The 55,059-nt window shown below is 69.3% G+C and carries 55 protein-coding genes (1 of these 55 only partly in view); 30 read left to right on the forward strand and 25 right to left on the reverse strand.

Features of this window, described 5'->3' with window-relative positions; translation table 11 throughout:
• Positions 1-104 precede the first annotated feature (104 nt).
• The gene (locus FHG71_RS09405) at positions 105-1,142 is read right to left on the reverse strand and encodes an ATP-binding protein (RefSeq protein WP_139081378.1); all 1,038 of its coding nucleotides are present in this window, start codon (positions 1,140-1,142) and stop codon (positions 105-107) included.
• Between the two features lie 152 nt (positions 1,143-1,294).
• On the opposite strand from FHG71_RS09405, the gene FHG71_RS09410 reads away from it, so the two are divergent.
• Entirely contained in the window at positions 1,295-1,639 is a 345-nt protein-coding gene (locus tag FHG71_RS09410; RefSeq protein ID WP_139081379.1) for a hypothetical protein, read from the forward strand.
• Here FHG71_RS09410 and FHG71_RS09415 read toward each other — a convergent pair.
• Genes FHG71_RS09415 through FHG71_RS09425 form a run of 3 tightly spaced genes read right to left on the reverse strand, consistent with a single transcriptional unit; the run spans position 1,623 to position 3,676 of the window.
• Entirely contained in the window at positions 1,623-2,144 is a 522-nt protein-coding gene (locus FHG71_RS09415; RefSeq protein WP_139081380.1) for a gamma carbonic anhydrase family protein, read from the reverse strand. The two genes, FHG71_RS09410 and FHG71_RS09415, sit on opposite strands and share 17 nt — an antisense overlap.
• Complete coding sequence (gmk, locus tag FHG71_RS09420) at positions 2,141-2,797, reverse strand: guanylate kinase (protein WP_139081381.1); 657 nt, start codon at positions 2,795-2,797, stop codon at positions 2,141-2,143. Before gmk ends, FHG71_RS09415 begins: the two co-directional genes overlap by 4 nt.
• Before the next feature lie 3 nt (positions 2,798-2,800).
• A complete protein-coding gene (locus FHG71_RS09425) occupies positions 2,801-3,676 on the reverse strand; it encodes a YicC/YloC family endoribonuclease (RefSeq protein ID WP_246045401.1) in 876 nt (291 codons plus the stop codon).
• Positions 3,677-3,810: 134 nt separating this feature from the next.
• Here FHG71_RS09425 and FHG71_RS09430 point away from each other — a divergent pair, with 134 nt between their 5' ends.
• Positions 3,811-4,494 (forward strand): PAS domain-containing protein, encoded by a 684-nt coding sequence (locus FHG71_RS09430; protein ID WP_139081383.1) that lies wholly within the window; start codon positions 3,811-3,813, stop codon positions 4,492-4,494.
• A gap of 44 nt (positions 4,495-4,538) precedes the next feature.
• Here the strand turns inward: FHG71_RS09430 and FHG71_RS09435 are convergent, their stop codons facing one another.
• Positions 4,539-5,909: a class II 3-deoxy-7-phosphoheptulonate synthase gene (locus FHG71_RS09435; RefSeq protein ID WP_139081384.1), complete on the reverse strand. Its 1,371-nt coding sequence runs from the start codon at positions 5,907-5,909 to the stop codon at positions 4,539-4,541.
• A gap of 223 nt (positions 5,910-6,132) precedes the next feature.
• On the opposite strand from FHG71_RS09435, the gene FHG71_RS09440 reads away from it, so the two are divergent.
• The 7 genes from FHG71_RS09440 to FHG71_RS09470 all read left to right on the forward strand — a co-directional run bounded on the left by FHG71_RS09440 (position 6,133) and on the right by FHG71_RS09470 (position 13,920).
• Entirely contained in the window at positions 6,133-7,140 is a 1,008-nt protein-coding gene (locus FHG71_RS09440; RefSeq protein ID WP_139081385.1) for a GlxA family transcriptional regulator, read from the forward strand.
• An 87-nt stretch (positions 7,141-7,227) separates the two neighbouring features.
• Positions 7,228-8,427 (forward strand): ABC transporter substrate-binding protein, encoded by a 1,200-nt coding sequence (locus FHG71_RS09445; RefSeq protein WP_139081386.1) that lies wholly within the window; start codon positions 7,228-7,230, stop codon positions 8,425-8,427.
• A gap of 122 nt (positions 8,428-8,549) precedes the next feature.
• Positions 8,550-9,737 (forward strand): ABC transporter substrate-binding protein, encoded by a 1,188-nt coding sequence (locus tag FHG71_RS09450; RefSeq protein WP_139081387.1) that lies wholly within the window; start codon positions 8,550-8,552, stop codon positions 9,735-9,737.
• A 107-nt stretch (positions 9,738-9,844) separates the two neighbouring features.
• A complete protein-coding gene (locus tag FHG71_RS09455; RefSeq protein WP_139081388.1) occupies positions 9,845-10,621 on the forward strand; it encodes an ABC transporter ATP-binding protein in 777 nt (258 codons plus the stop codon).
• Positions 10,618-11,451, forward strand: a complete 834-nt coding sequence (locus FHG71_RS09460; RefSeq protein ID WP_139081389.1) for an ABC transporter ATP-binding protein — start codon at positions 10,618-10,620, stop codon at positions 11,449-11,451. The genes FHG71_RS09455 and FHG71_RS09460 overlap by 4 nt, the downstream gene beginning before the upstream one ends.
• A gap of 115 nt (positions 11,452-11,566) precedes the next feature.
• Entirely contained in the window at positions 11,567-12,577 is a 1,011-nt protein-coding gene (locus FHG71_RS09465; RefSeq protein ID WP_139081390.1) for a branched-chain amino acid ABC transporter permease, read from the forward strand.
• Between the two features lie 77 nt (positions 12,578-12,654).
• Positions 12,655-13,920 carry a branched-chain amino acid ABC transporter permease gene (locus tag FHG71_RS09470; protein ID WP_425467343.1) on the forward strand — a complete coding sequence of 422 codons (1,266 nt, stop codon included), beginning with the start codon at positions 12,655-12,657 and terminating at the stop codon, positions 13,918-13,920.
• A 59-nt stretch (positions 13,921-13,979) separates the two neighbouring features.
• Here the strand turns inward: FHG71_RS09470 and FHG71_RS09475 are convergent, their stop codons facing one another.
• Positions 13,980-14,846 carry an NAD(P)-dependent oxidoreductase gene (locus tag FHG71_RS09475; protein ID WP_139081473.1) on the reverse strand — a complete coding sequence of 289 codons (867 nt, stop codon included), beginning with the start codon at positions 14,844-14,846 and terminating at the stop codon, positions 13,980-13,982.
• 101 nt (positions 14,847-14,947) lie between these two features.
• Here FHG71_RS09475 and FHG71_RS09480 point away from each other — a divergent pair, with 101 nt between their 5' ends.
• Complete coding sequence (locus FHG71_RS09480) at positions 14,948-17,416, forward strand: penicillin acylase family protein (protein ID WP_139081392.1); 2,469 nt, start codon at positions 14,948-14,950, stop codon at positions 17,414-17,416.
• 38 nt (positions 17,417-17,454) lie between these two features.
• On the opposite strand, the gene hflX is transcribed toward FHG71_RS09480, so the two are convergent.
• The 7 genes from hflX to dusB all read right to left on the reverse strand — a co-directional run bounded on the left by hflX (position 17,455) and on the right by dusB (position 26,464).
• The gene (gene hflX, locus FHG71_RS09485) at positions 17,455-18,729 is read right to left on the reverse strand and encodes a GTPase HflX (RefSeq protein ID WP_139081393.1); all 1,275 of its coding nucleotides are present in this window, start codon (positions 18,727-18,729) and stop codon (positions 17,455-17,457) included.
• 96 nt (positions 18,730-18,825) lie between these two features.
• Positions 18,826-19,059 carry an RNA chaperone Hfq gene (gene hfq, locus FHG71_RS09490; RefSeq protein WP_139081474.1) on the reverse strand — a complete coding sequence of 78 codons (234 nt, stop codon included), beginning with the start codon at positions 19,057-19,059 and terminating at the stop codon, positions 18,826-18,828.
• Positions 19,060-19,259: 200 nt separating this feature from the next.
• Positions 19,260-20,657, reverse strand: coding sequence for a nitrogen assimilation response regulator NtrX (ntrX, locus tag FHG71_RS09495; RefSeq protein ID WP_139081394.1), 1,398 nt, complete (start codon positions 20,655-20,657; stop codon positions 19,260-19,262).
• A gap of 31 nt (positions 20,658-20,688) precedes the next feature.
• On the reverse strand, positions 20,689-22,926 hold the full coding sequence (locus FHG71_RS09500; RefSeq protein WP_139081395.1) for a sensor histidine kinase NtrY-like: 2,238 nt from the start codon (positions 22,924-22,926) through the stop codon (positions 20,689-20,691).
• Positions 22,927-23,003: 77 nt separating this feature from the next.
• Positions 23,004-24,380 (reverse strand): response regulator, encoded by a 1,377-nt coding sequence (locus FHG71_RS09505; protein WP_139081396.1) that lies wholly within the window; start codon positions 24,378-24,380, stop codon positions 23,004-23,006.
• Positions 24,381-25,466 (reverse strand): two-component system sensor histidine kinase NtrB, encoded by a 1,086-nt coding sequence (locus FHG71_RS09510; protein WP_139081397.1) that lies wholly within the window; start codon positions 25,464-25,466, stop codon positions 24,381-24,383.
• Positions 25,463-26,464: a tRNA dihydrouridine synthase DusB gene (dusB, locus tag FHG71_RS09515; RefSeq protein WP_139081475.1), complete on the reverse strand. Its 1,002-nt coding sequence runs from the start codon at positions 26,462-26,464 to the stop codon at positions 25,463-25,465. Before dusB ends, FHG71_RS09510 begins: the two co-directional genes overlap by 4 nt.
• Positions 26,465-26,669: 205 nt before the next feature.
• Between dusB and FHG71_RS09520 the strand changes: the two genes are divergently transcribed.
• The 3 genes from FHG71_RS09520 to FHG71_RS09530 are packed head-to-tail and all read left to right on the forward strand — an operon-like array spanning position 26,670 to position 28,764.
• Positions 26,670-27,794 (forward strand): bifunctional 2-C-methyl-D-erythritol 4-phosphate cytidylyltransferase/2-C-methyl-D-erythritol 2,4-cyclodiphosphate synthase, encoded by a 1,125-nt coding sequence (locus FHG71_RS09520; protein WP_139081476.1) that lies wholly within the window; start codon positions 26,670-26,672, stop codon positions 27,792-27,794.
• Positions 27,791-28,294 (forward strand): phosphatidylglycerophosphatase A family protein, encoded by a 504-nt coding sequence (locus FHG71_RS09525; protein WP_139081398.1) that lies wholly within the window; start codon positions 27,791-27,793, stop codon positions 28,292-28,294. Before FHG71_RS09520 ends, FHG71_RS09525 begins: the two co-directional genes overlap by 4 nt.
• On the forward strand, positions 28,291-28,764 hold the full coding sequence (locus FHG71_RS09530) for a CinA family protein (RefSeq protein WP_139081399.1): 474 nt from the start codon (positions 28,291-28,293) through the stop codon (positions 28,762-28,764). The genes FHG71_RS09525 and FHG71_RS09530 overlap by 4 nt, the downstream gene beginning before the upstream one ends.
• Here the strand turns inward: FHG71_RS09530 and FHG71_RS09535 are convergent.
• Positions 28,740-29,198 carry a type II toxin-antitoxin system RatA family toxin gene (locus FHG71_RS09535; RefSeq protein ID WP_139081400.1) on the reverse strand — a complete coding sequence of 153 codons (459 nt, stop codon included), beginning with the start codon at positions 29,196-29,198 and terminating at the stop codon, positions 28,740-28,742. The genes FHG71_RS09530 and FHG71_RS09535 overlap by 25 nt on opposite strands.
• Before the next feature lie 133 nt (positions 29,199-29,331).
• Between FHG71_RS09535 and hpt the strand changes: the two genes are divergently transcribed.
• From hpt to FHG71_RS09560, 5 genes are all read left to right on the forward strand, one after another.
• Positions 29,332-29,877, forward strand: coding sequence for a hypoxanthine phosphoribosyltransferase (gene hpt, locus FHG71_RS09540; RefSeq protein WP_139081401.1), 546 nt, complete (start codon positions 29,332-29,334; stop codon positions 29,875-29,877).
• Between the two features lie 99 nt (positions 29,878-29,976).
• On the forward strand, positions 29,977-30,231 hold the full coding sequence (locus FHG71_RS09545) for a GlsB/YeaQ/YmgE family stress response membrane protein (RefSeq protein ID WP_139081402.1): 255 nt from the start codon (positions 29,977-29,979) through the stop codon (positions 30,229-30,231).
• 170 nt (positions 30,232-30,401) lie between these two features.
• The gene (locus FHG71_RS09550; protein WP_139081403.1) at positions 30,402-30,872 is read left to right on the forward strand and encodes a c-type cytochrome; all 471 of its coding nucleotides are present in this window, start codon (positions 30,402-30,404) and stop codon (positions 30,870-30,872) included.
• Between the two features lie 2 nt (positions 30,873-30,874).
• Positions 30,875-31,807: a cytochrome c gene (locus FHG71_RS09555; RefSeq protein ID WP_139081404.1), complete on the forward strand. Its 933-nt coding sequence runs from the start codon at positions 30,875-30,877 to the stop codon at positions 31,805-31,807.
• 9 nt (positions 31,808-31,816) lie between these two features.
• Positions 31,817-32,842, forward strand: a complete 1,026-nt coding sequence (locus FHG71_RS09560) for a nucleoside hydrolase (RefSeq protein WP_139081405.1) — start codon at positions 31,817-31,819, stop codon at positions 32,840-32,842.
• Between the two features lie 40 nt (positions 32,843-32,882).
• Here the strand turns inward: FHG71_RS09560 and lipA are convergent, their stop codons facing one another.
• Positions 32,883-33,827 carry a lipoyl synthase gene (lipA, locus tag FHG71_RS09565; RefSeq protein WP_139081406.1) on the reverse strand — a complete coding sequence of 315 codons (945 nt, stop codon included), beginning with the start codon at positions 33,825-33,827 and terminating at the stop codon, positions 32,883-32,885.
• 111 nt (positions 33,828-33,938) lie between these two features.
• On the opposite strand from lipA, the gene FHG71_RS09570 reads away from it, so the two are divergent.
• Positions 33,939-34,664 (forward strand): aquaporin, encoded by a 726-nt coding sequence (locus FHG71_RS09570; RefSeq protein WP_139081477.1) that lies wholly within the window; start codon positions 33,939-33,941, stop codon positions 34,662-34,664.
• Between the two features lie 110 nt (positions 34,665-34,774).
• Positions 34,775-35,356 (forward strand): LysE family translocator, encoded by a 582-nt coding sequence (locus tag FHG71_RS09575; RefSeq protein WP_139081407.1) that lies wholly within the window; start codon positions 34,775-34,777, stop codon positions 35,354-35,356.
• A gap of 4 nt (positions 35,357-35,360) precedes the next feature.
• Here FHG71_RS09575 and FHG71_RS09580 read toward each other — a convergent pair whose 3' ends face one another.
• Complete coding sequence (locus FHG71_RS09580) at positions 35,361-36,398, reverse strand: DUF6456 domain-containing protein (RefSeq protein ID WP_246045402.1); 1,038 nt, start codon at positions 36,396-36,398, stop codon at positions 35,361-35,363.
• A gap of 500 nt (positions 36,399-36,898) precedes the next feature.
• Complete coding sequence (locus FHG71_RS09585; protein WP_139081408.1) at positions 36,899-38,452, reverse strand: trimethylamine methyltransferase family protein; 1,554 nt, start codon at positions 38,450-38,452, stop codon at positions 36,899-36,901.
• Positions 38,453-38,587: 135 nt separating this feature from the next.
• On the opposite strand from FHG71_RS09585, the gene guaA reads away from it, so the two are divergent.
• From guaA to FHG71_RS09635, 10 genes are all read left to right on the forward strand, one after another.
• On the forward strand, positions 38,588-40,171 hold the full coding sequence (gene guaA / locus FHG71_RS09590; protein ID WP_139081409.1) for a glutamine-hydrolyzing GMP synthase: 1,584 nt from the start codon (positions 38,588-38,590) through the stop codon (positions 40,169-40,171).
• 61 nt (positions 40,172-40,232) lie between these two features.
• Entirely contained in the window at positions 40,233-41,225 is a 993-nt protein-coding gene (locus FHG71_RS09595; protein WP_139081410.1) for a zinc-dependent alcohol dehydrogenase family protein, read from the forward strand.
• A complete protein-coding gene (locus FHG71_RS09600) occupies positions 41,222-42,112 on the forward strand; it encodes a DMT family transporter (RefSeq protein WP_342777510.1) in 891 nt (296 codons plus the stop codon). The genes FHG71_RS09595 and FHG71_RS09600 overlap by 4 nt, the downstream gene beginning before the upstream one ends.
• Positions 42,113-42,188: 76 nt before the next feature.
• Positions 42,189-43,397 (forward strand): outer membrane protein transport protein, encoded by a 1,209-nt coding sequence (locus tag FHG71_RS09605; RefSeq protein WP_139081411.1) that lies wholly within the window; start codon positions 42,189-42,191, stop codon positions 43,395-43,397.
• Positions 43,398-43,481: 84 nt separating this feature from the next.
• A complete protein-coding gene (locus FHG71_RS09610) occupies positions 43,482-44,387 on the forward strand; it encodes a DMT family transporter (RefSeq protein ID WP_246045403.1) in 906 nt (301 codons plus the stop codon).
• Positions 44,384-45,259 carry an ATP-binding protein gene (locus tag FHG71_RS09615; RefSeq protein ID WP_139081413.1) on the forward strand — a complete coding sequence of 292 codons (876 nt, stop codon included), beginning with the start codon at positions 44,384-44,386 and terminating at the stop codon, positions 45,257-45,259. The genes FHG71_RS09610 and FHG71_RS09615 overlap by 4 nt, the downstream gene beginning before the upstream one ends.
• Before the next feature lie 74 nt (positions 45,260-45,333).
• Positions 45,334-46,263 carry a homoserine O-succinyltransferase gene (locus FHG71_RS09620; RefSeq protein WP_139081414.1) on the forward strand — a complete coding sequence of 310 codons (930 nt, stop codon included), beginning with the start codon at positions 45,334-45,336 and terminating at the stop codon, positions 46,261-46,263.
• Positions 46,260-47,231 carry an alpha/beta fold hydrolase gene (locus FHG71_RS09625; protein ID WP_139081415.1) on the forward strand — a complete coding sequence of 324 codons (972 nt, stop codon included), beginning with the start codon at positions 46,260-46,262 and terminating at the stop codon, positions 47,229-47,231. Before FHG71_RS09620 ends, FHG71_RS09625 begins: the two co-directional genes overlap by 4 nt.
• A gap of 46 nt (positions 47,232-47,277) precedes the next feature.
• Entirely contained in the window at positions 47,278-48,159 is an 882-nt protein-coding gene (ppk2, locus tag FHG71_RS09630) for a polyphosphate kinase 2 (protein ID WP_139081416.1), read from the forward strand.
• A gap of 1 nt (position 48,160) precedes the next feature.
• The gene (locus FHG71_RS09635; protein WP_139081417.1) at positions 48,161-48,778 is read left to right on the forward strand and encodes a TetR/AcrR family transcriptional regulator; all 618 of its coding nucleotides are present in this window, start codon (positions 48,161-48,163) and stop codon (positions 48,776-48,778) included.
• Between the two features lie 40 nt (positions 48,779-48,818).
• Here FHG71_RS09635 and FHG71_RS09640 read toward each other — a convergent pair whose 3' ends face one another.
• From FHG71_RS09640 to FHG71_RS09675, 8 genes are all read right to left on the reverse strand, one after another.
• Complete coding sequence (locus FHG71_RS09640) at positions 48,819-49,568, reverse strand: hypothetical protein (protein WP_139081418.1); 750 nt, start codon at positions 49,566-49,568, stop codon at positions 48,819-48,821.
• A 216-nt stretch (positions 49,569-49,784) separates the two neighbouring features.
• Positions 49,785-50,888, reverse strand: coding sequence for an ABC transporter ATP-binding protein (locus FHG71_RS09645; RefSeq protein ID WP_246045404.1), 1,104 nt, complete (start codon positions 50,886-50,888; stop codon positions 49,785-49,787).
• On the reverse strand, positions 50,885-51,697 hold the full coding sequence (locus FHG71_RS09650) for an ABC transporter permease (protein ID WP_139081419.1): 813 nt from the start codon (positions 51,695-51,697) through the stop codon (positions 50,885-50,887). The genes FHG71_RS09645 and FHG71_RS09650 overlap by 4 nt, the downstream gene beginning before the upstream one ends.
• Entirely contained in the window at positions 51,694-52,584 is an 891-nt protein-coding gene (locus FHG71_RS09655) for an ABC transporter permease (protein ID WP_139081420.1), read from the reverse strand. Before FHG71_RS09655 ends, FHG71_RS09650 begins: the two co-directional genes overlap by 4 nt.
• Positions 52,585-52,806: 222 nt before the next feature.
• Complete coding sequence (gene rpsI / locus FHG71_RS09660; RefSeq protein WP_139081421.1) at positions 52,807-53,301, reverse strand: 30S ribosomal protein S9; 495 nt, start codon at positions 53,299-53,301, stop codon at positions 52,807-52,809.
• Between the two features lie 2 nt (positions 53,302-53,303).
• Positions 53,304-53,765, reverse strand: a complete 462-nt coding sequence (gene rplM / locus FHG71_RS09665) for a 50S ribosomal protein L13 (protein WP_139081422.1) — start codon at positions 53,763-53,765, stop codon at positions 53,304-53,306.
• 133 nt (positions 53,766-53,898) lie between these two features.
• A complete protein-coding gene (locus FHG71_RS09670; protein ID WP_342777511.1) occupies positions 53,899-54,324 on the reverse strand; it encodes a PaaI family thioesterase in 426 nt (141 codons plus the stop codon).
• 9 nt (positions 54,325-54,333) lie between these two features.
• Positions 54,334-55,059: the end of a carboxypeptidase M32 gene (locus FHG71_RS09675; RefSeq protein WP_139081424.1), read on the reverse strand. It continues 744 nt past the right edge of the window; the window shows 726 of its 1,470 coding nt (coding positions 745-1,470); the start codon falls outside the window, past its right edge — the gene reads right to left on this strand; its stop codon occupies positions 54,334-54,336.

A 55,059-nucleotide genomic window follows, 5' to 3' on the forward strand; every position in this document is an offset into this window, starting at 1 on the left:
CCGCTCCGGCCAGGCGCAGCGCGACAGTTCTACTTTGCACGGCCGGCGACGTTTTAACTTGGTGACAACATTGGATCCGACCTGGCGAGGCCTGCGCCCCGCCATCAGTCGGCCGGCAGGATGACTGAGAACGTGCTGCCTCTGCCGATTTCACTCTCGATGCGAAGCCGCCCGCGATGGCGGCTCACGATGTGCTTGACGATGGCGAGCCCAAGCCCCGTGCCACCCACCTCGCGCGAGCGATGCGTGTCAACGCGGTAGAAGCGTTCCGTGAGCCGCGGGATATGGTGCGCGGCGATCCCCGGCCCGCGGTCGGTCACGGAGAGCCGGACGCCCTGACGCCGCAGGCCCGGCTGCTCGGCGGGCCCCGTCAGCGCGACTTCCACGGGGCCGCTGCGGCCGCCGTACTTGATCGCGTTCTCCACCAGGTTCGTCAGGACCTGCCGGAGCTGCCCCGAGTCGCCAAGGATCGTCGGCGCCTGGTCCGGCAGGTTGAGCCGGATCTCGGCGCCGGACTGCGCGGCCACGGGCTCCAGCGTCGCGGCGACCGAGGCCGCGAGGGCGCGAAGGTCCACGCGCTCGGTCGGACGGCGCCGCTCCTCGGCCTCGACGCGGCTGAGGCTCAGAAGGTCGTCCACGAGCCGGGCCATGCGCTGCGCCTCGCGCAGGATGATGCCCAAGAAGCGCTCGCGCGCCGCGGCGTCGTCCCGCGCGGGCCCGCGCAACGTTTCCACGAAGCCCAGGAGCGCGGTCAGAGGTGAGCGCAGCTCGTGGCTGACGTTGGCCACGAAGTCCCGCCGGATCGTGCCCGCCTCCTCCACGGCCGTCACATCCTCGAAGGTGACGATGACGCGCCGGCCCGTGGCCAAGGCGACGTCGCGGGCGCTGACGCGCCAGGTCGTGTCGCGGCTGCCATCCGTGCCGAGGTAGCGCCCCTCGCGCGGGTGGCCGTCGCGCAGCGTGGCCTCCACCACGTCGAGCGTCGCGGGCTGGCGCAGCACGGTGATGTAGTGCCGCCCTGTCCCGTCATGGCCGAACAGCGACGCCGCCGCGGGATTGGCGGCCTCGATGCGCTCGGAGGCGTCGATCAGGACGGCGGGGATCGGCAGGGCTTTGACGAGAGCGAGGATGTCCGGGGTCATGGTGTGACCCGATTAGGACGATTCACGCGCCAGTGGAACAGCCAGGCCTTGTGCTGTTGTGAGGCGGCGAACGATCCCGTAGTCACGCGTTCGTGTGGGGCCGGGCGACCTTCGGGGCCCGCGATGGCGCGAGGGGCAACGGCGAGGCCAGTATGACAGGTGCCCCGGCGGAGATGATCCTCGTGATCGGCAACCTCGACGCGTGGGAGCGGCACGGCCGCCGCGCGCCCGATCTCGACGGCTTCCGCTTTGCCCGCTTCGACGAGATCGACGCCGGGCTCCTGGCGGAGGTCGCGCCCGGCATGGTGCTGTCCTGGCTGGTGGACGACGGGCACGACGCGGTGGATATCGCGCGTCGGCTGGCCGAACTGGGCTTCGCGGGGCGATACCGGGCGCTCGCGCCCGACCTGCCGAACGTGGCGGCCATCGTCGAGGAGGTGCGCGAGGTCGCGCCCGACCTCGATTTCGACCTCTTCCGGGTCAGTCCAGGGATCTGAGGCCACGGGCGAAGCGCTCGGCATTGGCGGCGTAGGACCGGGCCGACTGGCGCAGCCGCTCCACCGCATCGTCGTCGAGGGGACGGATCGCCTTGGCGGGGCTCCCGACGATCAGGGTCCGGGGCCCGAAGCTCTTGCCTTCGGTCACCAGCGCCCCCGCCCCCACGAGGCTGTCCCGCGCCACCACCGCGCCGTTCAGCACCGTCGCGCCCATGCCGATCAGGCAATTGTCCTCGACGGTGCAGCCATGGACGATGGCCTTGTGCCCGATCGTGCAGCCCGCGCCGATTCGCAGCGGAAAGCCCCAGTCGCTGTGCAGCGCCGAAAGGTCCTGCACGTTGGTGTCCTCGCCGATCTCCATCCATTCGTTGTCGCCGCGCAGGACCGCCCCCCACCAGACCGAGGCACCCGCCCCGATCCGAACGCGCCCGATCACCTGGGCGTTCGGCGCGATCCAAGCGGTGGGATGGATCTCGGGCCGCTCGCCGTCCAGCTCCCAGATCATTGCGCCGCCTCGAACTCGCGCGAGAGGCTGCGCACGAAGTCGTTGAGCCAAGGCTGCCGCTCGCGCCGAAGCCGCTCAACCTCGACGATGTGGCGCACGCGGGCCTCGGTCTCGTCCACGTCGCGGTTCACCAGCACGTAGTCGTACTCGGCCCAGTGGCTCACCTCGGCCATGCTGCGCGCCATGCGGCCCGCGATGACCTCCTCGCTGTCCTGGCCGCGCCCGCGCAGGCGCCGCTCCAGTTCCGCCATGGAAGGCGGGAGGATGAAGATCGACACCACCTCGCGCCCCAGCGCCGAGTTCCGGATCTGCTGTCCCCCCTGCCAGTCGATGTCGAACAGCGTGTCGCGTCCGTCGGCCATGGCGAGCTCGATGGGCAGCCGGGGCGAGCCGTAGAGGTTCCCGAAGACCTCCGCATGCTCCAGCAACTCCCCGCGCTCCACCATGGCCTCAAAGGCGGGGCGGGTGACGAAGTGATATTCGCGCCCGTCGACCTCGCCGGGGCGCGGGGCGCGCGTGGTGGCCGAGACGGAGAAGCGGATGGCCGGGTCGGCGGCCAGCAGGCGGCGCGCGATGGTGGTCTTTCCGGCCCCGGAGGGGGAGGACAGGATGACGAGCAGACCCCGGCGTTCGGGCGCGGAAAGGGCCGCCATGCGTTACTCCACGTTCTGGACCTGCTCGCGCATCTGGTCGATGGCCGCCTTCAGGTCAAGGCCGATGCGGGTGAGGGCCGCCGAACCGGACTTGGACAGGAGCGTGTTGGCCTCGCGGTTGAACTCCTGCAGGAGGAAGTCGAGCCGGCGGCCGGCGGGCTTGGGATCGGCGATCAGCGCGCGCCCCTGCGCGACATGGGCGCGGAGCCGGTCGAGCTCCTCGGTGACGTCCGCCTTGACCGCGATCAGGGCCAGCTCCTGCGCGAGCCGCCCCTCGTCCACATCGGGCACGCTCTCTGCGACCCGCCGCAGCGCGGCGCGCAGGGCCTCCGCCGAATCGTCCTTGCGAGCGTCAGCGAGTCGCTGGGACTCGTCCACGAGTGATTCGATGCTAGCTATCTGATTCGAAAGAAGGCCCTCCAGCGCCGCGCCCTCCCCCTCCCGCGCGGCCACGAAGTCGTCGAGGAGCCCGTCCAGATCCTGAAGCAGCGCGGCGAGCAGCCCCTCGTCCGCGCTCGCCGGGGCCGCGATGACCACCCCCTTCTGTAGCAGCACATCGGCCGCCGTGGGCTGGCCCAGCGTCACTCCCAGGGCGAAAGCCCGCTGCTGGACCTGCTCCAGCGCGTGCAGCACGCGGTCGAGTTGGGCCTCGTCGATGCCGAAACCGCCCTCGCCCGCGCTCCGCGACAGCCGCAGCGCCAGCGACACGCTCCCCCGCGCGAGCCGGGCCTGAAGCGCGGCGCGGACTCCCGCCTCGAGCCCTTCGATCCCGTCCGGAAGGCGCAGCCTCAGGTCCAGCCCCCGCCCGTTCACGCTGCGCAGGTCCCAGTCCCATTCGACATCGTCGCGCCCGCCCCTGCGGCTGGCAAATGCGGTCATGGAGCGGATCATTGTGCCTCCTGATTCATCACGGACGGAAATGGAATTAACCCGTTAACACTTTAGTAACAGACATCACCGACAAAGCGGGTAGCTTAAGACTTGCGTAACCATTTCAGCCCCGGAGCCCGGCGATGTCCTACGACGACCTTCTGGAAGACATGGAAGGGAGCCTCTGCGGGCGAACGGACGATTGCGACGACAACGTGCTGCGCACCGTGCCAGCCGGGCGCGAGGGCCTTGCCGAGCTGGAGGCCTACTGGCGCGAGATCCGGGGCGCGGCGTTCCTGCCCCGCCGCCGCGATCTCGACGCCACGCGCTTCGCAAGCGCCCTGCCCCATGCCTTCATCCTTGAGCGAGTCGCCCCCGGCATCGCCCGCGTACGCACCAGCGGGCAGATGCTCCGCGGCCATCTGGGCTTCGAGGCGCGCGGGATGCCCCTGTCGCTCCTTTTCACGCCCGAGGGACGCAACCGGCTGCGGGTCTGGCTGGACCGCTGCTTCGACGGGCCGGCGCTCGTGGACCTGCCGCTCACCGCCTGGCGCGGCGCCCTTCACCCGCCGGCGACGGGGCGGCTCCTGCTCATGCCGCTCCTCGACCACGAAGGCAAGGTCACGCGCGCCGTGGGTGGGGTGTTCCTCGACCGCGCGATGCGGATGAGCCGCGTGCGCTTCGACGTGAACGAGGCGGCGGGCGTCCGGCACGAGAAGCTGCGCCCCGCCGCCTGGCCCGTGCTGGCCGCCGCGGGCGAACCCCGGATCAGGGAACTTGCCGAGCCCCGGCGTCCCTTCCTGCGTCTGGTCGTCTCCAATCCCTGACAGGCACGGGCGGAGGCACCGGCCCCCGCCCAAGATCATGGATCTCAGACCGCCTCGGCGCGAGCCAGCGCCGTGCGGCGGGCGGACAACTCCTCCGAGACGAGGAACGCCAGTTCCAGCGCCTGGGACGCGTTGAGGCGCGGGTCGCAAGCGGTGTGGTAGCGGTCCGACAGATCCTCGTCCGTGACCGCGCGCACGCCACCCGTGCATTCGGTCACGTCCTTGCCGGTCATCTCGAAATGGACGCCGCCGGGAATCGTGCCCTCGCCGTTGTGGACGGCGAAGAACTCCCGCACCTCGCGCAGCACGGATTCGAAGGGCCGCGTCTTGTAGCCGGTCGAGGACTTGATCGTGTTCCCGTGCATCGGGTCGCAGACCCAGACGACGTTCGCGCCCTCCTCCTGCACCGCGCGCACCAGTCGCGGCAGATGCTCGCCCACGTTGCCCGCGCCAAAGCGCGAGATCAGCGTCAGCCGCCCCGGCTCGTTCCTGGGGTTGAGCTTCGACATCAGCGCCTTGAGATGCCCGGAGGTCATCGACGGCCCGCACTTGAGCCCGATCGGGTTCTGCACGCCGCGGCAGTATTCGACATGCGCCCCGTCCGGCTGCCGCGTGCGGTCGCCGATCCAGATCATGTGGCCCGAGCCCGCGAGCCACTGGCCGGTGGTCGAGTCCACGCGGGTCAGGGCCTCCTCGTATTCCAGCAGAAGCGCCTCGTGCGAGGTGAAGAACTCCACGGTTTGGAGCGTGTGCGCTGCCTCGTCGCTGATCCCGGCCGCGCGCATGAAGTCGAGCGTATCCGAGATGCGGTTGGCCATCTCGCGATACTTCTCGGCCTCGGGGCTCGCGGTGAAGCCCAGCGTCCAGGCGTGCACCTTGTGGACGTCGGCGTAGCCCCCGGTGGCGAAGGCGCGCAGCAGGTTGAGCGACGCCGCCGCCTGGAGATAGGCCTGCAGCATCCGGTCCGGATCGGGCACCCGCGCGGCTTCCGTGAAGTCGAAGCCGTTGATGATGTCGCCCTTGTAGGACGGCAGCTCCACGCCCCCGATCGTCTCCATCGCGGCCGAGCGCGGCTTGGCGAACTGGCCGGCGATGCGGCCGACCTTCACCACCGGCACCTTGGCGCCGTAGGTCAACACCATCGCCATCTGCAGCAGCACCTTGAAGGTGTCGCGGATGTTGTCGGCCGAGAACTCCGCGAAGCTTTCGGCGCAGTCCCCGCCCTGAAGCAGGAAGGCCTCGCCCTTGGACACCTTGGCCAGATGCGCCTTGAGCTTGCGCGCCTCTCCGGCGAAGACGAGCGGGGGATAGGAGGCGAGCCGCGCCTCGACGTCGCGCAGGCGGTCCTGGTCGGGATAGTCGGGCATCTGCACCCGCGGCAACTTCCGCCAGTCGGTCTTCTGCCATTCCCCCATGGTCGTTCTCCTTGGCCCGTGTCGCGGGTCGGCCCCGTTTTCGATAGGGCGCGCTTATAGCTCTCCCCCCCGTCAAGTCCAACGCAAAACGGGCCGCACGGGCGAAAGATGCGGACCGTCCGCGACACGAAATGTCGCGTCCGAGCAACCCTCTTGTCGTTTCCGGACGAACCTGAGAGAATGTCGCCGCGGGACGGCGGAGTGCCGGTCCCAGGTGGGTCCCATGAACATCCAGCCTCAGATCGTCGAGCTCGACAGCCTTCGTCCGCGCTCCCGCCGCTTCGTCTTCGTGCTTCTCGACAACTTCACGATGCTCTGCTTCGCCTGCGCGGTGGAGTCACTGCGCATCGCCAACCGCATGGCCGGGCAGACACTCTACAACTGGGTCCTGGCCGGCGAGGGCGGCGACAGCGTCACCTGCTCGAACGGGACGCGCTTCAAGCTCGACATGGACCTGGGCGAACTGGCGCGCGACGACACGATCATGGTCTGCGGCGGCATCGACGTGCAGGACGCGACGACCCGGCCCCTGCTCAACTGGCTCCGGCGCGAGGCGCGGCGCGGGATCGTCATCGGCGGGCTCTGCACGGCGGCGCACACGCTGGCCAAGGCGGGGCTCCTCGACGGCAAGAAGGCGACTATCCACTGGGAGAACCAGGACTCCTTCTTCGAGGAGTTCGAGGACGTGACGCTGACTAAGTCGGTCTTCGTCGTCGACGGAAACCGGATCACGACCGCCGGGGGCACGGCCTCGATCGACCTCATGCTCAAGCTCATCGCCGACGACCACGGCGAGGAGCTGGCCAACGCCGTCGCCGACCAGCTCATCTATTCCTCGATCCGCACCGACCAGGACACGCAGCGCCTCTCGATCCCCACCCGGATCGGCGTGCGCCACCCCAAGCTCAGCCGCGTCATCCAGATCATGGAGCAGGCCATCGAGGAGCCGATCAGCCCGGCGACGCTCGCGCGTGACGTGGGGCTGTCGACCCGGCAGCTCGAACGGCTCTTCCGCCGCTACCTCGACCGCAGCCCTAAGCGCTATTACATGGAGCTTCGTCTCCAGAAGGCGCGCAACCTGCTGATGCAGACGGACATGAGCGTCATCAACGTCGCGCTGGCCTGCGGCTTCGCCTCGCCCTCGCATTTCTCGAAATGCTACCGTGCCCATTATGGCACCACGCCCTATCGCGAACGCGGCACCCAGGGCGGCGCGCGCCTGTCGATCTGAGCGCTCCGCAGCGTCTGTCTTCCTTTGGCCGCGGGCGGTGTCTAGCCTAGCGGGCAGGATCACAAGAATCCGACAGGGAGACCACCAATGAAGAAACTGCTCCTGGCCGCTTCGGCCACGGCGCTCTGCGCTGGCGCGGCCGTCGCTCAGGATGCCCCCTCCGGGGCCGCCCCCAAGATCGGCATCGTGCTCGGCTTCACCGGGCCGCTCGAATCGATCACCCCCTTCATGGCCCAGTCCGCCGAGGTCGCCATCGCCGAGGTAAATGCCGCCGGCGGCATCGTGAACGGCCAGCAGGTCACCTCCGAGCGCGCCGACTCCACCTGCATCGACGCCGCCGCCGCGACGGCCGCGACCGAGGGGCTGGTGAACGGCGGCATCAACGCCATCATGGGCGCCGACTGCTCGGGCGTGACCAACGCCATCCTGACCAACGTCGCTGTGCCCAACGGCATCGGGATGATCTCGCCGTCGGCCACCTCGCCCGGCCTCTCGACCGCCGAGGACAGCGGCCTGTTCTTCCGCACCGCGCCGTCGGACGCCCGCCAGGGCCAGGTCATGGCCGACATCCTCAAGGACCGGGGCGTCTCCGAGGTCGCGCTGACCTACACCAACAACGACTACGGCAAGGGCCTCGCCGACAGCTTCACCCAGGCCTACACGGCCGGGGGCGGCACGATCTCCATCACCGCCGCGCACGAGGACGGCAAGGCCGACTACTCGGCCGAGGTCGCCTCCCTGGCTGCGTCGGGCTCGGACATCCTCGTGGTGGCGGGCTACACCGACCAGGGCGGCCGCGGCATCATTCGCAACGCGCTCGACACCGGCGCCTTCGAAACCTTCGTGCTGCCCGACGGCATGATCGGCCAGGAGATCGTGGACGTACTGGGCGACGGTCTGTCCTCATCCTTCGGACAGTATCCCGGCACCGACAGCCCCGGCGCGACGCGCTTCCAGGAGATCGCCACCGCCGAGGGCTTCGACGGCACCTCCGCCTTCTCGCCCGAGTCCTATGACGCCGCCGCGCTCATCATGATGGCGATGGAGGCCGCGGGCTCGACGAACTCCGCCGACTGGACCCAGAAGGTGGCGGACCTCGCCAACGCCCCCGGCGAGGAGATCCTGCCGGGCGAGCTGGCCAAGGCGCTGGAGCTGATCCGCGCCGGCACCGACATCGACTACGTGGGGGCCACGGCGGTCGAGCTGATCGGCGCAGGCGAGTCCGCCGGCAATTATCGCGAGGTCGAGTTCAAGGAAGGGGAGATCGTGACGATCCGTTTCCGCTGAAGGAACAATGGCGTCCGGTGCAAGACCGGACGCCAAGTCACTGGCCCTGACGGTTCTTCCCTTTCCCCGGGCGCGCCACTAGCCTGCCCGGCAGGTCCAAGAATCCGTCAGGGAGACCATACATGACCAAGTTGCTCCGGGCCGCCTCGGCCCTCGCGCTCCTCGCGGGCGCCGCCGCCGCGCAGGACGCGGCCGCGCCCAAGATCGGCATCATCCTGGGCTTCACCGGCCCGCTCGAATCCATCACGCCGAACATGGCCACCGGCGCCGAGATGGCGATCAACGAAGTGAACGCCGCGGGCGGCCTCCTCGGCCAGCAGGTCGGCGTCGAGCGCGCCGACTCCACCTGCATCGACGCCGCCGCCGCGACGGCCGCGGCCGAAGGCCTCGTGGCGGGCGGCGCCAACGCCATCATGGGCGCCGACTGCTCGGGCGTGACCGGCGCCGTGCTGACCAACGTCGCCGTGCCCAACGGCATCGGGATGATCTCGCCCTCGGCCACCTCGCCCGGCCTCTCGACCGCCGAAGACAACGGCCTCTTCTTCCGCACCGCGCCGTCGGACGCCCGCCAGGGCGAGATCCTAGCTCAGGTGCTGCAGGAGCGCGGCGTGACCGACGTGGCGCTGACCTACACCAACAACGACTACGGCAAGGGCCTCGCGGACGCCTTCACGACCGCCTTCACCGCGGCGGGCGGCACCGTGTCGATCACCGTGCCCCACGAGGACGGCAAGGCCGACTACTCGGCCGAGGTCGCCTCGCTCGCGGCCTCCGGCTCGGACGTGCTGCTGGTGGCGGGCTACACCGACCAGGGCGGACGCGGCATCATCCAGAACGCGCTCGACACCGGCGCGTTCGAGACCTTCGTGCTGCCCGACGGCATGATCGGCCAGGACATCGTCGACACCTTAGGCGAAGGCCTCGCGACCTCCTTCGGCACCATGCCGGGCACCGACAGCCCCGGCGCGGCCGCCTTCCAGGAGATCGCCTCGGCCCAGAGCCTCGACGGGACCTCGGTCTACGCCGGCGAGTCCTACGACGCGGCCGCGCTGATCATGCTCGCCATGGCGGCGGCGGGCTCGACCAACGGCGCCGACTGGGCCGCGCAGGTCGAGTCGGTCGCCAACGCCCCGGGTGAGCAGGTCCTCCCGGGCGAGCTGGGCAAGGCGCTGGAGCTGATCGCGGCCGGCACCGACATCGACTACGTGGGCGCCACCGCCGTGGAACTCATCGGGACGGGTGAATCCGCGGGCAACTTCCGCGAACTCGAGTTCAAGGACGGCCAGATCGAAACGGTCCAGTTCCGCTGACATAAAGTTACGTTGACGGAAATGCACGGCCTGGGGTATGGCCCCGGGCCGTTGCGCTATTCAAGAGACCCGCCCACGGGTCCGCTTTCCCGAAGGGACTTCCCCGCATGATCGAGGTCCACGACCTCCACAAGCATTTCGGCGGCTTCCGCGCCGTGGACGGCGCCAGCCTTAAGATCCGCCAGGGTTCGATCACAGGCCTCATCGGTCCCAACGGCGCCGGCAAGACCACGCTGTTCAACGTGATCGCGGGGCGCCTGACGCCCACCTCCGGGCGCGTCACCATGGGCGGCGAGGACATCACCGGCCTGCCCCCGCACCGGCTGTTCCACAAGGGCCTCCTGCGCACGTTCCAGATCGCGCACGAGTTCTCCTCAATGACGGTGCGCGAGAACCTGATGATGGTGCCCCCCAACCAGACGGGCGAGAGCATCTGGAGCGCCTGGGTCCACCGCGGCCGCATCCGCGAGGAGGAGGCCCGCCTGGCCGCCAAGGCCGACGAGGTGCTGGAGTTCCTGACGATCAGCCATGTCGCGGACGAGAAGGCCGGGAATCTCTCGGGCGGCCAGAAGAAGCTCGTGGAGCTGGGCCGCACGATGATGGTCGACGCCAGGATCGTCTTCCTCGACGAGGTGGGCGCGGGCGTGAACCGGACACTGCTGAACACGATCGGCGACGCCATCGTGCGCCTGAACAGGGAGCGCGGCTACACCTTCTGCGTCATCGAGCACGACATGGACTTCATCGGCCGCCTCTGCGACCCGGTGATCGTCATGGCGCAGGGCAAGGTCCTGGCCGAGGGCTCGGCCTCCGAAATCATGCAGAACGAGGCGGTGATCGAGGCCTACCTGGGCACGGGCCTCAAGAACAAGGTGCCGGCATGACCGACTACGAGGCGCTGCGCGACAACCGCGGCAACAACGACCGCTCGATCGCCAAGGACAACGGCAGCGGCGGCCTCCACGTCGCCGACAACCGCCAGACCCGGCCCGCGCCCTCCGTCAGCCGCGCCTTCCTCGTGGGCGAAGCGATGGTCGGCGGCTACGGCAAGGGCCCCTCGATCCTCAACGGCTGCACCATCGCCGCCGAGAAGGGCGAGATCGCGGTGATCGTGGGTCCCAACGGCGCCGGCAAGTCCACCGCCATGAAGGCGGTCTTCGGGATGCTCGATCTCCGGCAAGGCTCGGTGCGCCTGAACGGCGAGGACATCACCCGCCTCACGCCCCAGGCCCGCGTGGCCAAGGGCATGGCCTTCGTGCCCCAGGTCCGCAACATCTTCCCCTCGATGTCCGTCGAGGAGAACCTGGAGATGGGTGCCTTCCTGCGCCGCGACGATATCTCGCGCACCATCGAGCAGGTCTACGGCCTCTTCACCATCCTCAGGGACAAGCGCCGCCAGCCCGCGGGCGAGCTGTCGGGCGGCCAGCGCCAGCAGGTCGCGGTGGGCCGTGCGCTGATGACCCAGCCCAGCGTGCTCATGCTCGACGAGCCCACGGCCGGCGTTTCTCCCATCGTCATGGACGAGCTTTTCGACCGCATCATCGAGATCGCGCGGCAGGGCATCACCATCCTGATGGTCGAGCAGAACGCGCGCCAGGCGCTCGAGATTGCGGACAAGGGCTACGTCCTCGTCCAGGGCGGCAACGCCTTCACCGGCACCGGCAAGGAACTCCTGGCCGACCCGCAGGTGCGCAAGTCGTTCCTGGGGGGATGAGGATGGGCCCCCGTCGCATTAACCTTCCGGCAACCCGACCGTTCGGTGCTGTAACGTTTCGTCAACGCGCGTCCGGGATCCTTGGTCCCATGACCCGCAGCCACAGGACCCCCTGATGGACCTCCTCAACGCCCTCGTGGCCTTCCTGAACTTCGTGTTCATCCCCGCCCTGGCCTATGGCTCGCAGCTCGCGCTGGGGGCGCTGGGGGCGACGCTGATCTACGGCATCCTGCGCTTCTCGAACTTCGCCCATGGCGAGACGATGGCCTTCGGCACGGCGATCACCATCCTCCTCACCTTCGGCCTGCAAGCCCTTGGTATCACGTTCGGACCGTTGCCCACGGCGCTCATCGCCCTGCCCCTGGCCATCGCGGCGACGGCGCTCCTGCTCCTGGGCACCGACCGACTGGTCTATCGCTTCTACCGCGACGCCAAGGCCGCGCCGACGATCCTGGTGATCGTCTCCTTGGGTGTCATGTTCATCATGAGCGCCATCACCCGCTTCCTCGTGGGCGTGGAGGACATCGCCTTCGCCGACGGCGAGCGCTTCGTGGTCACCGCGCGCGGCTTCCGCGACTGGTCGGGGCTCGAGGAGGGACTCGCCATCCGCTCGACCCAGGTCATCACGGTGGTCGTGGCCGGCATCGCCGTGGCGTTGCTCTTCTGGTTTCTCAACCGCACCCGCACCGGCAAGTCGATGCGCGCCTTCTCGGACAACGAGGACCTCGCGCTGCTGTCGGGCATCAACCCGAACCGCGTGGTCGCCGTGACCTGGGTCATCGTGGCGGCGCTGGCGACCACGGCCGGGGTCCTCTACGGCCTCGACAAGAGCTTCAAGGCCTTCACCTACTTCCAGCTCCTGCTGCCCATTTTCGCAGCGGCGGTGGTCGGGGGCCTGGGCAATCCGCTCGGCGCCATCGCGGGCGGCTTCGTGATCGCCTTCTCCGAGGTCATGGTCACCTACGCCTGGCGGCAGGTCGTGGCCTACGCCCTGCCGGGCGATTGGGCGCCGGCGGGCCTCCTCCAGATCATGTCGACCGAATACAAGTTCGCGGTCTCCTTCGCGATCCTCATCATCGTTCTCCTCTTCAAGCCCACGGGCCTCTTCAAGGGTCAATCGGTATGACGACTGTTCCCCAAGCGACCCTAGCCCGGTCCTCGGCCTCCGGCGCAAGCCTGCGCCCCGTCCTTCTCTATCTCGCGATGGCGGCGCTGATTGTCGGGACCGGCTTCGTCATGGGCTGGAACTACGCGCTGACCGTCGTGAACATGGGCCTGATCTCGGCCATCATGGCGCTGGGCGTGAACCTGCAATGGGGCTTCGCCGGGCTTTTCAACGTGGGCGTCATGGGATTCGTCGCGCTGGGTGGGCTCGGGGCCGTGCTGGTCGCCATGCCGCCAGTGGCCGAGGCCTGGGTGGTCGGCGGCGGACGTGTCGGGGCCGGCCTCGTGCTCGGGGTGCTCACCGTCGTGTCGCTGGTCGTGATCCGCACCCGCATGGCTCGGGGGCAGCTCGCGACCTTCGTGATGCTGGCCGTGGGCGTCGGAGGCTATCTGGTGATGCGCGCCGTGCTGGATCCCGGCGTGATCGCTGTCGAGGCCGTGAACCCCGCCTCCACCGGCTATTTCGGCGGCCTCGGACTGCCGGTGCTCCTCGCCTGGCCCGCCGGTGGCCTGCTGGCCGCCGGCGCCGCCTGGATCATCGGCAAGACGGCTCTGGGCCTGCGGTCGGATTACCTCGCCATCGCGACGTTGGGCATCGCCGAGATCATCCTCGCCGTCCTCAAGAACGAGGACTGGCTGGCGCGGGGCGTCAAGAACGTGGTGGGCATTCCCTCGCCCGTCCCGCAGGAGATCGCGCTTCAGCAGGACCCCGGCTTCGTGGCCCGCGCGGCCTCCTTCGGCGTGGACCCGGTCACGGCCTCGACCCTCTGGGTCAAGGTCCTCTACATGGGCCTTTTCGCGGTCGTGCTGCTCGCATTGCTCCTTCTTGCGCAGCTCGCGCTTCGCTCGCCCTGGGGGCGCATGATGCGCGCCATCCGGGACAACGAGGTCGCCGCCGCCGCGATGGGCAAGGACGTGACCGCCCGCCACTTGCAGATCTTCGTGCTAGGCTCGGCCATCTGCGGCATCGCCGGCGCCATGATGGTGACGCTCGACGGCCAGCTCACGCCGGGCTCCTACCAGCCGCTGCGCTATACCTTCCTGATCTGGGTCATGGTGATCGTCGGCGGCTCCGGCAACAACTGGGGCGCGGTACTGGGCGGCTTTCTGATCTGGTGGCTCTGGGTGATCGTGGAGCCCCTGGGCAACGCGCTTTTCGGCGTCATCAGCACCACTCTGCCCGCCGGTTCGCCGATCACGTCACATCTCCAGGACGCCAGCGCTCATATGCGCCTGCTGACGATGGGCGTGATCCTGCTCCTCGTGCTGCGTTTCTCGCCGCGTGGCCTCATCCCCGAGAAGTGAGCGGCCTCTCGGGTCGATGAACCCCGCGCGGTCTGCCAGCCGCGCGGGGTTTTCCGTTCCTAGCGCCGAAGCCGCTTGATGAGGCTCGACGTGTCCCAGCGACCGCCGCCCATAGCCTGCACGTCCCCGTAGAACTGGTCCACCAGCGCGGTGACCGGCAGGCTCGCCCCAATCTCCCGCGCGGTATGGAGGCAGATGCCGAGATCCTTGCGCATCCAGTCCACCGCGAAGCCGTGCTCGAACCGGTCATCCAGCATGGTCCCGTGCCTGTTCACCATCTGCCAGGACCCGGCCGCCCCCTGCGAGATGACCTCCACCAGCGCCCGTCCGTCGAGCCCGGCCTTCTTGGCGAAGGCCAGCGCCTCTGACAGCCCCTGCACCAGCCCGGCGATGGCGATCTGGTTCGCCATCTTGGCCATCTGCCCGCTGCCCACCTCGCCCAGCCGCCGGCAGACGCGCGTGTACGGCGCCACGATCACTTCGGCCCGTGCATAGTCGGCCTCGGAGCCCCCGCACATGATCGAGAGCTGGCCCTTCTCGGCCCCCGCCTGACCGCCCGACACCGGCGCGTCCACGTAGCCGATGCCCTTCCGGGCGGCCTCGGCCGCGAGTTCCCGAGTGACCTGCGCGCTCACCGTGGTGTGGTCGATGAAGAGCGTGCCCTCGGCCATGCCGGCAAACGCGCCGTCCTCGCCCAGGCAGACGGCGCGCAGGTCGTCGTCGTTGCCTACGCAGGCCAGCACGGCCCCGGCACCCTGCGCCGCCTCGCGGGGCGTGGGCGCGTTGCGATGGCCGTGCCGCTCGACCCAGGCCTCGGCGCGGGCCGTCGTACGGTTGTAGACCGTGACCTCCGCCCCGGCCGCCGCCAGATGCCCGGCCATCGGCCCGCCCATCACCCCGAGCCCCAGAAAGGCCAGACGCCCCACTCCCGCCCCTGTGTCCGTCATACGCTTGCCCCGCCTGTGAAACCCTGCCAAACGGTTGGCCGCATCCCAAAGCCCCGTCAACCTGCCCCGGAGCCCTCTCGTTGGTCACTCTGTTCCGCTGGCTCTTCCGGGTGACGGTGGCCCTGGTCGTCCTAGGCGTGCTGGCCTTCACGCTCCTGACCTGGTTCGCCTCGCGCTCGCTGCCCGACTACGAGGCCACGACCGAGGTCGAGGGGATCGGCGCCCAGGTCGAGATCGTGCGCGACCATTCCAGCGTTCCCCATATCTTCGGAAAGACAGACGCCGACGTGTTCTTCGCACTGGGCTATGCCCATGCGCAGGACCGGCTCTGGCAGATGATGATGACACGGCGCACCGTGCAGGGCCGCCTGTCCGAGCTCTTCGGCGAGCGGACCCTCGGCATCGACCGGCTGATGCGCCGCCTCGACCTCCATACCCTCGCCCGCGAATCGCTCGACGATCAGGACGCGCCCGCGCGGGACGCGCTCGAGTCCTACAGCGCCGGGGTCAATGCCTGGCTCGCCGAGGTCAACGAAGGCGCTCTGGGCCGCGGCGCCCCCGAGATGTGGCTCTTTCGCCAAGCCATCGCGCCATGGCAGCCCGCCGACTCGCTGGCGGTCCTCAAGCTGATGGCGCTCCGGCTCAACGCTCACCTGGATGCCGAGGTGCTGCGCGCCCGCGCCTCGCTGGTGCTGCCGCCCGAGCGGCTGGCCGACATCCTGCCCGACATGCCCGGAGAGGGCGTGGCCGCCCTGCCCGCCTATGCCGAGCTGGTCCCCAGCGCCCGGCCCAGCTTCGCCGAAGCCACGTCTCGAGATCCTCTGTTTCCGAATCCCGGCACCGGGCTTGCAGGGGCGTCGAACGTCTGGGCGGCGGGGGTGTCGCGCTCGGCCGCGGGCTCGACGCTGCTCGCCAACGACCCGCATCTGGGGCTTTCGGCCCCCGGCACCTTCTACCTCGCGCGGCTGGAGCTTTCGACCGGCGGCGTGATCGGCGGCACCATCCCCGGCCTGCCTCTCGTGCTGACGGGGCGCAGCGCCAACCTGGGCTGGGGCGTCACGTCGAGCTACCTCGACGATCTCGACGTGCAGGCCGAGGAGGTGAACCCCGCCAACGCCGATGAATACCGCACGCCCGAAGGCTGGGCCCCCTTCCGCAGCCGCGACAGCATCATCGAGGTCAAGGACGCCCCTGCGGTCACCGTCCGCCTGCAGTGGACCGAGAATGGCCCGGTCTTGGGCCCCGAGGACTTCGACCTAGGCCAGATCCGGCCGCCGGGGCATGTCATGTCCATCTCCTGGACGGCGCTGTCCGACCGGGACACCACCCTGACCGCCGCCCTGCGGATCATGCGCGCTCGCGACATGGAGGAGGCGCTCGATGCCGTGCCGCTCTTCGTGGCGCCGTCGCAGAACCTCGTCCTTGCCGACCGCAACCGCATCGCCATGGCGACTCTCGGCGCCATCCCCGACCGCGACCCGGCGCACCAGAGCAAGGGCCGCCTGCCCACCCTGGGCCACCGGCCCGAGAACCGCTGGCGCGGCGTCAAACCCGCCGAGGCCAATCCCGTCTTTCTCGATCCTGAAGGCGGCGTGGTCGGAAACACGAACAACAAGATCCTCGACGCGCCCTTCCCGGACCACCTGTCCTTCCTCTGGGGCGACAGCCAGCGCATCCAGCGGTGGCAGTTCCTGATGCAGGGGCGCGAGATCCACACCCGCGACAGCTTTATCGAGGCGCAGCTCGACACCGTGTCGCCGGCCGCGCGCACGCTCCTGCCGCTTGTGGCCCGCGACCTGTGGTTCACCGGCGAGGCCGCGCCCGAGGGCACGCCCGAGCGGCAGCGCGCCCGCGCGCTGGAGCTGCTGGCCGAATGGAACGGCCAGATGAACGAGCACCTGCCCGAGCCGCTGATCTATTCCGCCTGGATGCGCATGCTGCAGGAGAGGCTCGTGCGCGACGAGCTGGGTCCCTTGGCCGACGCCTTCACCCATGTCGAGCCCCTGTTTCTGGAGCGGGTCTTCAAGGACATCGACGGTGCCTCCATCTGGTGCGACGTGCAGCAGTCCGAGCCGGTCGAGACCTGCGACGACATGGCCCGCGAAGCACTGGACGAAGCACTCCTGCAGATCGACGCGCGCTGGGGCACGGCGCTCGAATCGCTGCGCTGGGGCGACGCGCACGAGGCGGCGCACGACCATCCGGTGCTCGGGGGCACGCCGCTCCTGAGCTGGTTCGTGAACGTCCGCCAGTCCACCAGCGGCGACGACGACACGCTGATGCGCGGGCGGACCAGGGGCACTGGCCCGAACCCGTTCGTCAACGTCCACGCGGCGGCCTATCGGGGAGTCTACGACTTCGCCGACCCCGACTCCTCCGTGTTCATCATCCCGACGGGCCAGTCGGGCCACCCGCTCTCCCGGCACTATGACGATTTGGGCGAGCTGTGGCGGCGGGGCGAATACATCCCCATGTCGCTCGATCCCGCGCTGGCGCGCGCGGCGGCCGTGGGGGTCACGACGCTCATGCCCGAAGGGTCGACGCCCTAGTGCACCGATCCCGTCGTCGCGACGGAGGTTTGGACCTCTTAAAGTGTCGAGTAGCGGTCCCGCTGCCGCGCGGTCCAGCGCACGCGCATGCGCGTGCCCTTCTCCTCGTCCTGCTCCCCGACCACCAAACGGTTCTCGTGAAGCCAAGCCCGCTGCCTCCCGGCGGCGTAGGGGACGACGACCTCCTCCTCCTCGCGGGGTTCGTCGAGCCGGCCCGAGACCTCGGCCAAGAGAGCGTCGAGACCCTCTCCGTTCGTGGCCGAGACAGGGAAGACCTGCGGCACCCGCTCGCCCTGCACCCGAACCGATTCGCGTGATTCGGGGTCCAGAAGATCGATCTTGTTCCATACCTCGATCAGCGGGGTGCCCTCGCCCACGCCCAGGCTCTGAAGGATCGCCTCCACGTCCTCGGCCTGCTGATCGGTCTGCGCGTGGCTGATGTCGCGCACGTGCAGGATCAGGTCGGCGTCCAGAACCTCCTCCAGGGTGGCCCGGAAGGCCGCGACCAGCTCGGTCGGGAGGTCCGAGATGAAGCCCACCGTGTCCGACAGGATCACGTCGAGCCCCGAGGGCAGCCTTACCCGTCGCATCGTCGGATCGAGCGTGGCGAACAGCATGTCCTTGGCCAGCACCTCGGCGCCGGTCAGGCGGTTGAAGATCGTGCTCTTGCCGGCGTTGGTGTAGCCCACCAGCGCCACGACCGGAAACGGCACCTTGGCGCGGGCCGCACGGTGCAGGGTCCGCGTCCGCGCCACCCGGTCGATCTGCCGGCGCAGCTTGACGAGCTGATCATCGATCGCGCGCCGGTCGGCCTCGATCTGCGTCTCGCCGGGGCCGCCAACGAAGCCGAAGCCACCGCGCTGCCGCTCCAAGTGGGTCCAGGACCGCACGAGGCGGGTGCGCTGGTAGCTCAGCGCCGCCATCTCGACTTGCAGCACGCCCTCGCGGGTGCGCGCGCGGTCGGCGAAGATCTCGAGGATCACGCCCGTCCGGTCGAGGAGCTTGACGCCCCACTCCTTCTCAAGGTTGCGCTGCTGTACAGGGCTTACGGGCCCGTCCACCAGCACCAGCTCGACGCCGGCGTCCTTGAAGCGTCCCTTCAGCTCTTCGATCTTGCCCGATCCGAAGAGCATTCCCGGATGCACGCGGCCCAGCCGCACGATCTCCGAGCCGCGCACGTCGAGCCCCGGCAGCGCTGCGGCCAAGGCCACGGCTTCGCCCAGGGCCGGCTCGGCGGGCCGTGCGTCGCGGTCGTTCTTGATCTCGGGATGAAGGACCCAGGCCGGGGTCCTCTTGGCATCTAGGTCGAGCAGGTCGGTCGTCCCGTCAATGAGGAGGAGGAAGATTGCGCGACGAGCCGCGCGGTCCTCTCATGTAGGTCGCCGGGCCGTCTGGGCGAAGGGGTGCGCTCAATCGTCCCCATCATAAAGGTTAATCGGCTGCGCCGGCATGATGGTCGAGATCGCGCTCTTGTAGACGAGCTGCGACTGTCCATCCCGGCGCAGCAGCACGCAGAACGAATCGAACCATGTGATGACGCCCTGCAGCTTCACCCCGTTGATGAGGAAGATGGTCACGGGAACCTTGGTCTTCCGGACGTGATTGAGGAACGCGTCCTGAAGATTCTGCTTGCTGTCGGCCATTCCGGCTCCCGTCTTGTTCTTGCGGCCCGGCGTCTGCGGCGGGCCGTCCCCTTCAACATCACTATGTCGTGCCGCCGGGGGGGATTCCAAGCCGGCGGATGGCAATGAGGTCACAACTGTGGCGGGTTTGCCCGAGGGCGCCGCCTGTCGCGGCGCCAGGCCCAGCACGCGCCGCGGCGGCGGGGCTTTGTCGTCGTTCATCATCCTTCCTCCGCATAGACGAGCCGCGGCGTCGTCTTCAGCCCGGTCACGACCCCGAGAGACTTCAACTTACGATGAAGCGCGGAACGTTCCATCCCCACGAATGCTGCAGTGCGAGAAATGTTGCCGCCGAAGCGATTGATCTGCGTCAGAAGGTACTCCTTCTCGAAGAGCTCGCGCGCCTCTCGCAGCGGCAGCGTCGCAAGGCCACCCGACAGGACCACGCGGCCTTCCTCGGACGGGCCTTCCTCCATCGAGGGCAGTTCCTTGGCGCTGATGTCGCCGCCGGCTTCGCCCAGGATCAGCACCCGCTCGATCACGTTGCGGAGCTGGCGCACGTTCCCCGGCCAGAGCATCGTCTGGAGGAGCGCCCGCGCGTCCTCGCCCAGGCGGCGTAGCGGCAGGCCCTGGGTCCGGTTCAGGACCCCGAGAAAGTGCTCGGCCAGGAGAGGGATGTCCTCGCGCCGCTCCTCCAGCGAAGGAACATGGATCGGCACGACGTTGAGACGGTGGAACAGCTCCTGCCGGAAGCTGCCGCCTGCAATGGCGGCCAGGAGGTCGCGATTCGTGGACGAGATCACCCGCAGATCGACCTGCACCTTGTCGCTGCCGCCCACGCGGGTGAACTGCTGGTCCACCAGGACCCGCAGGATCTTGGACTGCGTACCGAGGGGCATGTCGGCCACCTCGTCGAAATAGATGATCCCGCCATGGGCCTGCTCCATCAGGCCTTTCTCGACGCCCTTGCCCGGCATCTCGCGGCCGAAGAGCACCTCCTCGAAGCGCTCGGGCTCGATCGAGGCCGAGGAGACCACGACGAAGGGCCCGCTGGCACGGTTGGAATGGGCGTGGATGTAGCGCGCGGCCGACTCCTTGCCCGAGCCGGGCTCGCCCGTCAGCATCACCCGCCCATTCGACTTGGTCACCTTGTCGAGCTGCGAGCGGAGCTGCCGGAAGGAGGCCGACTCGCCCAGCATCTCCGTCTTCTGGTTGTCGCCGCGCTTGAGCGCCAGGTTCTCGCGCCGCAGCCGCGAGGTCTCCATCGCGCGGCGGATCACCACGAGGAGCTGCTCGATGTTGAAGGGCTTCTCGATGAAGTCGTAGGCGCCCTGCTTGATGGCCGCGACGGCGATCTCGATGTTGCCATGGCCCGAGATGATGATGATCGGGATCTCGGGATGCTCGCGCTTGACCTGCTTGAGGATGTCGATCCCGTCCATCCGGCTGTCCTTGAGCCAGATGTCGAGGATCATGAGCGCGGGCACCTCCCTGGCGATCTCGGCCATGCACTGGTCCGAGGAACCCGCCAAGCGCGTCGTGTAGCCCTCGTCCTTCAGGATGTCCGAGATCAGCTCGCGGATGTCACGCTCGTCGTCGGTGATCAGGATGTCGCCCATCTCTTGTAACCGCCCTTCTGCTTGCCTGTGATTATGCTGCTGCTTCGATCGTCTGCCGCGCCTTGACTGTCAGGCGGATGACGGCGCGTGCCCCCCGCCCTTCGGCATCCTCGAGCGCCAGCGTGCCGCCGTGCTCCTCGATGATCTTCTTCACGATGGGAAGGCCCAGCCCCGTCCCCGACTTCCGGGTCGTCACGTAAGGCTCGAAGAGCCGGGCCCGGTCCTCGGGCAGGCCGATGCCGTTGTCCTCGATGGTGATGCGCGCCTCTCGCCCCTCGACGGTCAGCGCCACCCGGATGCGCGGCTCGAAGCCCGCCTCGACGCCCTGCTCCTGCCGGGTCTCGATGGCCTCGCCCGCGTTCTTGATGAGGTTCGTCAGCGCCTGCGCGATCATGGTCGGGTCCACCTCGGCCGGCACCGGACCCTCGGGGAAGTCCCGCTCGAAGCGCACGCCGGGCTGCCCGGCTTCCTGCAGCGTCACCGCATCGCGCACCAGCGTGGCGAGGTCGCTGTCGCGGCGGTCGGGCTCGGGCATCCGCGCGAATTTCGAGAACTCGTCCACGATCCGCCGCAAGTCCTCGGTCTGGCGCACGATCACGTCCGTCATCTGGTCAAGATCCGCGGCGTCGTCCCCGAGCTTGCGACTGAACTTCCTCTTGATCCTTTCGGCCGAGAGACGGATGGGCGTGAGCGGGTTCTTGATCTCGTGGGCGATGCGCCGCGCCACGTCGCCCCAAGCCGCCATGCGCTGTGCCGAGACGAGGTCGGTCACGTCGTCGAAGGCGACCACGTAGCCTTCGAGCGAGCCGTCGTCCGCGCGCCGGGGCGACATCCGCACCAGGAGCATCTCCTGCTTGCCGCCGCGCACCAGCGCGACCTGCTCCTGCGCCGTCGCCCGGCCCTCGTGAACCAGGGTATCGAAGAGCGGCGCGAACTCGGGCACGGCCACTCCCAGCGGCACCGCCTCGCTCACGCCCCCTTCCAGAAGCCGCAGCGCCGAACGATTGGCGAAGGTGACGCGCCCCTCGGGGTCCAGCCCCACCACACCCGAGGTGACGGAGGACAGCACCGAGTCGAAGAGCCGCCGCCGCCGCTCGATCTGCTCGGTCGTGTCTAGCAGCCTCTCGCGCTGCGCCTTGAGCCGGCTCGTCATCTGGTTGAAGTGCCGGCCCAGCGCCGCGATCTCGTCGTCGCCGTCCTCCTCGATCACCCGCACGTCGAGATCGCCGGCCCCCACCCGCTCGGACGCCCCCAGGAGTCGGCCCACCGGCTTCGACAGACCCTCGGCGAACGACAGGCCCAGCCAGACGGCCGCGAGGATCAGGATCAGCGCGAAGCCCAGGTACAGCAGCCCGAACTCGAACAGCAGCCGCCCCTTGTCGGCGTCGAGCTGGCGGTAAAGGTTCACCGTCTCCTGGGTCTCGTCCAGCAGGGCCAGGATCTCGCCGTCGACGGCGCGGGTCACGTAGAGGTAGCGGTCGAGGAAGGACGGCATGGGCAGCAGCGCCCGGAACTCGTCGTTGGTCCAGTCCTCGGTGATGCGGACGCCCTCGGCCTCGGCAAGGCGGAAATCCTCGTCGGTGGGCATCTCGTAGTCGAACTCGTAGCTCCTCGCGCCACGGGCCCGGATCTTGCCGGTGCCGTCGAGGACGAAGGCCTCCGTCAGCCCGCGCTCGATCTGCCCCTGCAGGCGACCAAGGATCTGCCGCAGCTCGCCGTCCGACAACGCGAGATTGGACTGCTTCTCACGGTCGAGAACCTGCGCCAGCGCGCGCGCGTCGCGCTCCAGCTCCTCGCGGTGCTCCTGCTCATAGGCCTGAGCCGCTTCCATCGAGTTGGAGACCACGTCGCGCACCCGGTCCGAGAACCAGCCTTCCAGGCCCACGTTGATCGTCAGGACCGAGAAGACGGCGACCAGCACCGTCGGGATCAGCGCCAGAAGCCCGAAGACCCCCACGAGCCGCAGGTGGAGCCGCGACCCCGCCGAGCGGGCGCGCCGCGCGGCGACCATGCGCCCCACCTCGCGGAAGACGAGCGTCGCCACCGCGAGGACATAGACGAGATCCGCCAGCAGCACGAAGCGAAGCGCGAGCGAGGACACGCCCCGGTCCAGCGGACCCAGCACGACATAGGTCAGACCCGCGAGCACGGGACCCAGCACCACGAGGCCAAGCTTGGCCGTGGCCCTCACCCGCCGCTGGCGTCCCCAGCGCCCGAACTGCGCGAGTCGTCTGCCGGCCAACCTCCGCTGCACGCCCCATCGCCTCATGAGGGGGGTTCCGAGAACCCCCTGCCGCCCTCGCCACGGTCCCCGGCTTGCACCGGGGCCACGGTTCTGTGGCGGTTTTACATCAACTTCCTGCGACGTGTCACGCGGATATCGAGGTCGGTGATCTTTTTGCGAAGCGTATTGCGATTGATGCCGAGCAGGTCGGCGCAGCGGGCCTGATTCCCGGCCGTCGCGTCCAGCGCGATCTCGATCAGCGGGATCTCAACTTCGCGCAGTATCCTGTCGTAAAGGCCGGCCGGCGGCAGCATGCCCCCGTGCAGGTCGAAGTAGCGACGGAGGTGCTTGGCGACGGCCCCCATCAGGGGCTCTCCTCCGTCACCGCCGCGCAACGGTTCCATGGCGGGTTGGTGCCCCAGCACCGCCTCCACCTCGGCCTTGGCAACCTCCTCCTCGCCGGAGGTGACCACCAGGCGGCGGATGACGTTCTCGAGCTGGCGCACGTTGCCGGGCCAGGAATAGGTCCGCACGAGGTCGAGCGCGCCCGAAGACAGCCGCCGCGGCGGCGAGCCCTCCTTCTCGGCCCGACCTAGGAAGTGCTCGGCCAGCAGCGGGATGTCGTCCACCCGCTCGCGCAAGGCGGGCACGCTGATGGTCACGCCGCTCAGGCGGTAGAAGAGGTCCTCGCGGAAGCGGCCTGATTCCATTCGGACATTCAGATCCGCGCGCGAGGTGGCCATGATGCGCGGCGCGCCCTCGCCAAAGCTGTCGAGCATGCGCACGACGCGGGCCTGCGCCTCCTCGGGCAGGTCGCCCACCTCGTCAAAGAGGATCGAGCCGCCCCGCGCGCGCGCAACCACCTGCGACGGCCCCTCCACGCCCTGGAGGTCGGCGGCGGTCACGGTGACGAAGGGCAGGCTTCGCCGGTCCGAGAAGTCGTGGACGGCGCGGGCGATCAGCGACTTGCCGGTGCCGGACTCGCCCGTGACCAGGACGGGCAGAGTCGTGTTCATGACCTTGGCCACGAGCCGGTAGAGTCCCTGCATCGCCGGCGTCCGTCCGACAAGCGGAAGGTCCTCGCCGCGCTCGCGCGCCTCGGGGACGACGGCGCGGGCGGCGACCTGCGCGCGGCGCTTCACGTCCAGCGCGCGGGCCGCACGCTTCATCAGGTCCGGCAGGTCGAAGGGCTTGGGCAAGTAGTCGTAGGCCGAGGCCTCGGCCGCCTGGATTGCCGTCATGATCGTGTTCTGCGCCGAGATCACGATGACCGGCAGCCCCGGTCGCGTCGCGCCGATCCGGGGGATCTGCTCGATCCCATTGCCGTCGGGCATGATGACGTCCGAGATCACGAGGTCGCCCTTGCCCTCCTCGACCCAACGCATGAGCGTCACCAGAGAGGAGGTCGCGTGCACCTTGCACCCCGCCCGGGTGAGCGCCTGCGTCAGCACGGTGCGGATGGTTCGGTCGTCGTCGGCGACAAGGACGGTGCCGTCCATTCAACGTTCTCCTTCAGGGGGTTCGGGGGCGTCCTTGGGGGCCATGGGCAGCGACACGCGAAAGACGGTCCGCCCGGGGACCGACTCGACCGAGATCCAGCCCCCCATCTCCGACAGGAGCTTGGAAACCAGCGCGAGGCCCAGGCCCGTGCCGTTCTCGCGACCCGAGACGAAGGGCTCGAAGATGTCGGCGGCCATGTCGGGCGGAATGCCGGGGCCGTCGTCGATGACCTCGACCTGGAGCGGAAGCCGCGCCTGGGTGCCGTCCTTGCGCCGCACCCGGAGCGACGGCTCGTAGAAGGTGTGCAGGCGGATGGTGCCGCCCTCGCCCCCGGCCTCCGAGGCGTTCTTGATGAGGTTGAGGAATACCTGCGTGAGCTGGTCCGCATCCGACATCGTGCGTGGCAGCGAAGGGTCGTAGTCCTCGACGAAGCGCATGTGTGCGCCCCAGCCCACCGCCGCCGACTGCCGCGCGCGGTCCAAGATGTCGTGCACGTTCACCGCCTGAAGTCGCGGCGGCCTCAGGTTCCCGAACTGCTCCACCTGCTCCAGGAGCTTCACGATCCGCCGCGACTCCTCGACGATAAGATCGGTCAGCTCCAGATCGGCCCCCGTCAGCCCCATGGACAGGAGTTGCGCCGCCCCCGTGATCCCCGCCAGGGGGTTCTTGATCTCGTGCGCCAGCATCTCGGCCATGCCGATGGCGGACTTGGCGGCCTTCTGGCTCCCGGCGTTCTGCGTCATGCGCGAGGCGATCTCGCGCGGAGAGATCAGCATCAGCATCCGACCGTCGCTGCGCAGGAGCGGCGCGAAGTGGATGTTGCACTGCACCGGCGGACGCTCTCCCGAACCCACGTCCACGTCATTGACGAAAAGCGAGGAGCGCTGCGCCCTTGCGCGGCGGAATGCATCCTCGAGGGGCGCGTCGATCATGACCTTGTCGAAGACCGGCGCCCCGCGCAGGGACTTGGCCGACAGGTTCAGGAACTGCTCGGCCGCCGGGTTGGGTTCGATGATCATGTCGTCGGAGGTCAGGAGCAACGCCGGGATCGGCAGCGAGGCCCAGAGCGAGTCGTTGCCGATCATGCCGCGCGCGCCTCCGAATGCACGGGGATCAGCGCTTCGGGCAGGAGCCGCAGCACCATGGCGGGTTCAGGGGCCGTCAGCACGCGCGCGCGCAGGTCCGCAGGGGTCCCGGCCGTGTCCATGTACCAGCCCAGGTGCTTGCGGGCGACCCTGAGGCCCAAGGTGGTACCATAGAACGCGAGCATCGCCTCGTAATGTCCTGCCACCATGTCGAAAAGCGCGCCGCCGCTAGGGGCGTCGGGCGCGGGTCTCCCCATCAGGCCCGCAGCTACCTGCGCGGGTTGCCAGGGCCTGCCCTGCGCGCCGCGCCCAATCATCACCCCATCCGCGCCCGACAGGCGCAGAGCCTCGCGCGCGGTAGGAAGGTCCACGATGTCGCCATTGGCGATCACCGGGATCGTGACGGCCTCCCGGATCGCCCGGATGGCGGCCCAGTCGGCGCGGCCCTTGTAGAACTGGCAGCGGGTGCGGCCATGGATCGTCACCATGCGCACGCCGGCCTCCTCGGCCCGCCTGGCCACGTAAGGCGCGTTGAGGCAGGTCTCGTCCCAGCCCAGCCGCGTCTTGAGCGTCACGGGCACGCTCACCGCGCCCACCACCGCCTCGATCAGGCGCAGCGCGTGGTTGGGCTCGCGCAGCAGCGCCGAGCCGGACCAGCCGTTCGTCACCTTCTTCGCGGGGCAGCCCATGTTGATGTCGATGATCTTGGCGCCATTGGCCTCGACCATCCGCGCCGCCTCGGCCATCCAGTGCGGATCGCGTCCGGCCAGCTGCACGGCGGTGTTGGCCTCCCCGAACCCCAGTTCGGCCTTCTCGCGCACGCCGGGCTTGGCCTGCACCATCTCCTGGCTCGCCACCATCTCGGACACGACCCAGCCTGCGCCGAAGCGGGCCACCAGCGCCCGGAACGGCAGGTCGGTGATGCCCGCCAGCGGCGCCAGCGCCACCGGCGGCGCCAAAACCGCGCCGCCCAGGTCGATCGCGCGCAACTCGCCCATTGTGTTTGCCGCTTCCTTCGTCATATGCCCGATTTCCGGGCGTCACCCACTGCCTAGCCGCTCGCTGCCGGTCCGACAACGCGGCAGGGGGCCGCGACGGGCCGGGATTCTCGATCTGCCCACTTTTTCAGCAGAGTGCACCCGCTCCCGAGGGGATTTGCGCCTTCCGCCCGATGCGGCTAGGTCAGCCCGCATGGAAACGGGCATGCGCGTGGCGGGGATCATCGTGGCGGGAGGTCGGGGCACGCGCTTCGGCGGCGCGCCCAAGCAATGGCGCGAGCTCGCCGGCCGCAGCATCGCGGCGCACGCCGTCGCGGCCCTGGCGCGGGCGGGTCTGGACCCCCTCGTCATCGTCCACCACCCCGAGGACGCCGCCGACGCGGCCCGTCTGCATCCGGGCGCGCTCCTCACGCCCGGCGGGTCGACCCGCGCCGAGAGCGTGCGCGCCGGGCTCGAACGGCTGGCCGCCGATCCGCCCGACTACGTGCTGATCCACGACGCCGCGCGCCCCTGCGCGACGCCCGATCTGGTGAGCCGTGTCGTGGCGGCCCTGTCCCACGAGGACGCGGCGGCGCCGGGCCTGCCGGTGACGGACACGCTCTGGCGCGGCCACGACCTCGTCGAGGGCACTCACCCGCGCGAAGGCCTCTGGCGCGCGCAGACTCCGCAGGGCTTCCGCTTCGGCCCGCTTTTGGCCGCGCATCGCGACCATCCGGGGGACGCCACCGACGACGTCGAGGTGGCGCGCGCCGCCGGCCTTTCGGTCGCCATCGTGCCCGGCGACGAGGACAATCTCAAAGTGACGCATCCGGCGGACCTTCTGCGCGCCGCACGGATCCTGGAGGGCCGCATGGACGTCAGGTCAGGCAATGGGTACGATGTTCACGCCTTCGGTCCGGGCGATCACGTGATGCTTTGCGGCGTGCGCATATCGCACGACTGCGGGGTGCTGGCCCATTCCGATGGCGACGTTGGCCTGCATGCGCTCACCGACGCCATTCTCGGTGCCCTGGCGCTGGGCGACATCGGCCAGCACTTCCCGCCGTCGGACCCACAGTGGAAAGGCGCGGACAGCACTCTGTTCCTCCGTCATGCCGCAACCCTCGCGCGCGAGGCCGGCTACCGCGTCTCCAACGTCGACGTGACCCTCGTCTGCGAGGCGCCCAAGGTCGGCCCCCATGTTGCGGCGATGCGAAGCGTGGTCGGCGACGCCCTCGGGATCGGCCCCGACCGCGTAGGCATCAAGGCCACCACCTCCGAACGCCTGGGCTTCACCGGCCGGCGCGAGGGCCTCGCGGCGCTCGCCACCGCCACGCTGGTCTCGCCATGAGCCGCCTCGTCGCCAGTGCCCTGGGTGTGGGCTTCCTGCGCCCCGCTCCGGGCACCTGGGGCTCGCTCGCGGGCCTCGCCCTCGCCTATGCCGCGCTGCGCCTGGGTGGCCTCGGTCTGTTCCTGCTGGCCTTCGCCGCCGCCCTGGCTCTGGCCGTCTGGTCCATCGGCCGGCTGATCGCCGCCCTCGGGCCGGAAACCGGCAAGCACGACCCGAGCTGGGTCGTCATCGACGAGGTGGCGGGCCAGTGGATCGCCATCATGCCCGTGGCCTTCGGCGCCGCCTCGAACGGCGTCGCGGTGGAACGTCTCTGGCCCGGCTGGGTCGCCGCCTTCCTGCTGTTCCGCCTCTTCGACGTCTGGAAGCCCGGCCCCATCGGCTGGGCCGACCGCCGCCCCGGCATGGCGGGCGTGATCCTCGACGACCTGATGGCCGGCCTCGCCGCCGCGCTGGGGGTCATTCTCCTCGCCGGGCTTGCGCATGGGGTGCTGATGCGATGAGCGCCGAGGCCCTTCTCCAGGCGGCACGGGACAGGGGCCTCCGCATCGCGGTCGCCGAAAGCTGCACGGGCGGGCTTCTCGCGGGTGCGCTCACCATGCCCGCGGGGGCCTCGACCGTCTTTGACCGGGGCTTCGTCACCTATTCCAACGCCGCCAAGGTCGACCTTTTGGGCGTGCGCATCCAGACCCTGACCGACCACGGGGCCGTCTCCGAGGAGGTTGCGCGCGAGATGGCCGAAGGCGCGCTGGCCCGCTCCGAGGCCGAGATCGCGCTGTCGATCACCGGCGTCGCAGGCCCCGGAGCCTCGGCCCGCAAGCCCGAAGGGCGCGTCTGCTTCGGCCTCGCCACCGAGGACGGCGTCACGGCCGAGACGGTCGAATTCGGCGCGTTGGGCCGCGACGCCGTACGCGCGGCCTCGGTCGAGCACGCGTTGCGGCTCCTGCGTCAGGCGGTCGAGCGCACGCCGTAAAGCTGCGCCGCCCGTTTCTCGAAGGCGCGGACGATCTGCTGCATCGCCTGATAGAAGAAGACGCCCGCCGCCTTCTGCAGAAGGCGGCTCCTGAACTCGAAATCGGTATCGAAGCGCACCTCGACCCCGCCCGGCACGTCGCGGAACCGCCAGACGCTGTCCATCTTCCTGAACGGCCCATCGATGTAGGCAGTCTCGATCCGCTTCTCCCGCGGGAAGAGCCGCACCCGGCTGCCGAAGCTTTCCCGGAACAGCTTGAACGACACCACGAGGTCCGCGAGCATCTCCGCGTGGTCGCCCAGCTCCTCGACCGAACGGATGCGCGCCGCAGCCGTCCAGGGCAGGAACTCGGGATAGCGCTCCACGTCCGCCACGAGGTCGTACATCTGCTGCGCGGTGTAGGGCAGCACGCGGGTCTCGGAGTGGGTGGTCATGGCGTGGGCCCTTCCGTCGTGAGGGTGTCATGTCGGACAGGACGGCGCCGGGTTCAAGACCCCCCACGATTCGCGCTTGTTTTCGCGCGGCGGCGGGGCGACACGGGGCGCCGCCGCAAAAGCCGAGTCCGCCATGCCCCAGCGCCCCTACGTCATCGACCAGCTCATCTCCGCCAAGGCCATCGCCGCGCGCATCGAGGATCTCGCCCGCGAGATCGGCGACGAGTTCCGCGACACCGACAAGCTGGTGGTCGTCGGCCTGCTGCGCGGCAGCTTCGTCTTCATCGCCGACCTCGTGCGCGAGCTGGACCTGCCGGTCGAGGTCGACTTCCTCGAAGCCTCGTCCTACGGCGACGCCATGGAATCCTCGCGCGAGGTGCGCATCCTCAAGGACCTGCGCGCCGCCATCGAGGGACGCGACGTGCTGGTGGTCGAGGACATCGTCGACACTGGCCACACGCTGAACCACGTCACCAAGTTCCTGCTGTCCCGCAAGCCCGCCAAGCTGCGTACCATTGCGCTGCTCGACAAGCCCTCCCGGCGCGAGGTGGACTTCAAGGCCCACTGGATCGGCTTCTCGATTCCTGACGAGTTCGTGGTGGGCTACGGCATCGACTTCGCGCAGCGCAACCGCAACCTTCCCTTCATCGGCAAGGTCCGCTTCACCGACGAGGCCTGACCTCGCGCATCCCGCGCCGCGTCGGGATCAAAAGCCCGCGATCCGCGTTGTGCGGAAAGCCGCCGATGGCACGGACGGCGCAACAGAAAGGACGCGGACATGGAAGGACTGGGCTGGCTGAGCTTCCTGATCATCGGTCTCATCGCGGGCTGGATCGCCGAGAAGATCATGCATCGCGACCAGGGGCTGCTCGTGAACCTGATCGTGGGGGTGATCGGCGCCTATCTTGGCGCATTCCTCTTCAGCCTTGTGGGCCTCGAAACGGCCGGGAGCTGGATCGGAGCCATCATCGTGGCCACCATCGGAGCGGTCGTGCTCCTCTGGATCGTGGGGATGATCCGGCGCCGGGCCTGACGGGAACCCCTCGGGGGCGCGGCCCAACCGCGCCCCCACAGGCGATTGCGGCATCTTCCGGCCGGGATCCGGGCGAATATGCGCAACCGGCTGTGCAAGAACACAGGGGTTCGCTTCGCTCATAAGCGGCTAGCCTCGGGCGGCGTCCAGCACCCCGGAAAGGAGTCGCAATGATCCGCACCCTCAGCCTCGCCGCCGTGGCCGCGCTCGGCCTGGCCAGCGTCACCGTCGCTCAGGAAGGGCCCACGCCCGAGCAGCAGGCGGTCAACGCCCGCCAGTCGCACATGACCCTCTATGCCCACAACCTGGGCAAGCTCGGCGCCATGGCCCAGGGCAACGCCGAATACAACGCCGAGACCGCCACCGCCGCCGCGGCGTCGCTGCACCACCTCGTCCAGCTCGACCAGTCCGGCTACTGGCTCGAGGGCACCTCGTCCGAGCAGATGGAGGAGTCCCGCGCCCTGCCCGCCCTCTGGCAGAACCTGGAGGACGCCGGGGCCAAGCACGAGGCGCTGATGACGGCCGTCGAGAACCTCCAGTCGACCGCCGGCACCGACCTTGCCTCGCTCCAGGCCGCACTCGGCGGCGTCGGCCAGGCCTGCGGCGCCTGCCACGAGAACTACCGCGTCCCGCAGAACTGACGATGCGTCGGGCGCTGACCGCATTGGTCCTCCTCGCCGCCGTGGGCGGGGGCGTGGCATGGTGGCTCACGGCGCCCGATCCCATTCCCGAATCCGAACTGGCGGGACTGACCGGCGACGCGACCCGCGGGCAGGCGGTCTTCGCCGCCGCGGGCTGCGCGTCCTGCCATCTCGCGCCCGAGGACGAGTCGGCCGGCCCTCCCGTGCTGGCAGGCGGCCAGCGCTTCGTCACCCAGTTTGGAACCTTCGTGGCACCCAACATCTCGCCTTCGCCGCAAGGCGTTGGCAACTGGACCGACGCGCAGCTCATCAACGCGATCGCGCGCGGCGTCTCGCCCGAGGGGCAGCATTACTACCCGGCCTTCCCCTGGACCGCCTACAACAAGGCCGACCTCCAGGACCTCGCCGATCTCGTGGCCCATCTGCGCACGCTCCCGCCCTCGGAGGCGGAGAGCCTGCCCCACGAGGTGCCCTTCCCCTTCAACATCCGCCGCAGCCTCGGCGGCTGGAAGCTCCTCTTCGAGAACCGCGACTTCGTCCTCCAGGCCGACCTCACGCCCGAGCAGGAGCGCGGCCGCTACCTGGTCGAGGCGCTGGGTCATTGCGGCGAGTGCCACACGCCTCGCAATCCCCTGGGCGGCCTGCGCACCGACGCCTGGCTCTCGGGCGCGCCCGATCCGGCGGGGGACGGGCAGAACCCGAACATCACCCCGGCGGGCCTCCAGTGGTCCGAGGGCGAGATCGTCGCCATGCTCCAGTCCGGCTTCACGCCCGAGTTCGACGTCGTGGGCGGCGAGATGGCCGAGGTGGTCCGCAACACGAGCCAGCTCTCCGACGCCGACCGGCAGGCCATCGCGGCCTACCTCAAGGCCGTCCCGCCGATCGAGTCGCCCGCGCCCGAGCCCGGCACCGGCGATTCCACCGCCGAGGAGTGACGTTCCGGCGTGCTTGACAGCTCCGGGCCGGGCGAGGACCGTCGCCCGACTACGGAAGGAGACCCCAAGACGATGAAGCTCGTGCTCGACTGCGATCCCGGCGTGGACGACGCCGTGGCGGTGATGCTGGCGCTCGCCTCGCCCGAGGTGGAACTGCTGGGCCTCAGCACGGTCTTCGGCAACGCCCCGGTGGACGTGACCACCCGCAACGCCCGCACGCTGCTGCGCGCGGGCGGGCGGCCCGACCTGCCGGTGGCGAAGGGGGCCCACGGGCCGCTGGTCGGGCGCTTCGGCGGCGGCGTGCCCTTCATCCACGGCAAGGACGGCCTGGGCGACGGCAACGTCGCCCGCGCGTCCGAGGACGACCGTCCCCCGGACCTGTCCGCTGTCGAGCTGCTGCGCCGCGAGGTGCTGGCCGCGCCGGGCGAGGTCACGCTCCTGGCCGTGGGGCCGCTCACCAACATCGCGCTCTTCGCCCGCGTCCACCCCGAGGCCGCGCGGCAGGTCGCCCGCGTCGTGGTCATGGGCGGCAACGCCCTGTCCCCCGGCAACATCACGCCGGGCGCCGAGGCCAACATCCACAACGATCCCGAAGCCGCCGACATCGTCATGGGCTTCGACTGGCCGGTGGCGATGGTCGGGCTCGACGTGACCGACGGGATCGTCCTGGGCCCCGCCCATCTCGACGCCATCGGCTCGGGCGGCACCCCGGCGCACGACCTTCTCGCCCGCGCCGTGCCGCTCTACCGGCAGTTCTACAAGGACTTCAACGACATCGACGGCGTGGCCGCCCACGACCCGGCGGCGCTGGCGCTCCTGCTCGTGCCCGACCTCTTCGACACCGAGGACTGGCCCATCCGCGTGGAGCTGTCCGGCATCGGCCGCGGCAAGACCTGGCCGCAGACACGCCGCCGCCCGACGCCCCCGCCGGGCTGGGAAGGCCGCCCACCGGTCCAGGTCGCCACCGGCGCCCGCAGCGAGGCCGTGGCCGACTTCATCGCCGACCGCATCGCCAAAGCGCGGTTCGGGACCTGAGCCCGAAAGGTGCGCGGGCGGGCCTCGGCCCGCCCCAGCATCACGCCAGCTTCGCCTCCCGCGCCGCCTGCAGCTTCGCGAAGTCATCGCCCGCATGGTAGCTCGACCGCGTGAGCGGGCTTGCCGAGACCATCAGGAATCCCTTGCCCCGAGCCGTACGCTCGTAGTCCGCGAACTCGTCGGGCGTCACGAAGCGGTCCACCCGGTGATGCTTGGGCGAGGGCTGGAGATACTGGCCGATCGTCAGGAAATCGACGTCCGCCGCGCGCATGTCGTCCATGACCTGCAGCACCGCCTGCCGGTCCTCGCCCAGCCCCACCATGATCCCAGACTTGGTGAAGGCGCCCGGCCAGATTTCCTTGGCGCGCTGGAGAAGCCGCAGCGAGTGGAAATAGCGGGCGCCCGGCCGCACCTCGGGGTAGAGCCCGGGCACGGTTTCAAGGTTGTGGTTGAACACGTCCGGCCGCGCCGCGATCACCATCTCCAGCGCCTCGGGCCCGCACTTGAGGAAGTCGGGCACCAGCACCTCGATGGTGGTCGCCGGGCTGCGCCTCCGGATCGCCCGGATCGTCATGGCGAAGTGCTCGGCCCCGCCGTCCGACAGATCGTCGCGGTCCACGCTCGTCACCACGACATGGCTCAGGCCCAGCTTCTGCACCGCGTCCGCCACCCGCCCAGGCTCGAATGCGTCCAGCGCCTGCGGCCGCCCCGTGGCGACGTTGCAGAAGGTGCAGCCCCGGGTGCAGATCTCGCCCATGATCATCATGGTCGCGTGCCCCTGCCCCCAGCATTCGCCGACGTTGGGGCAGCCCGCCTCCTCGCAGACCGTGGTCAGCCGATGCTCGCGCATGATGCGCGAGGTCTCGCGGTAGCCGGCACTCGTGGGCGCCTTCACACGGATCCACGACGGCTTGCGGGGCTGCTCCTGATCGGGGCGGTGGGCCTTCTCCGGGTGCCGTTCTCCCGGGATCTTGAGGTCGCGCATCGTGCCCCTTTCCTCAGGGTCAATCGGTTCCATTTCAAGATAAGCGGACCGGGCCACCTTTACCAGCAGGACCAGCGAACCGGCCCGCCAGTGGAGGGAACAATGAGTCCAATGTCAAAGAAAATGGTTGCCGAGGCCATCGGCACCTTCATCCTCGTCTTCTTCGGTTGCGGAGCGGCCGTCTTCATGGGCGAACAGATCGGGATGCTCGGCATCTCCTTCGCCTTCGGCCTGTCGATCGTCGCCGCCGCCTATTCGCTGGGCCCGATCTCGGGGGCCCATCTCAACCCGGCCGTCTCCTTCGGGATGGTGATGGCCGGCCGCATGACCATGGCCGAGGCGCTCCGCTACGCGGCGGCCCAGGTCCTCGGCGCGATCGTCGCGGCGCTCGCGATCTGGCTCATCGCCTCGGGCACGGCGACGTGGTCGCTGGCCGAGAACGGTCTCGGCCAGAACGGCTACGGCACGGGCTACCTGGGACAGTATTCCTGGGGCGCGGCCTTCGTCTTCGAGGCGCTCGCCACCTTCCTCTTCGTGACGGTGATCCTGGGCGCCACGCAGGCCGCCTCGCCAGGGGCCTTCGCGGGGCTCGCCATCGGGCTGACGCTCGCGGCGATCCACATGGTGGGCATCAACATCACCGGTGTCTCGGTGAACCCTGCCCGCTCCATCGGCCCCGCGCTCTTCGCCGGGACAGGGGCGCTCGCGGACCTGTGGCTCTTCATCGTGGCGCCGCTCGCGGGGGCCGCCGCCGCCGGGGCGCTCTTCGCCGCCGGCTGGACCTCGGCCGACGAGAAGCCCGCCGACATGGTCAAGGCCCAGCCCGACATCGCCTGACCTCCGACGCGCGGCGCCCACCCGGGGCGCCGCGCGCATCGTCGCAGCCCCGCCTGGGCTGTTGACCCGCGGTCCCGCGACCGGTCATTCCCACCCGGCCAGGAGTCGCCATGCCGCCCGTCGAGACCGCCCTCGCCATCCTCGTCCTGCTGCTCACGCCGGGACCCACCAACACGCTCCTCGCCATCGCCGGGGCCGAGCGCGGCTGGACGCGCGCCGTGCGCCTGATCCCCGCCGAACTGGGCGGGTATCTCGCGATCACGCTCCCGCTCGCCCTCCTGGGGGCGCGGCTCCTCGACGCCCAGCCAGCGGCACGCACGGCCATCACGCTCCTGGCGGCGGTCTGGGTGGCCTGGCTTGCGCTCTCGATGTGGCGCGTGCCGGCCGCGCGCACGGGCGCGCCCAGCGTCACCGGCCGGCGCGTCCTCGTCACCACGCTCCTGAACCCCAAGGCCCTGATCTTCGGCCTCGTGCTGCTTCCCGCGGCCGACGGCGCGCGCCTCCTCCTGAACCTCGGCCTCTTCGCCGCCGAGATCGTCGCCGTCGCCATGGCTTGGGCGGCGCTGGGCGCGCTCCTGCGCCGGGCCGGCGCGCGCGGGACCGGCATGCCGCAGGGCTGGCGCCGCGCCGCCTCGGTCTGGCTCGGCGCCCTGGCCGTCTACCTGCTCGGGCGTGTCGCGGGCCTCGCCTGAGCCCCTAGCCGATCACCCCCGCCTCGGCGCGGTAATGCTGCTGAAGCCGCTCGAGCGCGATCCGCAGCACCACCTTGCCCGACCGCGCCGACCAGCCGTGCCGCCGCTCCACCTGTTCCAGCCCCTCCAGCAGGCAGCAGCAGCGCAGCGCCACATCCGCGAGCCCCGGTCCCAGGTCCGCCAGCGCCCGCTCGATCCTCCGCCGCGCGGCTTCGGGCCCGGCGGTCAGCGGGCGCGGCACCTCGTCGATCCGGGGCACCCGCAACAGCCAGCCCTCCCAGTCCGCTGCCACCTCGGCCTCCTGCGCGATCTCGAAATCCTCGCGCAGCCGCTCCCCGGCCGCGATCAGGTCGCGCGGCAGGAACGGACGCCCGTCGCCGTCCCGCCGCCGTGACAGGATCAGGAGCGGGCTCTCCCCCAGCATCGACCGCGCGTGCCGAAGCCGCGCGTCCTCGCTCTCGAACGCGAACCCCGCCTGCGCCTCGGCAAAGCCCGCGGGCCGCCCCCCGTCCACCATCCGCCGCAGGAGCGCCCGGCCAGCCGGAGAGATCCGGTAGCGCTGGATGCGCGCCTCGGGCAGCCCGCCCCCGATCCAGTCGCGCAGCGCCATCGCCTCGGCGAGCCGCCTCTCCACCACCGCGAGGCGCGTCGGCTCGCCGTCCGGCACGTCGCGCACCAGCACGCCCTTTTCCATGTCGCGCGCCACCGCCAGCACCGTTCCCGACTCGGCCAGCCGGCGCAGCACCGGCAGGGCCTCGCGCGCCAGCGCCTCTTCGTCCTCTCGCTCGGTCCCGCCCGCCGTGAGCGACTCGAGCGCCGAATCGACCAGCGGATCGTCCCGCAGCGACTCGACCCGCCGCACGCGCCGCGACACCGTCGAGGGCGCCACCCGCGCCTCGCGCGCCAGCGCCCGGATGCCCTGGCCCTTCTCGGTATGCGCCAGGTAATGGGCCGCGGCCTCCGGCACCCATCCGGGCAGGCCCTCCCGGTCGCCGCGCGGCGTCTCGGTTCTCCGTTGCGCCGTTCCCTTGCTTTTCGTCATTCGCGTGTCCCGCCCTCAGTTGCGGCCGTTGCCGGCACGTTCGTTCCAGCCGCGCGCGGCGCGCCGGTTCGGGCAAAGACTGGTTGCGAGAATCCTAACGATCCCTGACAGCACCGAACGGTCCCCCCCGACTTCACGCAACACCTGCGCGCTTCGTGGCAAACTGTTGGTCCCACACATGGGCGGACACGAGAGGGCTGAAAATGCAGGAAACCGGGGAAGGACGCGATTCGCCGCGCTCGGCGCAGGCCCGGCCGACCGCAGCCGGGCCCGAGGGAAATGGTTACGGCAGTGTTAACAATCGTCTGCGGCGCCCGCGGCCGCGCCGTCCCCGCTGGGGCATCGACTGGGCGGCGCGGTCCCGCGCCTGGTGGAAGGCGGACCCCGCCAACCCGCAGGAGCATCACCAGCCCGAGGTGCGGGACGCCTGCCGTCCCATGGTGTGGCCGTCCGCGCGCTGTCCGGGCGCGCGGCTTCCGATCCGCTGGAGGCGGATGCTGTCAGAGGAACGCGTCCGGGACGCTCGCCTTCTTGCGGGCGACATAGTCGTCGAGCGACTCGCGGATCCCCGCGTCGAGCTCCGGCTGACGGTAGGTTTCCAGCAGGCGACGGACGCGGGCCGACGCGAGCGCCTGCGTGTCGCGGGCGCCCTCCTCCTCCCAGGTCTCGAAGGGCTTGTAGTCGAGCAGGTCCGACCGCCAGAAGGCGTCCTTGAAGTTGGCCTGGGTATGCTCGCAGCCGAGATAGTGCCCGCCGGGCCCGACCTCGCGGATGGCGTCCATCCCCTGCCCGTTCGCATCGAGAGCGACGCCCTTGGCGAAGTGGTGAAGCGCCCCGAGCTGGTCTGCGTCCATGACGAACTTCTCGTAGGAGGACACGAGGCCCCCCTCCAGCCAGCCGCAGGCGTGGAGCATGAAGTTCACACCCGACATGAGGCCCATGTTGAGGCTGTTGGCCGATTCGTAGGCCGCCTGAGCGTCGGGCAGCTTGGAGCCGCAGAAGCCCCCGGCGCTCCGGTAGGGCAGGCCCAGGCGACGGACGAGCTGGCCCGCGCCATAGGTGATGTGGCTGGCCTCCGGCGTCCCGAAGGTCGGCGCGCCCGAGTTCATGTCGATCGAGGTCACGAAGGCCCCGGCGATCACGGGGGCGCCCTTGCGGATGAGCTGGCTGTAGCTCACGCCCGCCAGGATCTCGGCCAGCACCTGCGTCAGGGTGCCGCCCACGGTGACGGGCGCCATGGCCCCGCCCACGATGAAGGGGCTGACGATGGCCGCCTGGTTGTTCCGGGCATAGACCTCGAGGGCGCCCATCATGATGCCGTCGAACGTGAGCGGCGAGTTGATGTTGATGAGAGAGGTCATCACCGTGTTGTTCTGGACGAAGTCCGCCCCGAACAGCAGCGACGCCATGTCCACCGAATCCTGCGCCCGCTCCGGCGCCGTGACCGAGCCCATGAACGGCTTGTCCGACAGCGTCATGTGCGCGTGCAGCATGTCGAGGTGGCGCTTGTTCACCGCAACATCGGTGGGCTCGCACACCGTCCCACCCGAGTGGTGCAGCCACTTGGACATGTAGCCGAGCTTCACGAAGTTGCGGAAGTCCTCGATGGTCGCGTAGCGGCGGCCGCCTTCGGCGTCGCGCACGAAGGGAGGCCCGTAGACCGGAGCCAGCACGAGGTTGCGCCCGCCGATCTCCACGTTCCGCTCCGGGTTCCGCGCGTGCTGCGTGAAGGTCTTGGGCGCGGTCGCGCAAAGCTGGCGCGCCAGCCCCCGCGGGATGCGCACCCGCTCGCCCTGCACGTCGGCGCCCGCGTCCTTCCAGCGCTCCAGCGCTTCCGGGTTCTCGACGAAGTTGACCCCGATCTCCTCCAGCACCGTCTCGGCGTTGTGCTCGATGATCTGGAGAGCCTCTTCGTTCAGGACCTCGAAGTTCGGGATGTTGCGCTCGATGAAGCGGGCGGTCTCCACGCTCACGGCGGTCCGCTCGGCCCGGCGGGCGGCTCCGCCGCCACCCCGCGACCGGCGACCCGTTCCAGCTTCGGCCACGTCAGCCATGATGCACCCTCCTACGGCTTTTCCGCCTCATACCGGGGCAACCCGCGCGGGCGGAAGGAGGATGCGCCCCTTCGCGCCCAAAAGCGACATCCGCGACGCTTGCGCCGCTGCGCCCTTCGTCCTAAGGCCCGCCCCATGACCCTTGACACCGCCCAGATCGCCGCCCCGGACCACCAGCGCCTGCTGATCATCGACTTCGGCAGCCAGGTCACGCAACTGATCGCCCGCCGCCTGCGCGAGCTGAACGTTTATTGCGAGATCCACCCCTTCAACGCGGTCACGCCCGCGTTCATCCGGGATTTCGCCCCCCAGGCGGTGATCCTGTCGGGCGGCCCCGCCTCGGTCTTCGCCGAGGGCGCGCCGCTGCCGCCCCCCGACGTCTTCGAGCTGGGCGTGCCGGTGCTGGGCATCTGCTACGGCCAGCAGGCGATGATGCACATGCTGGGCGGCAAGGTGGAGTCGGGCCACGGCACCGCCGAGTTCGGCCGCGCCTTCGTGACGCCCACGGACGACACGCTCGACATCCTCAAGGGCTGGTTCCTGGAGGGCCGCGAAGAGGTCTGGATGAGCCACGGCGACCACGTGAGCCGCATCGCTCCCGGCTTCCGCGTCTACGGCACCTCGCCCAACGCCCCCTTCGCGATCACGGCGGATCCGGACCGGCACTTCTACGCCGTCCAGTTCCACCCCGAGGTCCACCACACCCCGAACGGCCGGACACTCTACCACAACTTCCTGCGCCTCGCGGGCTTCCGGGGCGACTGGACCATGGCTGGCTACCGCGACGAGGCCATCCGCAAGATCCGGGAGCAGGTGGGCGACTCCAAGGTGATCTGCGGCCTTTCAGGCGGCGTCGACTCCTCGGTGGCCGCCGTCCTGATCCACGAGGCCATCGGCGATCAGCTCACCTGCGTCTTCGTGGACCACGGCCTGCTGCGCAAGGGCGAGGCCGAGCAGGTCGTGAGTATGTTCCGCGACCACTACAACATCCCGCTGGTCCACGCCGACGAATCCGAGCGCTTCCTGACCGCGCTCGAAGGGCTCGACGACCCCGAGGCCAAGCGCAAGACCATTGGCCGTCTGTTCATCGACGTGTTCCAGGAGCACGCCAAGGCCGTGGGCGGGGCCGAGTACCTGGCCCAGGGCACGCTCTACCCGGACGTGATCGAGTCGGTCAGCTTCTCCGGCGGCCCATCGGTCACCATCAAGAGCCACCACAACGTGGGCGGCCTGCCCGAGAAGATGGGCCTCAAGCTCGTCGAGCCCCTGCGGGAGTTGTTCAAGGACGAGGTCCGGCAACTGGGCCGCGAGTTGGGACTGCCCGAGTCCTTCATCGGCCGCCACCCCTTCCCGGGTCCCGGCCTCGCGATCCGCTGCCCCGGCGCGGTGACTCGCGAGAAGCTGGCGATCCTGCGCGAGGCGGACGCGGTCTACATCGACCAGATCCGGAAGCACGGGCTCTACGACGAGATCTGGCAGGCCTTCGCGGCCATCCTGCCGATGCGGACCGTGGGCGTGATGGGCGACGGGCGGACCTACGACTACGCTCTGGCGCTCCGGGCGGTGACCTCCGTGGACGGCATGACCGCCGACTACTACCCGTTCACCCACGGGTTCCTGGGCGAGACCGCGACCCGCATCATCAACGAAGTGCGGGGAGTCAACCGGGTCTTCTACGACTGCACCTCCAAGCCGCCGGGCACCATCGAGCTCGAATAGAGCCTCTGGCGTCCCGCACCGCCCCGTGATTGCCTCCCTTCGCCAACAGGGAGGACGGCAGATGCAGGCGGTCAGGTTCATGGAGGTGGGGCGGGTCGAGCTGGGCGGCATCCCCGAGCCTTCGCCCGCGCGGGGCGAGGTGGTCGTGAAGGTCGCCCATGCCGGCGTCTGCGGGACCGACCGCCACATCCTCTGGGGCGAGTTCCCGAGCCGCCCGCCGGTCGTGCTGGGCCACGAGTTCGCGGGCACCGTGGTCGCCATAGGCGAGGGCGTCACGACCCACAGGGTCGGCGACCGCGTGGCCTGCGACCCCAACATCGCCTGCGGCGCCTGCCCGTCCTGCCTGCGGGGCCGGATCAACCTCTGCGAGAACCTCGTGGCCGTGGGCATCCAGCGCGACGGCGGCTTCGCCGAACTCAGCGGCATCCCCGCCCACCGCGCCATTCCCCTTCCCGAAGGCATGGGCCTGCGCGCCGCCGCCTTTTCCGAGCCCCTGGCCTGCTGCGTCCATGCCCTGGACATCGCGGCGATCCGGCCCGGCGAGCGAGCCATCGTCATCGGCGGCGGGGTGATCGGGCTTCTCTGCGTCCAGCTCGCCCGCCTTGCCGGGGCCGAGGTCCTGCTCCTGACCCGCTCGCCCGCCCGACAGCGGATCGGGGGCGACGTGGGCGCGCAGCACGCGGTCGCGTCACCCGTTGAGGCGCGCGCGCTCTGGCCGCGCGGGGCCGACGTGGTGCTCGAATGCGCGGGCGTGGCCGAGACGATGACCGAGGCGCCGCAGCTGGCCGGCCGGGGCGGGCGCGTGGTGATCGTGGGCGTGCTTGCGCAAGGCGAGCAGATCGCCATCGAGCCCTTCGACCTCCTGGTACGCGAGGTGGACCTGCGCATGGCCTTCGTGAACCCCTTCACGCAGGCTCGCGCCATCGGCCTCCTCGCCTCGGGCGCAGTGCGGACCGATCCGCTGGTCACGCGCGAGGTCGGGCGAGAGGAGATCCCGGCGATCCTTCACGCCAAGCCTGGACCGACGGAGGTCAAGGTAATGGTGACGGCGTGACCGCCGTGCCCCGCAGCGGCACGGCGGTCGCCGCGCTCTGGATGACGGGCGCCATCGCCAGCTTCTCCCTGCTGGCGGTCGCAGGCCGGGCGGTCAGCGCCGATTTCGACACCTTCGAGATCATGCTTTATCGCAGTGGCCTCGGCGTGCTGATCGTGACGGCGCTCCTCGCGGCGTCGGGGCGGCTGGTCGAGGCCCGGCCGCACCGCCTGCCCTTCCACGGGCTGCGGAACGTCATCCACTTCACCGGGCAGAACCTCTGGTTCTACGCCCTGACCGTCCTGCCGCTCGCGCAGGTCTTCGCGCTGGAGTTCACGACGCCGCTATGGGTGATCCTTCTCGCACCACTTGCACTGGGCGAGCGTCTGACCGGGCGGGGCCTCGTGGCAGGTGCGCTGGGCTTCGCGGGCGTGCTGATCGTGGCGCGGCCCGACTTCGGCGACCTGCATCCCGGCATCGCGGCGGCGGCGGCCTGCGCCGTTTGCTTCGCCGCCACCTCCATCATGACCAAGAAGCTCACCCGGACGCAGCCCGTCATCGGCATCCTATTCTGGCTGAACCTGCTCCAATTCGTGCTCGCGGCGATCACGGCTGGCTGGGACGGCGAGGTTCCTTTGCCGACCGCCGCCCACCTGCCCTGGCTCCTGCTCATCGGCGTCTCGGGCCTTGTCGCCCATCTGTGCCTGACGAGCGCCCTGGGTGCCGCGCCCGCCTCTGTCGTGATGCCGCTCGACTTCCTCCGCCTTCCCGTGATCGCCGTCGTGGGCTGGGCCGCCTATGGCGAGCCGCTGGACATCCTCGTCTTCATCGGCGCAGCGCTCATCCTCGGGGGCAACCTTCTCACCCTTCAGCGACCCATCCCCGAGGAGGCTGCGGCGGGTCCATGACGCGGCGTTTCCGTTGACGCAACTTCTGGTCGAGCGATGCTGAAGCCCAACAAAGAACATCCTGCCGGGAGGAGTCATGAATAAGGTCGTGCCGGGCCTCGGGGCCTTGCTGCTTTCTACATCCCTAGCGAACGCCGGCGCGCTCGACCGCACCGGGCAGCCGGTGACGGCGCTCTTCGCCGAGGGCACCACGGCCGAGCTGAGCTTCGGCTTCACGAGCCCCGACGTGCAGGGGACCCACACCAACCGGCTCAGCGGAGCGGCGACAGATTCGGGCAACGTCGGGGTCGACTTCACCCAGGTCACCCTGTCGTTCAAGACGGACCTCAACGACCGGCTCTCGGTGGCGGTGATCCTCGACCAGCCCTTCGGAGCCGACGTGGAATATGGCGACGCCGGCCTCGGCTATCCGATCGGCGGCTCCAGGGCCGAGTTCGAGAGCAGCGGCCTCACCGCCTTGGCCCGCTATCGATTCAATGACGCCTTCAGCCTGCACGGCGGCGCGCGCCTTGTGCGGGTGGATGCCGACCTCCTCATAAACACTCTGATCCCGGTCGGCCCCACCGGCGTGCCGGTCGGCCCAGGCGAGATCCCGACCGGCGCGTCGCTCTTCAGCTACGATGCGGAATTCGACACCGACTCGGACGTGGGCTTCGTCCTGGGCGCCGCCTACGAGCGCCCCGACATCGCCCTGCGCGTGGCGCTCACCTATTCGAGCGAGACCGAGTTCACGCACGACACCACCTTCGCCCGGACCTTCGGCGGGGCCGCGATCCCGGGCGCCACCTCCGGCACGACCACCTACACCCTGCCGCAGTCCGTCAACCTCGAATTCCAGACGGGCATCGCGGCCGACACCCTGCTCTTCGGCTCCATCCGTTGGGCCGACTGGTCCGAAACCGAGATCAGCGTGCCGGGCTATGCGCTGGGGGCGACCGACTTCAACCCGGTCGTCAGCTACGAGGGCGATTACGTCACCTACACCCTTGGCGTGGGCCGGCGGTTCAGCGACCGGCTCTCGGCTTCGGCCGCCGTGATCTACGAGCCGGGGGTCTTCTCGGACTTCGACCCCACCGATCCCCGGATCGGCGCGTCGAACCTCGCGCCGACCGACGGCCAACTCGGGATCCAGCTCGCGGCCAGCTACGCCGTCACCGACAACCTCGAGTTGGGCGGCGGCATCCGCTACACCCGGCTTGGCGACGCGTCGACCCGGCGCATCGGCGCCGAGTTCGAGGACAACGACGCCTTGTCGCTGGGCCTGAGGGCAGCCTACCGCTTCTGACGCTCTGCGGCGCGACCCGCACGATCCGGGTTGCGCCGCACGGCGCTTTGCGGTGATTGAGCGGCCATGATCGAGCAGAAGAGCATGACCGCCGCCGCATGGGTCGAGATGGCCCTGCTGGGCTCCATCTGGGGCGGGTCCTTCCTGTCGAATCACGTGGCGCTGGAAGAGGCGGGAGTGGCCACCACCGTGGCCATGCGCGTCCTGGGCGCGGGCCTCGTTCTCTGGGCCGTGGTGCGGGCGCGCGGCCTTTCCATCCCGCGCGAGCCGCGCGTCTGGGGTGCCTTCCTCGTGATGGGTATTCTCAACAACGCCCTGCCCTTCAGCCTCATCACCTGGGGGCAGCTCAACATCGAATCGGGGCTGGCGGCGATCCTGAATGCCTCGACGGCGATCTTGGGCGTGCTGGTCGCGGCGCTCGTGTTCCGGGACGAGCGGCTGACCGCGCGCAAGGCGCTGGGCGTGGGCCTGGGCTTCCTCGGCGTCGTCGCGGTGATCGGACCCTCGGCGCTGGGCAGCTTCGACCTCACCTCGCTCGCGCAGCTCGCCATTCTCGGCGCGGCACTGAGCTACGCCGTCTCGGGCGCCTTCGCCCGCGTGGCGACCCAGGGCATCGCGCCCGAGGTCGCGGCAGCCGGAATGCTGACGGCCTCCTCCCTCATCATGGTTCCGGCGGCTCTGTTCCTCGACGGGATGCCCGACCGCGCCTGGTCCTGGCCCACCTGGGCCGCGCTCGCCTATCTCGCGCTCATGGCCTCGGCGCTGGCCTATCTGCTCTTCTATCGGCTCCTTCGCCGCGTGGGCGCCGGGAACACCTCAGTTGTAACGATGCTGGTTCCTCCGGTGGCGATCCTCCTCGGCGCCGTGGTGCTGGACGAAAGCCTTCCCCTGCGCGCCTTCGGCGGCTTCGCGCTCCTGGCGCTGGGGCTCATCATACTGGACGGGCGGCTGTTCCGGCGGCCCGACGAAACGGGGACGACGGCGGGATGATCTACGCCAACGCGGAGGAGTGGCTGCGCGCCACGAAGCGGCACGTGCTGCTGTTCGGGATGTCGGGCCTGGGTAAGACCCATGTCGCCAAGTGCCTGCGCGGCGCGGGTGGCTGGTTCCACTACTCGGTCGACTACCGGATCGGCACCCGCTACATGGGCGAGCTGATCGCCGACAACGCCAAGCGCGAGGCCATGAAGGTCCCCTTCCTGCGCGAGCTGCTGCTGTCGGACTCGATCTACATCGGGTCGAACATCACCTTCGACAACCTGGACCCGGTCTCGACATACCTGGGCAAGCCCGGCGACCCGGCCCGGGGAGGCCTCCCCTTCGCCGAGTACCAGCGCCGGCAGGCCGAGTTCCGCGAGGCGGAGGTCGCGGCCCTCCTCGACACTGGCCGCTTCATCGACCGGGCCGAGGCGCTCTACGGCTACCCCCATTTCATTTGCGACACCGGGGGATCGATCTGCGAATGGGTGGACCCCGAGGACCCGCGCGACCCGGTCCTGACGGCTCTGGCCTCGCGCTGCCTGATGGTCTGGATCGAGGGCTCCGAGGCCCACACCGCCGAGCTCGTGCGCCGCTTCGACAAGGCCCCGAAGCCGATGTGCTATCGGCCCGACTTTCTCCTGGCTCAATGGCAGGCCTATCTCGACCTCAAGGGTGTGGCCGAGGACCAGGTGGACCCCGACGACTTCATTCGCTTCACCTATGCCGCAGCGCTCGCCCACCGGCAGCCGCTCTATGCGGCGATGGCGCGAAACTGGGGGATCACCGTCAGGGCCGAGGACATGGCCCGCGTCAACGACGAAGCGGCCTTCGTCGAGGTGGTGGCCGGCGCGATGCGGGAGCGAATGCGCGGCGCGGCATAGCGGCCATGCCCGAGGGGGCCCTTGCGGGTTCCCGCGCTTTTACCTAAGTTCCCGGCTTTCCCGAGGTTTTCCCGATGCCCATCAAGCTGCCCGCCGACCTGCCCGCCTTCGACGTCCTTACCCGTGAAGGGGTCATGGTCATGTCCGAGTCCCGGGCCGCGCGGCAGGACATCCGGCCGCTGCGCATCGGGCTTCTCAACCTCATGCCCAAGAAGATCCAGACCGAAACGCAGTTCGCGCGTCTCGTGGGCTCGACCCCGCTCCAGATCGAGCTGTCGCTCATTCGCATGACCGAGCACCAGACCAAGACCACCGCCTCCGAGCACATGGAGCAGTTCTACCGTCCCTTCGCCGAGGTCGCAGAGTCGGGCGAGAAGCTCGACGGCCTGATCGTCACTGGCGCACCGGTGGAGCACCTGCCCTTCGAGGAGGTCACGTACTGGGACGAGCTGCAACAGGTCTTCGACTGGACGCAGACCCATGTCCATTCCACCTTCGGCGTCTGCTGGGGCGGGATGGCCATGGCCTACCACTTCCATGGCGTGCAGAAACACATGCTGGAGGACAAGGCCTTCGGGCTGTTCCGCCACCGCGCGACCGAGCCGGCCTCCCCCTTCCTGCGCGGCTTCTCGGACGACCTGCTCGTGCCGGTCAGCCGCTGGACCGAGATGAAGCGCACGGAGATGGAGGCGGCGGGCCTCCGGACCCTTCTGCACTCCGATGAGGTCGGGCCCTGCCTGGTCGAGGACGAGGGCCAGCGCGCCCTCTACATCTTCAACCACCTCGAATACGACAGCGACACGCTCAAGCAGGAGTACGACCGCGACGTCGAGGCGGGCGCGAAGATCCGGCTGCCGCGCGACTACTATCCCGACGACGATCCCTCCCGCGCGCCCTCGAACCGCTGGAGAAGCCACGCGCATCTCCTCTACGGCAACTGGATCAACGAAATCTATCAAACGACGCCCTACGACCTGGCCGAGATCGGCGCGAAGGCGGCATGATCGGCTGGGCCGCGCTGGGCTTGGCCACAGGCGGCGTGGCGGTGACGGAGGTCCGCGCCGCTCGCCGCGAGCGTGCCGCAGGGGCCGCCTTCCCGCCCGAGGGCGAGATGCTCGACGTGGATGGTCGGCGCGTCCATGTGGTGGTGCGCGGCTGCGGTCCCGACCTCGTCCTGATCCATGGCGCTTCGGGCAACGCGCGCGACATGACGATGGGGCTCGTGGACCGGCTGACGGATCGTTATCGCGTCACCGTCTTCGACCGCCCGCGGTTGGGCTACACCGACCGTGCGCGGCCAGGTCTCGACCGGGTCTGGAGCCGCGAAGGCGAAACGCCTCAGGAACAGGCGATGCTCCTTCTGGCCGCGGCGAGGCAGCTCGGGCTCAGGCAGCCCATCGTCATGGGTCATTCGCTGGGTGGAGCCGTGGCGCTGGCTTGGGCCCTGGCCGACCCGGAAGGAATATCCGCTGTGGTGGACGTCTCGGGCGTCTCCATGCCCTGGCCCGGTACGCTCGACCGCATTTACCGGATCAACGGCTCGATCGCCGGCGGGGCGCTGCTGCCACCCTTGTTGGCCGCCTTCGCGCCGCAGCGGGCCGCCGACATGGCGCTGGCCGCGATCTTCGACCCCGACCCGGTTCCGCCCGACTATGCCTCGCGCATCGGCGTCGGACTGACGCTGCGCCGCGGCTCGATCCGAGCCAACGCCCGTCAGGTCGTCTGCCTCCGCGTGGCCGTCCTGGAGATGTCCCGGCACTACGCGAGCCTCTCCATGCCGGTCGAGATCGTGCACGGCGAAGCCGACATCATCGTTCCGCCCACGATTCATTCGGTGCCCCTGTCGCGCCTCGTGCCGAGCGCGAATCTTGTGCTGCTGCCCGGCGTGGGCCACATGCCCCATCATTCCCGGCCCGAGGCGGTGGTGGCTGCCATCGACCGCGCCTGCGTCCGAGCCACCCTGCGTGGTTGAACGCCCGCTCCGGCCCCCCATAGTTACGGGGAAGGAGGACGATCCCATGGACCTGCCACTCGACGGGGCGATCAGCCGCTACTTCCGCGACGAGGCGCCCGAGGAGGTCCGTCACCGGATCGATCTCGCGGACGAGGACGATGTGCTCAACCCGCGCTATCCCTATCCCGAGAAGATGAAGCGCAAGGATTACGAAACGCAGATGCAGGCCCTGCAGGTGGAGCTGGTCCGCTTCCAGGCCTGGGTAAAGGAGTCTGGCGCGCGTGTGGCCGTCGTCTTCGAGGGGCGCGACGCGGCCGGCAAGGGCGGCGCGATCAAAGCCTTCAGCGAGAACCTCAACCCGCGTGGCGCCCGCGTGGTGGCGCTCCAGAAGCCCACCGAGATCGAGGCGGGCCAGTGGTACTTCCAGCGCTACATCGCCCAGCTTCCCACCGCCGGCGAGATCGTGCTCTTCGACCGCTCCTGGTACAACCGCGGCGTGGTCGAGCACGTGTTCGGCTTCTGCACGCCTGAAAGCCGTGCCCACTGGTTCGAGCAGGTCGGCCCCTTCGAGGAGATGCTGGTGAACGAGGGCATCCACCTGTTCAAGTTCTGGCTGAACGTCGGCCGGGCGACTCAGCTCGAACGCTTTCTCGCGCGCGAGCGCGATCCACTTAAGCAGTGGAAGCTGTCCTGGATCGATGCCGAGGGCCTCCGGCGCTGGGACGACTACTCGGCCGCCATTGCCGAGACGCTGATCCGCACCCATTCCGGCCGCGCCCCCTGGACGGTGCTGCGCGCCGACGACAAGCGACGGACGCGGCTCAATCTCATCCGCTCGGTGCTCGCGCCCATCTCCTACGCCCGAAAGGACCCCACCGCCGTGGGCGTGCTGGACCCCCGGATCGTTGGCGGGCCCGAGGTCGTGACGTCGGGCGGAGGCGTCTGAGGTGCTGAAGCGTGGCTATCATCACGGCAACCTGCGCGAGGCGCTGGTCGAGGCTTGTCTCCGGCTCATCGCCGAAAAGGGTCCCACCGGCTTCACGCTGTCGGAGGCGGCACGCGAGGCCGGCGTGACGCCGGCCGCCGTCTACCGCCATTTCGAGGGGCGCGAGGACCTGATCGCCGAAGCCGCGCGCCAGGGCTACGAGATGTTCGCGGACCTCCTAGAACACGCTTGGGAAAAGGGACAACCCTCGGCGCTGGCGAGCTTCGAGGCCACGGGACGGGCCTATCTCGCCTTCGCGCGGAAGTTTCCCGGCCATTACGTGGCGATGTTCGAATCCGGCATCTCGACCCAGCGCACGCCCGAGTTGGCGCAGGCAGCGCGGCGATCGATGGAGATCATGGAAAAGGCCGCCCGCGACCTAAGCCAGCACATCCCGCCCGAGAAGCGACCACCGCCTGCGATGTTCTGGGCCCATGTCTGGGCATTGTCTCATGGGGTAGTGGAGCTGTTCGCGCGCAGTGCGCCCGGCACCCGCTGCCCTTTCCCGCCGGAGGACCTGCTCGAGACTGGGATCGGGGTCTACCTTCGCGGGCTGGGTCTCCTGCCGCCGGACGAGTGAGCGCGCGGGGGGATGTTCCCGCGCGCGCCCGAGACCAGGGTCACGGAGTGGCCGTGGCGTCCGTCGGTTCGGTCGTGCCCATGGTGCCGGCGCCGCTCATGTCGATGCCCAGTTCGGTCGCTCGCGCTTGGTCGAGCTGGCAGACGGACAGTTGCAGCATCGCGTCGTCCATGGCGCCTGCCGTCGCGGTCTCGGCGGCCGTGCTCTCGATGTTCTCGACACCGCTCGCGAGGTCGTCGTCTGCCGCGTCAGTCGTTCCGCTCGCATCGGCGGTAATATCGGTCGAGCCCGTCGTTCCCGCTGCTCCGGTCGTCGAGTCGATCGTGCCCGTGGCGTCGGCGGTCGCCATGTCCGTGCCCGTCCCGGTCGTCTCCGCGCCATCCGTGCCTGCGGCATCGACCGAGGCCATGTCGCTGCCGGTCGCGGCATCCGGAGCAGCGCCCATCGTGCCACCGGCGTCGGCGGTGTCGCCCGTCGTGCCGACCTCGTCCAGCGGGGGGGCGCCCGTGTCCGCCGTGTCGGTCGGCACCGCCCCGGTCTCGTTCCCCAAGCCATAGACTACGGCCGGGTCGAGCCCGCTCTCGCTCAGGCGGGTCTGGGCGATCTGCTGGATGGTCGCCTCGTCCATGGCGCAGGCCTCGGCCGCTTGGGCGACAGGCACCTGCACGGCCGTGCCGCCGACATCGATGTAAACGTTGCTGAGTTCCTGGGCGGGGTCCTGCTGCGCGAAGACCGCCGTGGACGAAAGCAGAAGGGCCGCCGTCGAGGCGGTGACATATGCGAGTTTCATCGGGTCTCCTCCGGGATGTGCAGACCCGATGACACATGCGGGCCTGTGCAAGACCGTCCGCGAAGGGGAGCGGCCTGCGCGAGGTGAACCCCCGAACGGCACCATCCGTTCCAGTGGTCCTGGGGTCGGGGCCGGCTCAGCAAGCTTCTGCGGGCGCCCGACAGACGGAGAACGCCGCGCCTGTCGGTGCGTTCCGCACGGCCCCTACCAAGCGGGTCAGCGGCTGAGGACGACCAGCGACCGCTCGTCCCAGACGACCTGCGTCACCGCGCCCACGTCGAGCACCGGCCGCCCGATGAGGTTCTTCATGGAGATGGTCAGCGGCTGTTCCACCCCGGGGATGCGGACATCGTAATAGGTCATGTCGCCGAAGTAGACGACCTCGTCCACCGTTCCCGCCGCCAGCCGACGGTCAGTGGTCTCGCCGGGGAAGAGGATACTCAGCGTCTCGGGCCTGATGCCGACGGTGGTCGCCCCCGGCTGGACGCCGCTCGGTGCCTGGTCGGGCTCGATGGCACCGCGCCCCAGGCCCGCCACGTCCACGACGATCCGGTTCCGTTCCATCGCCGCGGTGGCTGGCAGAAGGTTCATCTTGCCGATGAATTCCGCTACGCGGCGCGAGTTCGGGCGGCGGTACATCGTTTCCGGGTCGGCCATCTGGGCGATGTTGCCCTCGAACATGACGGCGATCCGATCGGACATGATGAGCGCCTCCTCCTGGTCATGTGTGACCAGGATGAAGGTGATGCCGACGTTGCGCTGCAGCTTGATGAGCTCCACCTGCATCGTCTCGCGCATCTTCTTGTCGAGCGCCGAGAGCGGCTCGTCGAGGAGAAGCACCTTGGGCTTGAGGATAAGCGCCCGCGCCAGCGCCACGCGCTGTCTCTGCCCGCCCGAGAGCGCGTGCGCCGCGCGCGCGCCGTAGCCGCCCAGGCCCACCATCTCCAGCGATTCGGCAACGGCCCGGGCCTTCTCCGCCTTGCTGCGCGGATCGCGGCGAAGGCCGAAGCCCACGTTCTCGGCTACCGAGAGATGCGGGAAGATGGCGTAGCTCTGGAACACCATGTTGGTGGGCCGGTGGTTCGCGGCCACCCCCGCCATGTCGCGTCCGTCGATGGTCAGTGACCCCGAAGAGGGCGCCTCGAAGCCCGCGATGGTGCGCAGCAGCGTGGTCTTGCCGCAACCCGAAGGGCCGAGAAGCGAGAAGAATTCGCCCTTCTTGATCTCGAGGTCGATGCCGCGCAGCGCATGGTAGTCGCCGTAGTGCTTGTGCACGTCGCGCAGCTGGATCAGCGGGGCGGCCGAGGGGGAATAGGTCACAGGAACCCTCCGGAGTCCTTGAGGCCGGCGCGGGCCACGCCGCGGCGCCGGAAGTATTCGGCAATGACGAGGAGCGTGATCGAGATCGTCACCAGGATCGTTCCCAGCGCCATGATGAGCGGCAGCGCGTCCACGAAACGGGTCAGGCCGTAGATGTAGACTGGCATGGTGGGGTTCGCGCCGGTCAGGAACTGCGCGATCACGAAGTCGTCGAGCGAGATGATGAAGCAGATCAGCAGCGACGAGACGATTCCCGGAAACACCAGCGGCAGGATCACAAGCCGGAAGGCGCCCCAACGGGTCTCACCCAAGTCCATGGCCGCCTCCTCGAAGGAGGGATCGAGGTTCTGAAACGCCCCGTTGAGGATGGCGATCGAGAAGGGAATGCAGATCACCGTATGCGCCGCGATCACCGTCAGGTTCGAGAGCTCCAGATCGAAGACCTGACGCACGACGATAAGGAGCGCGACCGCGATGACGATCTCGGGCAGCACGAGCGGCAGCATGATGAAGCCAAGCGCGCCGCTCTTGCCCGGGAAGTTGGCCAAGGTCCCCGCCCTTGCCGCGCAGACGCCCAGCGTCGTCGCAAGCACCGCGGTCACCGTCGCGATGATGAGCGAGTTCTGCAGCGCGTCGTGCAGCGCCTGCGTGGTCCAGAGCTGCTCGAACCAGCGGGTGGAGAAGCCCGACAGCGGGAAGGCGATGATCGCCGCGTCGTTGAAGGCGAAGAGCGGGAGGAGAAGGATCGGCGCGTAGAGGAACGCGAGATAGATGACCGCGTAGGCGCGGAGCCCCCAACCCTTCTTCATGCCCGGCCTCTGAGCCAGCGGCGGTTGAGGAGGATGAAGACGAGGCTCACGATTCCCACGGCGAGCATGGTGATAATCGACAGCGCCGCGCCGAGCGGCCAGTTGTTGAGCTGTAGGAACTGGGTCTGGATCACGTTGGACATCAGCCGCCCGCCGGAGCCCAGCATCAGCTCGGGCGTCACGTAGTCGCCGATGGTGGGGATGAAGACGATGAGGACCGCGCCGACGATGCCTGGCACCGACAGGGGCAGCGTCACGCGCAGGAAGGTAGAGAAGCGGCTTTCGCCTAGGTCCTGCGACGCTTCGAGGAGAGAGCGGTCGATCTTCTCCAACGCCACGTAGATGGGCAGGATCGCGAAGACGGCATAGGCGTGCGACAGCGTGATGATGACCGAGTTGAGGTTGTAGAGCAGGACGCTCAGCGGCTCCTCAATGACCCCGAGCGACTGGAGCCCGGTGTTCACCACCCCGTTGAAGCCCAGGATCACCTTCCACAGGAACACGCGGATCAGGTAGCTGGTCCAGAACGGGATGGTGATGAGGAAAAGCCAGAGCGCCTTGCGCTCGGGCGCCACCACGAAGGACACGAAGTAGGCGATCGGATAGGCCAGCACGACGGTGACCAGCGTCACGGTCGCCGACACGAAGAGGGAAAGCGGCAGCACCCCCCACCGATTCGCGTTGCCCCAGACATAGATGGGGCTCGAGAAGATCTCGCGATAGTTCTCGAGCGTGAAGACCCGGTTCAGCGCCAGCCCGGACTGCGTCCAGAACGAGATGACGATGATGGCGATAAGGGGGAAGGCGAGCAGCGCCAGGGCATAAAGGAACGGTGGCGCGACGAGGGCCGCGGCGCGCACCCGGGGGGACGTGTCGAGAATGCCCATGACGCGGGGAGGCCTTCCTTCGGGATCGGGGCGATGTTGTCCGAGCGAGCGGGAAGGTCAACGGCTAAGTGCCTGCGCTCGCGCGATGCACGCAAGGTTGTGTAGGGGGAACGTCACTGCGGTGCACGGGGCACCAAGGGCTGGTTCGCTTGGGCCCAAATGAAAAAGGCGCGATCCCGTGGACCGCGCCTTCCAGATGTCGAACCGGATGATGGGCCCGGATCAGCGCTTCGAGAACTGGAAGCTCCGGCGCGCCTTGCGCTTGCCGTACTTCTTGCGCTCGACCACGCGGGCGTCGCGGGTCAGGAAGCCAGCGGCCTTGAGCGAGGGACGCAGCGCCGGATCGAAGAGCTGGAGCGCCTTCGAGATGCCGTGCTTGACCGCGCCGGCCTGGCCCGAGAGGCCGCCGCCCGCGACGGTCGCCATCACGTCGAACTGGTCGGTCACGCCGGCCACCGAGAACGGCTGCCGCAGGATCATTTGGAGCACGGGACGGGCGAAGTAGACCCCCATCTCCTTGCCGTTCACGGTCACCTTGCCGGTGCCGGGCTTGACCCAGACGCGGGCCACGGCGTCCTTGCGCTTGCCGGTGGCATAGGCGCGGCCGAGCGCATCGCGCACGGGCTCGCGCGGGGCCGGAGCGGGCGCCGCCTCGGGGGCGGCGGGCGCGACGGCAGCTTGGCTGAGCTGGTCGAAGGACCTGATCTGATCGGCCATTTTTACGCGGTCCTCGTGTTCTTCTTGTTCATGGACTTCACGTCCAGGACTTCGGGCTGCTGGGCGTTCATGCCATGCTCGGCGCCCGCGAAGACGCGCAGGTGCGAGAGCTGCTGGCGCGACAGGCGGTTGCGGGGCAGCATCCGGCGGATGGCGTTCTCGACCACGCGCTCGGGGTGGTTGCCATCCAGGATCTGGCCCTTGGTGCGGGACTTGATGCCGCCCGGGTGGCCGGTGTGCCAGTAGAAGTTCTCTTCGCGCTTGTCGCCCGTCAGCTGCACCTTGTCGGCGTTGATGACGATGACATTGTCGCCCATGTCCATGTGCGGCGTGAAGGTGGGCTTGTGCTTGCCACGAAGGCGCATCGCGACGATCGAGGCGAGGCGGCCCAGAACGACGCCCTCGGCGTCGATCAGGATCCACTTCTTCTCGATGTCCGCGGGGGTCGCGGTAAAGGTTTTCATCGGGGTGTCCCAGAGTTGAGGGGCGGGGCAGACCCCGCGTCGGAATGCCGGGGTTATACGCATTCGCGCGCCCAGGTCAACTGGCTTCAGGAACTTACTTTCCAACAAAAACAATCACTTGCATAATGAGGTATCAAGATACCCCAAGGCCCGGCGCTGGCGGGATCGAATAGGTGAAGTTGGCCCGCGCCACCACCGTATCCTCGCCATCGCTGAAGAGACGGGTGTCCACCACCACGAGCGTCCACCCGAGCTTCAGGATCTCGGCCCGGCAGAGAAGGTCGCGCCCTGCCGCGGGCTTCCTCAGGAAGTCGATGCCCGCATTGGTCGTCACCGTCAGCGCCCGTGGCCCAATGCGCGACAGGATCGCGCAGTAGGCCGCCACGTCGGCCAGAAGGAACATCGCGGGACCGCCCAGCGTGCCGCCGGGCCGAAGGTGCCTCTCGGAGACTCGCAGCCGGACAGTGGCGACCGGCCCGTCCAGCGTTTCCACGGCGATCTCGTCCGCGACCTGCGGGAACTCGCGCGCCAAGAAGTCTTGGAGCGCCGGAATGTCCATGCCCGCCATTCAGAGCCCGTAAAGGTCGCCGTACTTCGCCTCCAGCTCATCAAGGAGCGGCTCCTCCGAAGGCTCGAAGCCCGCGGCATGGGCCACGGTTGCCCGCGGCTCGCGCAGGCCTCCGTGCCGCTGCAGCCGCTCGCGCAGCCAGCCCACCGCGCCCGAGGCGTCTCCGCGCGACAGTTGGGCGTCGAGGTCCGCCACGTCCCGTCGCAGCGCCCGATGCAGGCAGCCCGCATAGACGTTGCCCAAGCTGTAGGTCGGAAAATAGCCGAAGAGCCCGGCCGACCAGTGGACGTCCTGCAGCAGCCCGTTCGAGGGCCGGTCCACCGCCACGCCGAAATCCGCCAGGAACCGCTCGTTCCAGGCTTCCTCCAGGTCCCGCACCTCGACCTGCCCGCGCATGAGCGCCTGCTCCAGGTCGAAGCGCATCAGGATGTGGAGATTGTACTGCACCTCGTCCGACTCGGTACGGATGTAGCCTGCCGAAACGCGGTTCACGGCACGGTAGAAGCTGTCCTCGTCCGCAATCCCGAAGTCGCCGAACAGGTCCCGCATACGGCCGTAAAGCCAGCCCGTGAAAGCCCGCGACCGGCCGAGCTGGTTCTCGTAGATCCGGCTCTGGCTCTCGTGGACGCCCAGCGAAACGCCCTGCCCCAGCACGGTCAGGAAGTGCCGCCCGTCGATGCCCTGCTCGTAGGTGGCATGTCCCACCTCGTGGATCGTCGAGTAGAT

Origin of the sequence: Rubellimicrobium roseum, from assembly GCF_006152145.1 — a bacterium.
GTDB lineage: Bacteria > Pseudomonadota > Alphaproteobacteria > Rhodobacterales > Rhodobacteraceae > Rubellimicrobium > Rubellimicrobium roseum.

What these genes read in the sequence shown, in the direction of transcription:
- FHG71_RS09605 (WP_139081411.1), top strand. Translation starts at nt 42,189, where the DNA reads ATGAATAAGGTCGTGCCGGGCCTCGGGGCCTTGCTGCTTTCTACATCC.
- FHG71_RS09610 (WP_246045403.1), top strand. Translation starts at nt 43,482, where the DNA reads ATGACCGCCGCCGCATGGGTCGAGATGGCCCTGCTGGGCTCCATCTGG.
- FHG71_RS09425 (WP_246045401.1), bottom strand. Translation starts at nt 3,676, where the DNA reads ATGACCGCATTTGCCAGCCGCAGGGGCGGGCGCGACGATGTCGAATGG.
- hpt (WP_139081401.1), top strand. Translation starts at nt 29,332, where the DNA reads ATGCCCCAGCGCCCCTACGTCATCGACCAGCTCATCTCCGCCAAGGCC.
- FHG71_RS09545 (WP_139081402.1), top strand. Translation starts at nt 29,977, where the DNA reads ATGGAAGGACTGGGCTGGCTGAGCTTCCTGATCATCGGTCTCATCGCG.
- FHG71_RS09520 (WP_139081476.1), top strand. Translation starts at nt 26,670, where the DNA reads ATGCGCGTGGCGGGGATCATCGTGGCGGGAGGTCGGGGCACGCGCTTC.
- FHG71_RS09585 (WP_139081408.1), bottom strand. Translation starts at nt 38,452, where the DNA reads ATGGCTGACGTGGCCGAAGCTGGAACGGGTCGCCGGTCGCGGGGTGGC.
- FHG71_RS09620 (WP_139081414.1), top strand. Translation starts at nt 45,334, where the DNA reads ATGCCCATCAAGCTGCCCGCCGACCTGCCCGCCTTCGACGTCCTTACC.
- ntrX (WP_139081394.1), bottom strand. Translation starts at nt 20,657, where the DNA reads ATGGGCGACATCCTGATCACCGACGACGAGCGTGACATCCGCGAGCTG.
- FHG71_RS09470 (WP_425467343.1), top strand. Translation starts at nt 12,655, where the DNA reads ATGGCGGCGCTGATTGTCGGGACCGGCTTCGTCATGGGCTGGAACTAC.
- FHG71_RS09580 (WP_246045402.1), bottom strand. Translation starts at nt 36,398, where the DNA reads ATGACGAAAAGCAAGGGAACGGCGCAACGGAGAACCGAGACGCCGCGC.
- FHG71_RS09510 (WP_139081397.1), bottom strand. Translation starts at nt 25,466, where the DNA reads ATGATCGGCAACGACTCGCTCTGGGCCTCGCTGCCGATCCCGGCGTTG.
- FHG71_RS09500 (WP_139081395.1), bottom strand. Translation starts at nt 22,926, where the DNA reads ATGAGGCGATGGGGCGTGCAGCGGAGGTTGGCCGGCAGACGACTCGCG.
- lipA (WP_139081406.1), bottom strand. Translation starts at nt 33,827, where the DNA reads ATGCGCGACCTCAAGATCCCGGGAGAACGGCACCCGGAGAAGGCCCAC.
- FHG71_RS09530 (WP_139081399.1), top strand. Translation starts at nt 28,291, where the DNA reads ATGAGCGCCGAGGCCCTTCTCCAGGCGGCACGGGACAGGGGCCTCCGC.
- FHG71_RS09440 (WP_139081385.1), top strand. Translation starts at nt 6,133, where the DNA reads ATGAACATCCAGCCTCAGATCGTCGAGCTCGACAGCCTTCGTCCGCGC.
- FHG71_RS09650 (WP_139081419.1), bottom strand. Translation starts at nt 51,697, where the DNA reads ATGAAGAAGGGTTGGGGGCTCCGCGCCTACGCGGTCATCTATCTCGCG.
- dusB (WP_139081475.1), bottom strand. Translation starts at nt 26,464, where the DNA reads ATGGGCGAGTTGCGCGCGATCGACCTGGGCGGCGCGGTTTTGGCGCCG.
- FHG71_RS09410 (WP_139081379.1), top strand. Translation starts at nt 1,295, where the DNA reads ATGACAGGTGCCCCGGCGGAGATGATCCTCGTGATCGGCAACCTCGAC.
- FHG71_RS09505 (WP_139081396.1), bottom strand. Translation starts at nt 24,380, where the DNA reads ATGGACGGCACCGTCCTTGTCGCCGACGACGACCGAACCATCCGCACC.
- FHG71_RS09430 (WP_139081383.1), top strand. Translation starts at nt 3,811, where the DNA reads ATGTCCTACGACGACCTTCTGGAAGACATGGAAGGGAGCCTCTGCGGG.
- FHG71_RS09535 (WP_139081400.1), bottom strand. Translation starts at nt 29,198, where the DNA reads ATGACCACCCACTCCGAGACCCGCGTGCTGCCCTACACCGCGCAGCAG.
- FHG71_RS09615 (WP_139081413.1), top strand. Translation starts at nt 44,384, where the DNA reads ATGATCTACGCCAACGCGGAGGAGTGGCTGCGCGCCACGAAGCGGCAC.
- FHG71_RS09570 (WP_139081477.1), top strand. Translation starts at nt 33,939, where the DNA reads ATGTCAAAGAAAATGGTTGCCGAGGCCATCGGCACCTTCATCCTCGTC.
- FHG71_RS09465 (WP_139081390.1), top strand. Translation starts at nt 11,567, where the DNA reads ATGGACCTCCTCAACGCCCTCGTGGCCTTCCTGAACTTCGTGTTCATC.
- FHG71_RS09595 (WP_139081410.1), top strand. Translation starts at nt 40,233, where the DNA reads ATGCAGGCGGTCAGGTTCATGGAGGTGGGGCGGGTCGAGCTGGGCGGC.
- FHG71_RS09405 (WP_139081378.1), bottom strand. Translation starts at nt 1,142, where the DNA reads ATGACCCCGGACATCCTCGCTCTCGTCAAAGCCCTGCCGATCCCCGCC.
- FHG71_RS09415 (WP_139081380.1), bottom strand. Translation starts at nt 2,144, where the DNA reads ATGATCTGGGAGCTGGACGGCGAGCGGCCCGAGATCCATCCCACCGCT.
- FHG71_RS09555 (WP_139081404.1), top strand. Translation starts at nt 30,875, where the DNA reads ATGCGTCGGGCGCTGACCGCATTGGTCCTCCTCGCCGCCGTGGGCGGG.
- guaA (WP_139081409.1), top strand. Translation starts at nt 38,588, where the DNA reads ATGACCCTTGACACCGCCCAGATCGCCGCCCCGGACCACCAGCGCCTG.
- ppk2 (WP_139081416.1), top strand. Translation starts at nt 47,278, where the DNA reads ATGGACCTGCCACTCGACGGGGCGATCAGCCGCTACTTCCGCGACGAG.
- rplM (WP_139081422.1), bottom strand. Translation starts at nt 53,765, where the DNA reads ATGAAAACCTTTACCGCGACCCCCGCGGACATCGAGAAGAAGTGGATC.
- FHG71_RS09435 (WP_139081384.1), bottom strand. Translation starts at nt 5,909, where the DNA reads ATGGGGGAATGGCAGAAGACCGACTGGCGGAAGTTGCCGCGGGTGCAG.
- FHG71_RS09525 (WP_139081398.1), top strand. Translation starts at nt 27,791, where the DNA reads ATGAGCCGCCTCGTCGCCAGTGCCCTGGGTGTGGGCTTCCTGCGCCCC.
- FHG71_RS09460 (WP_139081389.1), top strand. Translation starts at nt 10,618, where the DNA reads ATGACCGACTACGAGGCGCTGCGCGACAACCGCGGCAACAACGACCGC.
- rpsI (WP_139081421.1), bottom strand. Translation starts at nt 53,301, where the DNA reads ATGGCCGATCAGATCAGGTCCTTCGACCAGCTCAGCCAAGCTGCCGTC.
- FHG71_RS09445 (WP_139081386.1), top strand. Translation starts at nt 7,228, where the DNA reads ATGAAGAAACTGCTCCTGGCCGCTTCGGCCACGGCGCTCTGCGCTGGC.
- FHG71_RS09550 (WP_139081403.1), top strand. Translation starts at nt 30,402, where the DNA reads ATGATCCGCACCCTCAGCCTCGCCGCCGTGGCCGCGCTCGGCCTGGCC.
- FHG71_RS09455 (WP_139081388.1), top strand. Translation starts at nt 9,845, where the DNA reads ATGATCGAGGTCCACGACCTCCACAAGCATTTCGGCGGCTTCCGCGCC.
- FHG71_RS09625 (WP_139081415.1), top strand. Translation starts at nt 46,260, where the DNA reads ATGATCGGCTGGGCCGCGCTGGGCTTGGCCACAGGCGGCGTGGCGGTG.
- FHG71_RS09450 (WP_139081387.1), top strand. Translation starts at nt 8,550, where the DNA reads ATGACCAAGTTGCTCCGGGCCGCCTCGGCCCTCGCGCTCCTCGCGGGC.
- FHG71_RS09575 (WP_139081407.1), top strand. Translation starts at nt 34,775, where the DNA reads ATGCCGCCCGTCGAGACCGCCCTCGCCATCCTCGTCCTGCTGCTCACG.
- FHG71_RS09640 (WP_139081418.1), bottom strand. Translation starts at nt 49,568, where the DNA reads ATGAAACTCGCATATGTCACCGCCTCGACGGCGGCCCTTCTGCTTTCG.
- gmk (WP_139081381.1), bottom strand. Translation starts at nt 2,797, where the DNA reads ATGGCGGCCCTTTCCGCGCCCGAACGCCGGGGTCTGCTCGTCATCCTG.
- hfq (WP_139081474.1), bottom strand. Translation starts at nt 19,059, where the DNA reads ATGGCCGACAGCAAGCAGAATCTTCAGGACGCGTTCCTCAATCACGTC.
- FHG71_RS09670 (WP_342777511.1), bottom strand. Translation starts at nt 54,324, where the DNA reads ATGGACATTCCGGCGCTCCAAGACTTCTTGGCGCGCGAGTTCCCGCAG.
- FHG71_RS09655 (WP_139081420.1), bottom strand. Translation starts at nt 52,584, where the DNA reads ATGGGCATTCTCGACACGTCCCCCCGGGTGCGCGCCGCGGCCCTCGTC.